Origin of the sequence: Coprococcus sp. HPP0074, assembly GCF_964238105.1 — a bacterium.
GTDB classification, from domain to species: domain Bacteria; phylum Bacillota; class Clostridia; order Lachnospirales; family Lachnospiraceae; genus Faecalimonas; species Faecalimonas umbilicata.
The window spans coordinates 1-57,671 of record NZ_CAXSKS010000008.1 but is presented as its reverse complement, the minus strand read 5'-3'; the positions used below and the strand labels follow the sequence as shown (position 1 = coordinate 57,671).

54 protein-coding genes, 1 pseudogene, 1 riboswitch and 1 other annotated feature (1 of these 57 running past the window's edge) are annotated in these 57,671 nt (G+C 40.7%); of the genes and pseudogenes, 7 read left to right on the top strand and 48 right to left on the bottom strand.

The features are described 5' to 3' along the window. Together ACESPO_RS10735 and ACESPO_RS10730 are read right to left on the bottom strand one after the other, a co-directional pair. Nucleotides 1-462 carry the 5' portion of an ABC transporter permease gene (locus tag ACESPO_RS10735; protein ID WP_016441502.1) on the bottom strand. Its footprint begins 429 nt before the window's first position, so 462 of the gene's 891 nt are visible here — the first part of the coding sequence; its start codon is at nt 460-462; its stop codon lies beyond the left edge, outside the window. Between the two features lie 87 nt (nt 463-549). Continuing rightward, nucleotides 550-2,202 carry an extracellular solute-binding protein gene (locus ACESPO_RS10730; protein WP_499788805.1) on the bottom strand — a complete coding sequence of 551 codons (1,653 nt, stop codon included), beginning with the start codon at nt 2,200-2,202 and terminating at the stop codon, nt 550-552. A gap of 456 nt (nt 2,203-2,658) precedes the next feature. On the opposite strand from ACESPO_RS10730, the gene ACESPO_RS10725 reads away from it, so the two are divergent. Both ACESPO_RS10725 and ACESPO_RS10720 read left to right on the top strand, forming a co-directional pair. Continuing rightward, nucleotides 2,659-4,368 (top strand): sensor histidine kinase, encoded by a 1,710-nt coding sequence (locus tag ACESPO_RS10725; protein ID WP_499788804.1) that lies wholly within the window; start codon nt 2,659-2,661, stop codon nt 4,366-4,368. 66 nt (nt 4,369-4,434) lie between these two features. After that, complete coding sequence (locus ACESPO_RS10720) at nt 4,435-6,084, top strand: response regulator transcription factor (protein ID WP_499788803.1); 1,650 nt, start codon at nt 4,435-4,437, stop codon at nt 6,082-6,084. A gap of 307 nt (nt 6,085-6,391) precedes the next feature. Here the strand turns inward: ACESPO_RS10720 and ACESPO_RS10715 are convergent, their stop codons facing one another. The 7 genes from ACESPO_RS10715 to ACESPO_RS10685 all read right to left on the bottom strand — a co-directional run bounded on the left by ACESPO_RS10715 (nt 6,392) and on the right by ACESPO_RS10685 (nt 13,602). Beyond that, nucleotides 6,392-6,895, bottom strand: a complete 504-nt coding sequence (locus ACESPO_RS10715) for a GreA/GreB family elongation factor (protein WP_016439847.1) — start codon at nt 6,893-6,895, stop codon at nt 6,392-6,394. Then, nucleotides 6,888-7,511 (bottom strand): carbohydrate-binding family 9-like protein, encoded by a 624-nt coding sequence (locus ACESPO_RS10710; RefSeq protein WP_336305101.1) that lies wholly within the window; start codon nt 7,509-7,511, stop codon nt 6,888-6,890. The genes ACESPO_RS10715 and ACESPO_RS10710 overlap by 8 nt, the downstream gene beginning before the upstream one ends. Before the next feature lie 194 nt (nt 7,512-7,705). Further along, nucleotides 7,706-9,472: a glycoside hydrolase family 3 protein gene (locus tag ACESPO_RS10705; RefSeq protein WP_016441508.1), complete on the bottom strand. Its 1,767-nt coding sequence runs from the start codon at nt 9,470-9,472 to the stop codon at nt 7,706-7,708. Between the two features lie 155 nt (nt 9,473-9,627). After that, nucleotides 9,628-10,398 (bottom strand): AIM24 family protein, encoded by a 771-nt coding sequence (locus ACESPO_RS10700; protein WP_499788802.1) that lies wholly within the window; start codon nt 10,396-10,398, stop codon nt 9,628-9,630. A gap of 165 nt (nt 10,399-10,563) precedes the next feature. Continuing rightward, nucleotides 10,564-11,871: a phosphomethylpyrimidine synthase ThiC gene (thiC, locus tag ACESPO_RS10695; protein ID WP_016439849.1), complete on the bottom strand. Its 1,308-nt coding sequence runs from the start codon at nt 11,869-11,871 to the stop codon at nt 10,564-10,566. A 222-nt stretch (nt 11,872-12,093) separates the two neighbouring features. Further along, a riboswitch (TPP riboswitch) is annotated at nt 12,094-12,199 on the bottom strand. A gap of 28 nt (nt 12,200-12,227) precedes the next feature. Continuing rightward, on the bottom strand, nt 12,228-12,398 hold the full coding sequence (locus tag ACESPO_RS10690; protein WP_390108504.1) for a D-lyxose/D-mannose family sugar isomerase: 171 nt from the start codon (nt 12,396-12,398) through the stop codon (nt 12,228-12,230). A gap of 34 nt (nt 12,399-12,432) precedes the next feature. Then, nucleotides 12,433-13,602 (bottom strand): iron-containing alcohol dehydrogenase, encoded by a 1,170-nt coding sequence (locus tag ACESPO_RS10685; RefSeq protein WP_499788801.1) that lies wholly within the window; start codon nt 13,600-13,602, stop codon nt 12,433-12,435. A gap of 196 nt (nt 13,603-13,798) precedes the next feature. Here ACESPO_RS10685 and ACESPO_RS10680 point away from each other — a divergent pair, with 196 nt between their 5' ends. Further along, a complete protein-coding gene (locus ACESPO_RS10680) occupies nt 13,799-14,200 on the top strand; it encodes a MerR family transcriptional regulator (RefSeq protein WP_499788800.1) in 402 nt (133 codons plus the stop codon). Between the two features lie 29 nt (nt 14,201-14,229). On the opposite strand, the gene ACESPO_RS10675 is transcribed toward ACESPO_RS10680, so the two are convergent. After that, a complete protein-coding gene (locus ACESPO_RS10675; RefSeq protein WP_499788799.1) occupies nt 14,230-14,919 on the bottom strand; it encodes a YitT family protein in 690 nt (229 codons plus the stop codon). 93 nt (nt 14,920-15,012) lie between these two features. Here ACESPO_RS10675 and ACESPO_RS10670 point away from each other — a divergent pair, with 93 nt between their 5' ends. Further along, the gene (locus ACESPO_RS10670; RefSeq protein ID WP_336305098.1) at nt 15,013-15,804 is read left to right on the top strand and encodes a MerR family transcriptional regulator; all 792 of its coding nucleotides are present in this window, start codon (nt 15,013-15,015) and stop codon (nt 15,802-15,804) included. 82 nt (nt 15,805-15,886) lie between these two features. On the opposite strand, the gene ACESPO_RS10665 is transcribed toward ACESPO_RS10670, so the two are convergent. The 12 genes and pseudogenes from ACESPO_RS10665 to rplM form a co-directional block, all read right to left on the bottom strand. After that, nucleotides 15,887-16,861 carry an ABC transporter ATP-binding protein gene (locus tag ACESPO_RS10665; RefSeq protein ID WP_499788798.1) on the bottom strand — a complete coding sequence of 325 codons (975 nt, stop codon included), beginning with the start codon at nt 16,859-16,861 and terminating at the stop codon, nt 15,887-15,889. A 3-nt stretch (nt 16,862-16,864) separates the two neighbouring features. Further along, nucleotides 16,865-17,833 (bottom strand): ABC transporter ATP-binding protein, encoded by a 969-nt coding sequence (locus ACESPO_RS10660; protein WP_009263673.1) that lies wholly within the window; start codon nt 17,831-17,833, stop codon nt 16,865-16,867. Nucleotides 17,834-17,842: 9 nt separating this feature from the next. Continuing rightward, the gene (locus tag ACESPO_RS10655) at nt 17,843-18,703 is read right to left on the bottom strand and encodes an ABC transporter permease (RefSeq protein WP_499788797.1); all 861 of its coding nucleotides are present in this window, start codon (nt 18,701-18,703) and stop codon (nt 17,843-17,845) included. Nucleotides 18,704-18,712: 9 nt separating this feature from the next. Continuing rightward, complete coding sequence (locus tag ACESPO_RS10650; protein ID WP_270602677.1) at nt 18,713-19,633, bottom strand: ABC transporter permease; 921 nt, start codon at nt 19,631-19,633, stop codon at nt 18,713-18,715. A 60-nt stretch (nt 19,634-19,693) separates the two neighbouring features. Further along, a complete protein-coding gene (locus ACESPO_RS10645) occupies nt 19,694-21,355 on the bottom strand; it encodes an ABC transporter substrate-binding protein (protein ID WP_016439859.1) in 1,662 nt (553 codons plus the stop codon). A gap of 171 nt (nt 21,356-21,526) precedes the next feature. Further along, nucleotides 21,527-22,528: an aldo/keto reductase gene (locus ACESPO_RS10640; protein WP_499788796.1), complete on the bottom strand. Its 1,002-nt coding sequence runs from the start codon at nt 22,526-22,528 to the stop codon at nt 21,527-21,529. A 229-nt stretch (nt 22,529-22,757) separates the two neighbouring features. Beyond that, nucleotides 22,758-22,937 (bottom strand): annotated as a pseudogene (locus tag ACESPO_RS10635) (flavodoxin); the annotation flags it as partial. 116 nt (nt 22,938-23,053) lie between these two features. After that, the gene (locus ACESPO_RS10630; protein WP_499788795.1) at nt 23,054-23,926 is read right to left on the bottom strand and encodes a LysR family transcriptional regulator; all 873 of its coding nucleotides are present in this window, start codon (nt 23,924-23,926) and stop codon (nt 23,054-23,056) included. Nucleotides 23,927-24,202: 276 nt separating this feature from the next. After that, nucleotides 24,203-24,961, bottom strand: a complete 759-nt coding sequence (locus tag ACESPO_RS10625; protein WP_499788794.1) for an EFR1 family ferrodoxin — start codon at nt 24,959-24,961, stop codon at nt 24,203-24,205. A gap of 2 nt (nt 24,962-24,963) precedes the next feature. Continuing rightward, on the bottom strand, nt 24,964-25,329 hold the full coding sequence (locus tag ACESPO_RS10620) for an ArsR/SmtB family transcription factor (protein WP_320619599.1): 366 nt from the start codon (nt 25,327-25,329) through the stop codon (nt 24,964-24,966). Between the two features lie 167 nt (nt 25,330-25,496). Continuing rightward, nucleotides 25,497-25,889 carry a 30S ribosomal protein S9 gene (rpsI, locus tag ACESPO_RS10615; RefSeq protein ID WP_008977504.1) on the bottom strand — a complete coding sequence of 131 codons (393 nt, stop codon included), beginning with the start codon at nt 25,887-25,889 and terminating at the stop codon, nt 25,497-25,499. A 26-nt stretch (nt 25,890-25,915) separates the two neighbouring features. Then, complete coding sequence (gene rplM, locus ACESPO_RS10610) at nt 25,916-26,344, bottom strand: 50S ribosomal protein L13 (protein ID WP_008977505.1); 429 nt, start codon at nt 26,342-26,344, stop codon at nt 25,916-25,918. 383 nt (nt 26,345-26,727) lie between these two features. On the opposite strand from rplM, the gene ACESPO_RS10605 reads away from it, so the two are divergent. After that, the gene (locus ACESPO_RS10605; RefSeq protein ID WP_390108532.1) at nt 26,728-28,035 is read left to right on the top strand and encodes an alpha-amylase family glycosyl hydrolase; all 1,308 of its coding nucleotides are present in this window, start codon (nt 26,728-26,730) and stop codon (nt 28,033-28,035) included. A gap of 146 nt (nt 28,036-28,181) precedes the next feature. On the opposite strand, the gene ACESPO_RS10600 is transcribed toward ACESPO_RS10605, so the two are convergent. The 26 genes from ACESPO_RS10600 to ACESPO_RS10475 all read right to left on the bottom strand — a co-directional run bounded on the left by ACESPO_RS10600 (nt 28,182) and on the right by ACESPO_RS10475 (nt 54,803). After that, nucleotides 28,182-28,691: a flavin reductase gene (locus tag ACESPO_RS10600; RefSeq protein WP_336305090.1), complete on the bottom strand. Its 510-nt coding sequence runs from the start codon at nt 28,689-28,691 to the stop codon at nt 28,182-28,184. Between the two features lie 15 nt (nt 28,692-28,706). Continuing rightward, nucleotides 28,707-29,930, bottom strand: a complete 1,224-nt coding sequence (gene tyrS / locus ACESPO_RS10595; protein ID WP_008977508.1) for a tyrosine--tRNA ligase — start codon at nt 29,928-29,930, stop codon at nt 28,707-28,709. After that, a complete protein-coding gene (locus tag ACESPO_RS10590) occupies nt 29,917-30,456 on the bottom strand; it encodes an NUDIX hydrolase (protein WP_009263688.1) in 540 nt (179 codons plus the stop codon). The genes tyrS and ACESPO_RS10590 overlap by 14 nt, the downstream gene beginning before the upstream one ends. 178 nt (nt 30,457-30,634) lie before the next feature. Continuing rightward, nucleotides 30,635-30,910: a binding site (T-box leader), on the bottom strand. A gap of 132 nt (nt 30,911-31,042) precedes the next feature. Continuing rightward, entirely contained in the window at nt 31,043-31,948 is a 906-nt protein-coding gene (gene rbsK, locus ACESPO_RS10585) for a ribokinase (protein WP_016439867.1), read from the bottom strand. Nucleotides 31,949-31,967: 19 nt separating this feature from the next. Continuing rightward, on the bottom strand, nt 31,968-32,954 hold the full coding sequence (locus tag ACESPO_RS10580; protein ID WP_009263690.1) for a LacI family DNA-binding transcriptional regulator: 987 nt from the start codon (nt 32,952-32,954) through the stop codon (nt 31,968-31,970). A gap of 224 nt (nt 32,955-33,178) precedes the next feature. Then, entirely contained in the window at nt 33,179-33,922 is a 744-nt protein-coding gene (locus tag ACESPO_RS10575) for a copper homeostasis protein CutC (protein ID WP_499788793.1), read from the bottom strand. Between the two features lie 133 nt (nt 33,923-34,055). Next, a complete protein-coding gene (gene nagE, locus ACESPO_RS10570) occupies nt 34,056-35,498 on the bottom strand; it encodes an N-acetylglucosamine-specific PTS transporter subunit IIBC (RefSeq protein WP_009263692.1) in 1,443 nt (480 codons plus the stop codon). Nucleotides 35,499-35,608: 110 nt separating this feature from the next. Further along, complete coding sequence (locus ACESPO_RS10565; protein ID WP_499788792.1) at nt 35,609-36,100, bottom strand: PTS sugar transporter subunit IIA; 492 nt, start codon at nt 36,098-36,100, stop codon at nt 35,609-35,611. Nucleotides 36,101-36,110: 10 nt separating this feature from the next. Continuing rightward, the gene (locus ACESPO_RS10560; RefSeq protein WP_117578663.1) at nt 36,111-37,151 is read right to left on the bottom strand and encodes a hypothetical protein; all 1,041 of its coding nucleotides are present in this window, start codon (nt 37,149-37,151) and stop codon (nt 36,111-36,113) included. A 13-nt stretch (nt 37,152-37,164) separates the two neighbouring features. Further along, on the bottom strand, nt 37,165-38,784 hold the full coding sequence (gene ptsP / locus ACESPO_RS10555; protein ID WP_499788791.1) for a phosphoenolpyruvate--protein phosphotransferase: 1,620 nt from the start codon (nt 38,782-38,784) through the stop codon (nt 37,165-37,167). Between the two features lie 20 nt (nt 38,785-38,804). Then, entirely contained in the window at nt 38,805-39,062 is a 258-nt protein-coding gene (locus ACESPO_RS10550; protein WP_008977517.1) for an HPr family phosphocarrier protein, read from the bottom strand. A gap of 97 nt (nt 39,063-39,159) precedes the next feature. After that, entirely contained in the window at nt 39,160-39,987 is an 828-nt protein-coding gene (locus ACESPO_RS10545) for a PRD domain-containing protein (RefSeq protein ID WP_009263696.1), read from the bottom strand. Nucleotides 39,988-40,257: 270 nt separating this feature from the next. Beyond that, nucleotides 40,258-41,280, bottom strand: a complete 1,023-nt coding sequence (locus ACESPO_RS10540) for an alpha-hydroxy-acid oxidizing protein (RefSeq protein WP_336305086.1) — start codon at nt 41,278-41,280, stop codon at nt 40,258-40,260. Nucleotides 41,281-41,346: 66 nt separating this feature from the next. Continuing rightward, the gene (locus ACESPO_RS10535; RefSeq protein ID WP_499788790.1) at nt 41,347-43,950 is read right to left on the bottom strand and encodes a zinc-ribbon domain-containing protein; all 2,604 of its coding nucleotides are present in this window, start codon (nt 43,948-43,950) and stop codon (nt 41,347-41,349) included. A gap of 2 nt (nt 43,951-43,952) precedes the next feature. Then, on the bottom strand, nt 43,953-44,957 hold the full coding sequence (locus ACESPO_RS10530) for a serine hydrolase (protein ID WP_499788789.1): 1,005 nt from the start codon (nt 44,955-44,957) through the stop codon (nt 43,953-43,955). 21 nt (nt 44,958-44,978) lie between these two features. Then, nucleotides 44,979-45,872 carry an N-acetylmuramoyl-L-alanine amidase family protein gene (locus ACESPO_RS10525; protein ID WP_349160636.1) on the bottom strand — a complete coding sequence of 298 codons (894 nt, stop codon included), beginning with the start codon at nt 45,870-45,872 and terminating at the stop codon, nt 44,979-44,981. A 115-nt stretch (nt 45,873-45,987) separates the two neighbouring features. After that, nucleotides 45,988-46,455: a zinc ribbon domain-containing protein gene (locus ACESPO_RS10520; RefSeq protein WP_117578656.1), complete on the bottom strand. Its 468-nt coding sequence runs from the start codon at nt 46,453-46,455 to the stop codon at nt 45,988-45,990. Nucleotides 46,456-46,481: 26 nt separating this feature from the next. Then, nucleotides 46,482-48,521: a zinc ribbon domain-containing protein gene (locus tag ACESPO_RS10515; protein WP_270666389.1), complete on the bottom strand. Its 2,040-nt coding sequence runs from the start codon at nt 48,519-48,521 to the stop codon at nt 46,482-46,484. After that, nucleotides 48,518-49,828 carry a YARHG domain-containing protein gene (locus tag ACESPO_RS10510; RefSeq protein WP_499788788.1) on the bottom strand — a complete coding sequence of 437 codons (1,311 nt, stop codon included), beginning with the start codon at nt 49,826-49,828 and terminating at the stop codon, nt 48,518-48,520. Before ACESPO_RS10510 ends, ACESPO_RS10515 begins: the two co-directional genes overlap by 4 nt. Nucleotides 49,829-49,860: 32 nt before the next feature. Next, a complete protein-coding gene (locus tag ACESPO_RS10505; RefSeq protein WP_009263704.1) occupies nt 49,861-50,739 on the bottom strand; it encodes a zinc-ribbon domain-containing protein in 879 nt (292 codons plus the stop codon). Between the two features lie 24 nt (nt 50,740-50,763). Further along, nucleotides 50,764-51,564 (bottom strand): zinc ribbon domain-containing protein, encoded by an 801-nt coding sequence (locus tag ACESPO_RS10500; RefSeq protein ID WP_016439876.1) that lies wholly within the window; start codon nt 51,562-51,564, stop codon nt 50,764-50,766. A gap of 25 nt (nt 51,565-51,589) precedes the next feature. Next, complete coding sequence (locus ACESPO_RS10495; RefSeq protein ID WP_016441550.1) at nt 51,590-51,820, bottom strand: zinc ribbon domain-containing protein; 231 nt, start codon at nt 51,818-51,820, stop codon at nt 51,590-51,592. A 27-nt stretch (nt 51,821-51,847) separates the two neighbouring features. After that, nucleotides 51,848-52,165: a hypothetical protein gene (locus tag ACESPO_RS10490; RefSeq protein WP_009263707.1), complete on the bottom strand. Its 318-nt coding sequence runs from the start codon at nt 52,163-52,165 to the stop codon at nt 51,848-51,850. 48 nt (nt 52,166-52,213) lie between these two features. Then, on the bottom strand, nt 52,214-52,351 hold the full coding sequence (locus tag ACESPO_RS10485) for a hypothetical protein (protein ID WP_009263708.1): 138 nt from the start codon (nt 52,349-52,351) through the stop codon (nt 52,214-52,216). Nucleotide 52,352: 1 nt separating this feature from the next. Continuing rightward, nucleotides 52,353-54,341, bottom strand: coding sequence for a serine/threonine-protein kinase (locus ACESPO_RS10480; protein ID WP_009263709.1), 1,989 nt, complete (start codon nt 54,339-54,341; stop codon nt 52,353-52,355). A 42-nt stretch (nt 54,342-54,383) separates the two neighbouring features. Then, a complete protein-coding gene (locus ACESPO_RS10475; RefSeq protein WP_009263710.1) occupies nt 54,384-54,803 on the bottom strand; it encodes an FHA domain-containing protein in 420 nt (139 codons plus the stop codon). A gap of 329 nt (nt 54,804-55,132) precedes the next feature. Between ACESPO_RS10475 and ACESPO_RS10470 the strand changes: the two genes are divergently transcribed. Beyond that, nucleotides 55,133-56,116: an ROK family protein gene (locus ACESPO_RS10470; RefSeq protein ID WP_499788787.1), complete on the top strand. Its 984-nt coding sequence runs from the start codon at nt 55,133-55,135 to the stop codon at nt 56,114-56,116. 46 nt (nt 56,117-56,162) lie between these two features. Beyond that, nucleotides 56,163-57,392 carry a methyltransferase domain-containing protein gene (locus ACESPO_RS10465; protein WP_499788786.1) on the top strand — a complete coding sequence of 410 codons (1,230 nt, stop codon included), beginning with the start codon at nt 56,163-56,165 and terminating at the stop codon, nt 57,390-57,392. Nucleotides 57,393-57,671: the final 279 nt, after the last annotated feature.

Genomic DNA, 57,671 nt, shown 5'->3' with positions numbered 1-57,671 from the left:
CTTAGGACTTCCCAAGAAATTTATCACTGGAAATCCAATTGCTGTCAACAATTCATTGAATGCACCATTTTTGGCCAATAAGTCCATCATCACGCCTGCCATGATTACCCATGACAAAAAGTTTGGAATATAAATTAACGTCTGAAAAATTCTTTTCAGTTTGTTCGATATCAACTCATTTAACAACAGCGCAAAAACTACTGGAACAACAATCCCTCCGATTAATTTAAAAAATGCAATATAAAATGTATTCCAGATCGTTCTTAAAAATGCAGGCTGACTAAACAGATATTGAAAATTTTTCAATCCAACCCACGGAGATGAAAATCCCATTCCCGGATTATAATTCTGAAAAGCAATAATCACACCATACAATGGAATATAGCTGAAGATCAACACAAGGAGCACCCCTGGCAAAAGCATCAAATGGTATTGCCACTGTTTCTTAAATTTTGCTAACATATTCTATTCTCCTTTATCCTTAAAAGAAAAATATCCTCCTTAGCAGACTGCCGCATCCGGAGGACATTCTTTCTTGTTTACTCTTTATTATTTACACAATTCGTTTACTTCTTTTGTCGCAGCTTCTCCGCCGGCTGCTTTCCAATTTTCTACCAATGTGTCAAAATATTCGACCGGCTTTTCTCCTACAATGATCTTTGTAAACCCTTCTTTTAAGATATCATCTAATGTACTTCCAGAACTTAATAATGTTTCTACCTGTTGTCCCCAGTAAGCATCTTTTACAATCTCATTATTGTCGATCATTTCTTTTGAAATCCGGTATGCTGATTTCGGACTTCCCTGCTGCATCCAGTCTCCGACCGCTTCCGGTGTCTTTTTCTCAAGCCATTCTACACAGTGTTCATATTTTACAGCATCTTTTCCAAGTTCAGAAGAATCCACATCTTCACCATTCTGATATTTTTCCAAATAGCTTGTTACATTCTCAAACTGATTATAATCGGTCATCGGGTTAATGACACGCAACGCATATGGGATATTTGTATAAGCATGGTTAAAGAGACTGTCAATAAATTTGGTATCTTCTTTGCCTTGTGCATCATCCATCATATATGCATAGAAATTCAACAGCTTGACTGCTGCCTCCGGATTCTTACATGTCTTGCTGACAACAACATATCCGATATTGGAATATTTTACATTTGCTTTTACCTCTTCTCCATTTGCAGACGGAATCTTATAAGCATCAAAGCATGCCTGGTCACCAAGATTTGAAATAATGTCTGGTCCCGGTTGATAGCCAAACCACTGTGCAAACGGACAGATTCCTACTTCACCATTAATGATTCCCTGGAACATTTTTTCCATATCAGTTGTCGCAAACTCTGGATTGATCAGACCTTCTTTATACCACTCCGTATATTTTGCAAGTACCTCTTTCATCTGTGGCTGTACAGATCCATACTCCAGATTTCCATCTTCTCCTTCTACCCAGATTCCTGGATGCGCTCCCCATGCAACAGCAAGATTGTTCATACATTCCAGATCCTGATCCTCTGTAATTGCATAAGTACCATGGGTTTCTTGGAAAGTCCTCGCAAGTTTTTCAAACTCATCCATTGTTTTGATTTCTTGAAGTCCTGCCTCTTCTGCCCAGTCTTGACGAACCCAAATCTGTGTTGGCTGATCAATAATTCCATATGTCAGTTGCGGGATACCATATAATTTTCCATCTCGCTTACCGGTCTCAAAAGTATCTGTTTCCATTTCCATATATTTTTTTAGATTATCTGAAGCATATGTATCAAAGATTTCTCCCAGATCCCAGATTAAGTCTGCATCGATCAGCTGTTGAAGTTGCTGACTAGATACACTAAATACATCTGGAAGATTTCCATCTGCAATCGTAAGATTTAACTTCGTCTTATAATCATTGCTCACCCAGTCATTAACGACTTTGATATTTAACCGCTCCTCATAAGCACGGTACCATGGATTATCACCGTAGTCGTCACCCTCCTGCCACTGGATTCCGGCATTTTCCGGTAGCACAGTTGAGATTGCCACCGTTTCGCTATATTTATCCAATGCTCCCTTTGGTGCTTCTACATGTTTTTGTTCTGTCTTTTTCTTCTCCCCTCCGGATTCTGTCCCTTTGCTCATACACCCGGTCATTCCAAATACAAGCGTACTTGCAAGCAGTACTGATAACACTTTCTTTCTTTTCATTTTCTCCATCCCTTTCTCTTCTCACCGAAGATTTTTATTCTCTGTATTTGTTTCTGTCCTTATTTTATTGGATTCCCATCCAAAAACATATAAAATATTTTTACATTTGTGTAGTTTCTTGCACTATTTCTGCTAAGATAACAAAATTTTATACAAATCACAAAATATTATAACTCTCTCACTTTGTATTCCATTTCTCCTTATGCTATACTAAATCATACGAAAACAGTATGAATTTTAGTGTAAATATATCGCTCTATACCTTATCAGAAAAAGTCTGCCCTCGGCAGGCATGTATTACAAAATGCTCGGAAAAATACAAAAAATATAGAAAGGAATTTGTAAAAGTCAACCATGTCTGGAAAAATATATTTAAAAACTCTTCTACACCCAAATGCTTTTCATGAAAGAAATTTACTATTAAAAAAAGTAATCCTTCTTTTTCTAGCTGTTCTCCTGCCTCTCATGACTGTCAGCCTAATCTATCTAAACCACAATAATTTGAAACAGAGGCAGCAGACTCTAGATGCTATCCAGTCTAATAATGATTCTTATATTGCCCGCCTAGATGAAAATCTACAGCAGATCTACACTGCCAATCTTCATATTATTGAGCAGAATTTTCTCCGGGATCTTGCTGTCATCTACCCTTATCTTTCCACCTATGATAAAAGTGTCCGTGTCAACTTGCTCCGTGAGCAGCTGTCAAGCCTCTGCGCCTCCTCTCCACTTTTGGAGTCTGCTCATGCCTATCTCTTCAATTATAATCTAATGTACAATTCCGACAATTACCCCATCGGAAGTTATTGTACACTCAACGAAGAAGAAACTCGCTTTTACCAGGAGTTGTCAAAGACACACGGATTAGTAGAATATTATGAATCTCCACTAGAGAAAAGGAAAACACTGTCTGTATTTATGGCTCCATTTTCATCAAGCCCTGCCTTTGCCGTCAATTTCATTCTATCCGAAAATGCACTGAAATCCTATCTGGAATCAAATAGCTCTTATTCTGATGAATTTTATCTATTTGAAATAGAAAATGGATTTTCCCTTTCAAACCTTCCTTCTGATCTTCGCAAAGAAGCATCGAACTTCCTTAAGCAGAATGCACATACATCTGCTCCTTCCTATCAAAAAGTGGAACTACATGGAAAATTTTACACTGCATTTCTCAGCCGGATGGAATCCTCGAGCGGTATCTATGTACGGCTGATTTCAGACACCTCGCTCCTTCCATCGATCCGCTACAGTTATGGTCTGCTCTTTTTGTTCTTCTTTCTCATCATCTGTGCCAGCATCCTGTTTTTCATTGGAATTTATCACATGGTACATAAGCCTCTAAGCAAACTGACAGATGCTTTTGATGAAGTCGAACACGGTAATTTCCAAGTACAGATCATACAGACTGGAAATGATGATTTTGCCTATTTGTACCATGCCTTTAACAACATGGCACTCAAATTAAGTCGCTTAATTGAGCAGGATTATAATCAGAAACTTTTATTGCAAAAAGCAGAAATGAAACAACTTCAAGCACAGATCAACCCTCACTTTCTGTACAATAGCTTCTTTATGCTTCAACGTATGATCCGCTTTGAACCAGAAGAAGCTTCCATGGTTGCAAATGCCCTTGCTTCCTGCTTCCGCTATATTACAAAAAATAGTATGGATCATGTGACACTTGCAGAAGAATATGCACACATGAAAAATTATGTTTATATCCAGGGGCTTCGCTTTGCTGGCCGTATTCAGATTGAACTGGAAGAATTGCCTGACTGCTTTTCATCATTATCCGTTCCTAAACTAATCCTTCAGCCAATCCTTGAAAATGCATTTCAGTACGGATTAAAAAATAAAATCTGCGATGGATTGATCCGTGTACGTTTTCTTTCCAAAGAACATTCTCTGCTCATGATCATCGAAGATAACGGAGAAGAACTCTCAGACGAACTACTTACCACACTTCAGAAAAAACTTCAGGATAGCACTCATTCTTCCGCCGGAGTAGAAATGTCAGGAATCCTGAATATCCAGAGACGTCTGCACATTTTCTCGAATGACCGGGATACTTTGGAAATTTCGCGTTCTCTACTTGGAGGGCTTTGCGCTACAATTATGCTCCATATGGAATCAGATGATTATTCCGGCTCCTTTCGCAACAATAATACATAAATCAGATGACTTCTGTGAAATGTAGGAATTTTTTATGGAAATATAACACTAAATAAGGGGGATATTATGAACTTGCTAATTGTTGATGATGAACGTTATATTGTAAACTATCTGTTTGCTCTGATCGAAGAACATATAGAAATAGATTTGAATATTCAGAAAGCCTATTCTGGATCAGAAGCGCTGGAAATCCTTTCGATTTCTAAAATTGATCTGATGCTGCTTGATATCCACATGCCTGGATACAGTGGGCTAGAACTTGCCGGGAAAGTCAGCGCAAGCTGGCCAAGATGTCATATTATCTTTCTGACTGCTTATGACAACTTTGAATATATTTATCAGGCAAACCGACTCTCTCATACTTCTTATCTGCTGAAGACTGAGTCAGATGAAACGATTTTGGCTGAAGTGCGTTGTGCCATTGAAAAAATCATAAAAGAATCCCAGACCGATCTCCTACTTGACAGCTCTCAGAGCAAAGATCGTCTTCTGACACATCTTATGCAACAGAATCTTCTTAGGGAAATACTGACCGGGCATGATTCCCATCAGATTTGTCGGGATCTTACTCTCGCGGGATCTGACTTCTGTCTCGATTTCTCTCAACCGGTATACCTTGCTTACATGGTCGTACATCTCCGTTCCATTGACGAATATGCAAAAAATATGTCCACCTTTGTCCTGGAATACCTCACTTTGGCAGAAGAACTTCTGAAACATTCTTTTAGCTATACGATGTTGAATCTGAATCATGGAAATATGCTTTGGTTCTTTCAGCCATCAAAAGATTTTAGTAAATCCATTCCAAATGAACTTACATTTCTGAAAAGCTGTCTGGAAGACCTAATGAATTACAGTATGAATTCCCTGCACCGGAATGTGAATCTGATTCTTTATCCACAACCGGTTTCTCTGGATGCTACTGCCAATACTTACTATCGCCTTCTTCAGCAGCTGGAAATCCAGAATACCGGAAACATTTGGACAGTCTCTTCTGTTTCTCTCTTTGAGACAAAAACGGACTCAGAAACTTCTGTCACTTTCAAAAATTCTGACAGAAATGCCGCCTCACAGAAATTGCAGGAGTTATCCTTTTACCTTTATCAGAATACCTGGTCCGAATATCTCCTCACCCTCTACTCCCTGCGGGATCTCTGTAAAAAGCAAAAAAGTATCCATGCGTTGGAAGCAATTGAAATCTATCTCGGTATCTCTGCAACATTGATTTCCTACATTACTCTCTACCATCTGCAGGAAAAACTTGCTCCGCGGACTGCAATCTACCCGCTTTATCACTTAAATGACTTTACAAGCTGGGAAGAAGCTTTCGGTTACTTAGAAAATTTTTCTACACAATTATTTGAAGTACTATCACTAAAAGCCACCGATAAAAATGAAACGGTCATTTTAAAAATCAAAACCTATATTAAAGAACACTTAAACGAAACTATTTCCTTATCAACCTTATCCTCAATTGTAAATTATAACGAGACCTATATTTCCCGCCTGTTCCGACAGATTACCGGGATAAAATTATCGGAATACATTTATCAAGAGCGACTGGCAAAAGCAAAATATCTTCTTGCAACAAGCAATGATCCAATCCAGACAATCGCTTCCGCGACCGGTTTCGACAGCCAGCAGTACTTCTCCCTCTGCTTTAAAAAAGCAACCGGAATTTCTCCGAGTGAATATCAAAGAATGTATAAAAATTGATTATATTTTCTTCAAACTAAAACTGCCAGACCTTTATGAACAGCGAAAACCCGTCAACCACAAGGGCTAACGGGCTTCGTTGTTTTATAGTTATCTAAAGGAATGAGAGTAAAGTATGCGTCTTATCTTCAACGCTCTACTTTAAGAGGGGGGAGATAGTGATTACTTAATCAACTATCTGGCTCTTAGTATAAAAGGAAAATGTGTCCAAAGTATGATTGTTTTCTAAAAGAAAGCGAAAAATTCTTAAAAAAAAATAAACATAACTCTTTTCATACGTGGCAGCTCTAATTCTGCTGTTTTATTTTTAATAACTGCGAAGCTGATCACTGCCGTCATCAACTGTATTTTCTATTTCTTTGATCACTACATAATATCCGGCATCTCCAGATACCCGGATGAAAACTCTATCCCCTGCTTTTTTCCCAAGAATCGCTTTTCCAATCGGGGATTCTGTGCTAATAAGCCCTTTTAAGGAATTTCCCCGCACGGTTGTCACCAGTTTGAATACTTCCACCTCATCATCTTCTTCAAAATAGAGGTGCACGGTGTTGTTTAATCCCACTTCATCTTCTTTTGATTCATCGGATACGATCTTTGCAGTCTTGATCATCCGTTCCAAATACCGAATTCTGCTCTCATTTTTGTTTTTCTCTTTCTTAGCGGCATGATATTCAAAATTTTCACTCAAGTCCCCATGTGCCCTCGCTTCTTTGACATCTTCCAGCAGCTCTTTTCGAAGCACAATCTTCCGGTATTCAATCTCTTCGCGCATTTTCTTGATATCATTTTTTGTCAGTTCATTATACATCTGCAATCACCGCCTTTGCAAAACAGATTGGAAGATGAAAATTTGGTTCTTCGCTCTCAATCGGACTGTAACATCCAAAATGCTGGATCTTGTCGTCCTCTGAGATTTTATAAAAATTGCAGTAAAATCTTTGTCCCGATTTTAGCTTCTCAAGAGAAGTAATTTCTCCAAGCAGTGCTTCCGGGATCAAAACAGATACACACCACCGATCTGATTCTATTTTCGCCCTACACTCTGCCTCCTGATAATACACATCTGAAATTAATGTCCGATTCTCTCTTGTATATCCTTTCTCCGCATACAGTGCTCCGTTGGCATTCATCTCAAAATTTATATAAATACACTGTTTCTCTATGCTCATATCTCCCTCCGGGAATGCAAAAAAAGCTTCCAGTGCGCTATCCTTATAGACGAGTTCTTTATCTTTGTTGCAAAGTCGCTTCGGATCACACTCTTCACAGGTCATCTCCACATAAATTCCCTGCCCATCGATATATCCGGCTCTGCCATATGCTTTCGGCGTTTGTAAACTGTTCCACAAATATTGATTGATTGCGAACAGTTCGCATTGATCGATCTGTGTCCGGTCCGCTATGCGGTATATTTTATATTCCATTTTTTCCTCCATCATTCTCACAATCTGCTATTTTAAGCTTCCAGTTTATTATACCGCTTTTCCTCTGCCTTTTCATCATTTTTCTAGTTCTTATTGAAATCTCTTCCCGATTTTATATTTCGGATTTTTGCCGCGCTTTTCTCCCACATACAGAAAAAAGATCCACATCTTGTGTGAATCTTTTTTCTTCCTTCTTATAATCTTGCATCAAATAATCCACAGAAACTGTCAATCGGATCTGTTCCTTTGAATGCTTCTTCTCCATTCATAAGATCCTCAACTAACGCATCCAGTGTTGTATCTTTGGAATCGTAAGTGTTGATATAGGTCCGTGCCTGCGGGATATCTGCAAGCATTGTCGGCTGTCCACATCCGACAACAACAACCGGAACTTCAAATACATACCACGGAATCTCTCCGCCTCCCTTTGACATACCAAAGCTTGGTCTTCCGTTCGGCACATCACAGAGCGTGATTACAAGATCCATATCGGATACGAAATCTGCAATGGCATTCTTTCCTGCAAAGTAAATATTTAAGTCTGGCTTTTCCCCGGCTTCAATCTGTTTCTTCATGACATCAAGCGGACTTTCATAGATAAATGCATCAAATCCTTTTGCACATAACTTTTCTTTTAACGCTTCTGCCGGATTTCCTTTTCCGCCTCCAAGCATTTTCATCAGCGCTGACATACTGTTCTCTGCGCCTTTGATATGCACGATCATAATTCTCTTATAACGATCTGGTGTCATAGGGAGCACGTCTTTGTCTTTATATTTTACAAGCGTGATACAGTCTTCGCTGATTGATTTCTGCATTGCCTTGTATTCTTCTCTCTGAAGCACTTCCTCTACAGTCTCTGGCTGTGGAACCAGTTCTTCTTTGCTCTTCTTATTCAGACCCAGATGTGCTTTGAGTCCTAAAATACGTGTCAATGCTTCTGTCATTCTCTCTTCACTGATGATTCCTGTCTTGTATGCACCAAGCATTGTAGCAAAATCTTCCTCTGGATCATTGAAGAATAAGAACATATCACAACCTGCATTGATACTTGCCGGAAGCATCTCTGAACGCTTCATTCGGTCTGTCATTGCTACCATATGGGAAGCATCTGTCACGACCATACCGTTGAATCCAAGTCTGTCTCTCAAAAGACCTGTCATGATCTCCGGACTTAATGTAGCCGGCATCATATCTTCGTCCTTTAACTCAGGATTAATGGCTTTTGCATAAGAAGGAAGCATGATGTGTCCTCCCATGATCGCATCCAGATCATTCTCAATCAATGTACGGTAAACATGTCCGTAAGTCTCATCCCATTTTTCCACATCAAAATAGTTTACATTGTTTGCAATGTGTGCATCTCTGAAGTCTTGTCCATTTCCCGGAAAATGTTTCGCTGCGCATGCAAATCCCGGAATCGTATGTGCTCCATTTAAATATGCTTTGCTCATAGTTGCTACACGTTCTGCATCTCCGCCGAATGCACGTGTCACAATCTCTGTATTCTCCCAGTTGTAAAGAATATCTGCCACCGGTGCAAATGCCATGTTACATCCGATTGCCGCTGCCTGTTCATTTGCCATCTTTCCTAATGCAAATGCATACTCTTCCTTATCTGTAGCTGCGATCTTCACACCAGCTCCAATATGTGTCCCATCTGCACATGCGCCGTCTCCTCCGGCTTCTGTGTTGCATGCGATAAATACCGGAACCTTTGCATATTTCTGAAGGATCCGATTCTGTTCCTGAATCGCCTTTCCCGGAGCCGGATTGTAACGGCATCCACCAAGGTGATATTTTTCCATTAATTCTTTTAAATATTCTTCATCGTGTGAAGCTGTCAGCTGAAAGAATAACTGTCCTACTTTTTCTTCCGGGCTCATATTTGCAATTGTGTCTTTTACCCATTGACAGTCTTCCTCTGACAGATAATACGGTCTTGCTTTTAAATCTACCATATAAATAACATTCTCCTCTCTGCATAAAGCTTTTGCGCAACTGATTATACCATTATATTATACAAAAATGCTACATATTTCTTGTATATTTTACACAAATTTCATTTTTCTTTTTCCTAATATAGATTTTCTAATACTATGCAAAGCTGGCTACTCTATACTGCTCCATCCAGCACTGGAGCCAGGAGAACTTTTCCGGTTCCACGATACACATTTACAAGTCCTTCCCCCGAAGCTGCCGAACCTATCAGTGTCTTTCCTGACCGTTCTACAGTAAAACTTAAGCTGCCGCTCCATGCGATCGCCATGTTGCCATCTACTTTCAATACATCATCCTGGAGAGTGATCTCCACAAGCTCCTCTTTCGGACAAGGTGCTTCCAGACAAAGCACTCCCTCTCCTACCACTCCAAGATTGAACAGTCCTTCATTTCCTGCAACAGCAGAAGAAAGATTGGAGCGCATCACTGCTTTGTGCTTCAGTCTTGCATCACATGCCAGGAACAATCCGTCATCCAACACGATGGAACCATTCCAGTCTTTTAAATCTACCAGTAGGATGTGCTTATAAGTCGGTTCCAACACAAGAATTCCGTTTCCGGTATATTCCGGCTTGATCGCCGATTCCCCGGTTGCTTTTCCCCTGACTGCTTTTCCAAAGAAATCGCCCACACCTTTTACTCCCGTTGTCGCATTGACATTGCCTACGGTCCACTGCATTGCTCCTGCCTGAAGTGTGATATTTGCCTGATTGACATCACAGATAACCTGGCGCTTTCTCACATTCATCTCATTACAAAAATAGGCCAACGTAGCATTGTGCGGCATCACACTTAAATCACGCTGATATTCTATGACAGTAAACGGACCAAGAGAGTTTAACACTTTAATATCATCATTATTCGTAAAATTAGAGATTCTATACATCGTTTTCTTCCTCCTTATCACACTTTCCTGCAATCTGTGCTAGTAGGTTTATTATACGGTGTTTGTACAAAAAATACAATATTTTTATATTTTTCAGCCATTTTTCATACAGTTTATGCACTTGTATTGAAGTATTCCATCATTTTTCACTGTTCTGAATTTTTATTACAGAATATCGATATACTCTCCATTCAATGCCTTATTCATACTTCTGACCGCACAGAATTTTCCACACATGGAGCAACTCTCTTCAATTTCCGGTTTGCGGTCTTCCCGAATCTGTTTTGCCGTTTCTGGATCCATAGAACACTTCCACTGCTCCTCCCAATCAAAAGTTCTTCTGGCATCCGCCATACGATCATCAATATCTCTTGCGTGCGGAACATGTTTTGCAATATCTGCGGCATGCGCTGCAATTCTGGAAGCGATGATCCCCTGTTTGACATCTTCTACATTCGGAAGCGCCAGATGTTCTGCCGGTGTCACATAGCAAAGAAATGCTGCACCTGCTGAAGCTGCTACTGCACCTCCGATCGCCGCTGTAATATGGTCATATCCCGGTGCAATATCAGTCACGATCGGTCCCAGTACATAAAACGGAGCACCCATGCAGATTGTCTGCTGCAATTTCATATTTGCTTCAATCTGATCCAATGGCATATGCCCCGGGCCTTCTACCATCACCTGCACATCTTTTGCCCATGCACGTTTTGTCAGCTCTCCCAAGCGCACCAACTCTTCAATCTGACACACGTCACTCGCATCGGCCAGACAGCCCGGACGGCATGCATCCCCAAGTGAAATTGTGACATCATATTCCCGGCAGATTTCAAGAATCTCATCAAAGTATTCGTAAAATGGATTTTCATTTCCAGTCATACTCATCCACGCAAACACAAGCGATCCGCCTCTGGATACAATATTCATTTTTCTTTTATGCTTCTTGATCTGTTCAATTGTCTTTCTTGTAATTCCACAGTGCAGTGTGACAAAATCCACTCCATCCTCTGCGTGGAGTCTTACTACATCAATAAAATCTTTTGCTGTCAGTGTGGCAAGATCTCTCTTATAATGAATCACACTATCATAAACCGGAACGGTTCCGATCATCGCCGGACATTCTTGTGTCAGTTTTCTTCGAAATGGCTGCGTATTCCCATGAGAAGAAAGGTCCATAATTGCCTCTGCTCCCATATTTACCGCCGCCATGACTTTTTCCATCTCAACCTCATAATCTTTGCAATCTTTTGACACTCCCAGATTTACATTGATCTTCGTACGAAGCATAGATCCTACTCCATTTGGATCCAGGCATTTATGCCTTTTGTTGGCGCAGATCGCCACCTGTCCTTTCGCCACCAGATCCCGGATTTCCTCCTCTGTACGGTATTCCTTCCGCGCAACTGCCCGCATCTCCTCTGTGATGATTCCCTTTCTTGCTGCTTCCATCTGTGTGTAGTATTTTTCTGACATATGATGTACCTCTTCTTTCTTCTGCCCGCGGCAGAATATTTTTCATTTGCTCTGTGCCGGAATTTTTTTATGACAGAACTCCAAAAGGATTTCAAGGATTATGCCTGGGCGGAGCATTTTTTCATAGGACTCTGCTTTTTATTCCATAGCATTTCTCGGAAATTTCCTATGTAATAAAATATAATAAAAAAACAGAGTACCTCAATTGGTACTCCGTCAAACTTCTTAAAATCAATTCTTTCCTACGTTGGCATTATCCAAATCAGGTATCAGGGTCGAAGTTCACACCTTCCTCTCAGCCTGTCTACAAGCTCCCCGGCTATTTACTTTTCTAGAAAATAGTAACACACCAATAACTAAAAGTCAATTTTTTGATCTTCCAGAAATTTTCTGATTTCGTCATATTCTTCAGACTTGTCTTCCCAGTCTTTCGGTGTCCAGCTACAAAATGGAGACAATGCAAACCCATTCTCTTTCGCAAGTTTCTCCATCTCTTTTATACATTGACTAATTTTTGAACGTTTCATTTCTTTCCTCTCCTCCCTCCAGAGGGTTCACCGTCTATTCCATGCTTTTCCTCAAAATATCGACAATTTCTTCATGCGAAAGAATCTTATATCCCCCGTCCATCACAAATGTTCCTTCTGCAATTCCCTCTATCATCTCTTCTGTCACACCAAGTTCCCGCAGATTCATGACAAGCCCAATTTCACGCATCCAGCTTTCCATGCTTGCCAGACCTTCCTTTGCAATCTGCTCTTTACTCTTTCCTTCTGTCTGTACTCCCCAGACATTCTCGGCGAACCGCACAAATTTCTGCAAACCATATGGACAAATATAATGGTAGTATGCCATTGAGACTGCAGCCAGTGTCATTCCATGTGTGGCGTCTGTATATGCGCCGACTGACTGCCCTATCATATGAACCATCCAATCGGTTGTCTTTCCCTGTTCCACCATAGTATTCAATGCCCATGTTGCTGTCCACATAATATTACTGCGCGCCTCATAATCCATTGGATCTGCGATCGCAATTCTTGAAGAATGGATCAAGGACTTCATCAGGCCCTCCATGACATAGTCGGAAGTATTGTCATCCTCCCCGGAAAAATATTGTTCGGTAATGTGATTAAAAATATCATAGATTCCTGCTACCATCTGATATTTTGGCAATGTATAGGTAAATACGGGATTTAAAATGGAGAACTTCGGGAAAACATTCTCCCCAAATACATGACCGATCTTCCGTTTCCTCTCCGGATTTGTAATGACGGAACCACCATTCATCTCTGATCCAGTTCCTACCATCGTCAGCACACATCCAACTGGGATGATTCGATTATCTACCTCTTCCATCCTCTCATAATATTTTTCCCATGGATCTTCCTCACAATATGCAGATACCGAGACGGCCTTTGCATAATCACATACCGATCCTCCCCCTACTGCAAGAATCAGATCCACCTCGTTTTCTCTCGCAATCTTACATCCCTCATACAATTTTTCTACTGTCGGATTTGGCATTACTCCTGGGTCCTCAAACACTGTTTTCCCTGCTTCTTTTAACAGTTCCATTACCTGATCATAGATGCCATTTTTCTTAATCGAGTCTCTTCCATAACTCAGCTGCACCTTTGGTCCGTATTTTTGTAATTCTTCTTTCAAAAAAGTAAAGGATTGTTCCCCAAAATAAAGTTTTGTCGGATTACAATATTGAAAATTTCCTAACATATTTTTTCCTTCCTTTCCATTTTTTGCAAAGCATGCTCTATCCAAGAACCCCTGTCGCTTTTGAGCAACTCTGCACACATTGACTTTCTTCGCTATTCATGTTATGTTCATCATAATACTTGAACTTAACTTTAGGTCAATACTTATTTTCAAAAATCAAAAAAGAGATCTGATAAATGAAATTGGAGGAACCCATATGTATACAATCGGCCAAGTCGCAAAACTAGTTCACCTTCCTATCTCTACCATCCGCTATTATGACAAGGAAGGTCTGTTCCCGACACTTGAGCGGACTTCCGGCATCCGTAAATTCAGTGAAAAAGAACTGGAGGCACTCCGGATGATCGAATGCCTGAAAAAATCTGGGCTGAAGATCAAAGAAATCAAGTTATTTATGGAATGGTGTGCCCAAGGAAGTTCCACTTATGAAAAGCGCTTAGAACTATTTCTACATCAGCGCAAAGTGGTAGAAGAAAAAATTGAAAAACTGGAAAAAGTACTCGACATGATCCAGTTCAAATGCTGGTATTACGAGCAGGCGCTCGCAGATGGAAATGAAGAGCGACTAAAAACATATACAGAAACTCCTCAAGATTAAAATCCTGAGGAGTAATAAATGCTTTCTGTCTATTGACTGATATCTCCATCCCCCGCTGTCCAACTCTCTCTGTTTGATTCCACAGCAAAAGAATAAGAGTCCTCTTTATCCTTTTTTCTAAATGGAATCTTTTGCATAACCCCAATAATCTGTCCGGATAAAATAACGGTCAAAAGCGAATAAATGATCTTACTTACTGGAATGTAGGTGAGAGAGATAAGCAATACCACCAGATCACTGATCAAATAAATCCATTGGATATCCAACGGAAGTACTCGATCCAAACTCATTGCAAGCGCATCATCTCCAGTCGGAGCTCCACCTACTCGAACACATAACCCTACGCTTACCCCTACAAATATTGCTCCTACAACTGCTGCCAGAAGTGGTTTTGTGGCAATGTCAGGGAATAATGGATCAAACTGTTCGAAGATCCCATAAAAAACAGAAAATCCAATAGAAGAAATAAAAGAATATACAAGAAAAAGTTTTCCCAATAATTTCCATCCCAAAAGGTAACATAATACTGTCAGTATAAATCCTGAAACCGATGGCGAAATCCCAAACCAATATTCTAAAAGAAGTGTTACCCCTAAAATTCCGCCCTCTGTCACATTGGACATTGAATGGATATTGTAAAGTCCAAATGCCAATATCGCACTTCCCAATAGTAAAAGTAATACGGATGATAATTTCATTTCCTTCCAAACTGAACGCATTTTAAAAAATCCTTTCTATTAACCTATCATGAAATCTATACACTCATTATAAACTCTGGTATAATACTAGAGTCAAGGAGATCAATAGAAAATATGAAAAATTTTTTTAAAATTGGTGAAATTTCTAAATTATATGGAATCGGTGTAGATTCTATACGTTATTATGAAGAAATTGGAATTATCAAACCTCAGCGTTCTGAATCTGGATATCGCTATTATAGTATTCACGACATATGGAGATTAAATGTAATCCGAGATTTACGCTCCATTGGATTTACAATGGAACAAATCCGCGAATACTTAGACCATCATACAGTTTTGTCTTCAATTTCTATGCTGGAAGACGAAAAAGACGCGATTGCAAAGCAAATACAGTATCTGCAAAAGTTGCAAAAAAATGTAGAGCACAGATTGCATAACATTCATTCCGCATTATCTCTTCCCTTAGGTGAAATCTGCTTAATGAATATTCCCCCTCGCCGTTGCCACCTTCTTCCCGAAGGATATAAAAATGAAGAAGAAATGGATGTTCTGATCAAACAGCTTATCAATCTAAATCAAAATCGCTTATACATTATCGGAAGTAATCAAATTGGAACTATGATTTCTCTGCCCTCTCTCGTAAATAAAAAAGTGCTTTCCTATCAATCTGTTTTTCTTATCGATGAAGAAGGCGAGAATATTCTTGCCGGCGGTCATTACCTTTGCGTCACTTATCGCGGGGATTATAAACAGAGCTCCTACTGGGGACAAGAACTCATCCAATATGCACACACTCACAACTTCAAAGTGCTTGGTAACTTATTGGAAATTCTTTGGATCGACATTCACACAACTTCTGATGAATCAGAATATATTACACAATTACAGCTTCCTATCGAATAAAATACTAAGACTGATAAGCGGTGGTAAAATCATATCAACCACTGTTTACCAGTCTTTTTTTATCTCATATACAGTTTCCTGACTAAGCTAAGGGATGATGGCAAAAAAATATTGTTTCATTTCTTTTCTTTTGTTCTGGAAATTTCTGCTTACAAATATCTGTATGATATTTACAACGTGAATAGAATGGACACATATCTTCTCTTTTTTCTACTTTGATTTCATTGGCCTCTTGTAAAGATTGTTGCAAATCTTCTTTGTCCCCATTTGGAACTCTCATTTTAGGAACCGATTGGAGCAAATATTCTGTATAAGGATGTTTTGGATTGGTATACACTTCTTCAACGGAACCAATCTCACAGATTCTTCCCAAGTACATGATTGCAACTCGATCCGCAATATAACGCACAACTCCCAAATCATGTGAAATGAACAATAAACTCAAATTACGATTTTTCTGGATTTCCTTTAATAAATTCAAAATCTGTGCTTGTACAGAAACATCCAGTGCAGATACTGGTTCATCACATGCAATAAATGCCGGTTCCAATGCTAATGCTCTTGCAATCCCAATTCGCTGACGTTGTCCCCCTGAAAATTGATAAGGATATCGCTTCATATGCGTTTCGTTAAGCCCCACAATTTCCAATAGTTCTTTTACTTTTTTTCTTGCTTCCTTTTTATTTGCATACACTTTATTTGCCAAAAGCGGTTCCATCAGGATTTCTTCCACTTTCATCTTTGGATCTAAAGATGCATAAGGATCCTGAAAGACCATCTGCATATTTTTACGCATTTCCTTTTTTACTTCTTTTTTAGAAAAAATATTTTCTCCCTCAAAAAGTATATTTCCATCTGTCGGCTTTTCTAATCCTAGAATGATTCGTCCCAATGTTGTTTTTCCACATCCCGATTCTCCCACAAGAGCTAACGTTTCATTGTTGTAAATTTCTAAATCAACATGATGTAATACATGATTTTCCTTTTTTGCACTAAACAGTCCTTTTGCCACAAAAGTTTTACTTATATTTTGTGCTCTGATTAATGAATTTCCCATAAATTATCTACCCTCTTCAAATAAAAAGCATTTGACTTTTGTCCCATCATTTTGCTCATACAATTTTGGCTCTACTTTGGTACATCGTTCTGTTTTATGCGGACATCGCTCCGCAAATCGACATCCCTCCGGAATATTTTCGATAGACGGAACCGTTCCTTTAATCGCCATCAATTGATCTATTTTTTTCTCTGGATCAGGAGAAGCCTGAATAAGTGCCTGCGTATACGGATGTTTCGGAGATTGGAAAAATGTCCTTACATCTGCTTCCTCTACAATCTGGCCACAATACATCACATATACATAATCACAGTTTTCACAAATCACCGCTAAATCATGCGAAATCAAGATGAGCGATACTCCTCTTCTTTCACGCAAGGATCGCAGCAATTGTAAAATCTGAGCTTGAATTGTAACATCTAACGCGGTTGTCGGCTCATCCGCAATAATCAGGGATGGATCTGCTGCAATCGCCATAGCAATCATAATTCTTTGATTTAACCCTCCGGAAAGCTGATGTGGATATTGATCATACCTCATTTCTGCATCTGGTATTCCGACAGATTTCATGAGGGAAATAGTTTGTTTTTTTCTATCCTCTTTTGACAAATTTGTATGAATCTTCAAACTTTCTTCAATTTGTTTTCCTACTTTATGCAGTGGATGCAGGGCGCGCACTGGTTCTTGAAAGATCATAGAAATATCTTTTCCTCGCACTTTCCGTAATTCTTTTTCTTTTAGTGCCGTTAGTTCCTCACCAGAAAATAGAATCTGTCCTTCTTTTATTGCGATGTTCACCGGCATCAACTGCATGATTGCTAAACTTGTCATGCTTTTCCCGCAGCCAGATTCTCCTACAATCCCTACAATCTGTTGCTTTTTTACTTCTATATTTACTTTGTCTACAATCGAATACCCTGATTTTTTATCACCAATCGTGACATCTTTTACTTGTAATACTATATCTTCCATCATATCCCCCTATCTTTCTGAACATTTGGAATCCAACATATCTCTCAGGCTATCTCCGAAAAAATTGAGACACAAAGAAAGCAAAAGAATATAGATTGCTGGTGCCAGAGAAATCCATGGGGCATCAAACAGATACGTGCGTCCTTTAGATACCATAACTCCGAGACTTGTCTGTGGCGGCTGTGCACCAAATCCAAGGAAACTCAATCCTGCCTCTGAAAGAATTGCAACCGGGATAGACATTGTGTAAAGCACAAGCAGCAAAGAGCGAATATTGGGTAAAATATGTTTGATCATAATTTTCCATTTGCTCACTCCCATGGAACGCGCTGCTTCTATATATGTACTATTTTTTAGAGATAATGTTTGCGCTCTCACCGTTCTCGCTGTTCCAGCCCATCCAACTAAGATCAGTGCTAAAAATAAATTTTTTGTACTTGCTCCTAAATTGTAAACAATCGCCATCGCAAGAATCATAAACGGATAAGACAATACAATATCAACAATTCTCATAATCAATGTATCTACCCATTTTAATGTAGTCATTCCAGCTATCATTCCCAAAAATGTTCCAATGATCAAATTGATTGTTGTTGGTGCAAATCCAATAAATAGAGAGATTCTTGATGCATACAAAATTCTGCTGAAAATATCACGGCTCAATTCATCTGTTCCAAAAATGTGTTCCATAGAAGGAGCCGCCTTCGGTTTCATATACTGTGTTTCATTGATTCCATACGGTGCAATGAAATCTGCGAAAACAGCAAGAAAAATAAACAGCAAGATCATAAGAAAACTTATAAATCCTACTGGATCTTCTTTGACATACTTTTTTATTTTTCGTCCGGTATTTTTCATCATATTTTTCATGCTATCCTCCTAATCATAATGCACTCTTGGATCTGCCAGCGCATAAATAATATCCGCAATGAGATTTCCAATAATAATTAAAAATGTACTGAGAATAATCGTTCCTTGTAACAACGGTATATCACGATTGCTCAAAGCAGAGATTGATAAGGTTCCAATTCCCGGAATACTAAAAATATTCTCAGTGATCAATGCCCCTCCCAGCAATGATGTAAATTGCATCATCATAATCGTGATCACTGGAAGAATCGACATTTTTAGTGCATGAAAAATAACAATTCCCATATGCGACTTTCCCTTTGCCTTCGCTGTTGTTATATAATCTGCCTGAATCACATCAATCAAATTTGTACGTATTAAACGCGAAATCTCTCCTGCCATGCTCCATCCCAACACAATAGATGGTAAAATTAAATGTGCCGGTGTTGTAAATCCACTAATTGGCAGCCATTTTAATTTATAGGCAATTAAATACTGTAAAATAATTCCAATGGAAAATGTCGGCATTGATATTCCCATGAGCGACACTCCCATAAATAATTTATCCAGACATGTATTTTTCTTTAAAGCACTTATAATTCCTATCGGTATTCCTAAAATCCATGCAAATGCGATTGCCGATAATGCCAGCTTTATCGTATTAGGGAATGCATTTTTAATCAGATTGAATACTGGCTGATTCATTACAAAAGAGGTTCCCAAATCTCCATGTAATAAATCTTTTATATACAAACCAAATCGTACCAAAATCGGATCGTTCAAATGCATTTCTTCTTCCACTCGAGCCACCGTTTCGTTATTGATCTTATTTTGCATCATCGCGGTTACTGCATTTCCTGGAATGTAATTCATCAAGACAAACGTAATCAGTATGACCCCTAAAATAATAGGAACAGATACTGCGATTCGTTTTGCAATATATTTACGCATAAGTTTTTCTCCTTATATGTATAAAAGGTATCAAATCTGATACCTTTTATACATTGCTATTTATTTATTGTAAGAATCATCGATTTCTACATTATGTGTTGAGCAGCAAACCCATCCCTGCCAGCCAAGCTGAAAGTTCTTCAATCTTGGGCTAATGATGCATGTACGTTTTTCAGCTGCGATCGGTAAGTATAATGCCTGTTCTGTTACGATTTCTGATTCTAATGCCTGAAGGGCTGCAATTCTTTCTTTTGGATCAAGTTTTGCATTTGCTTCTTTGATCTTATCGCTTAACGCTTTGTCTTTGATGTTATATCCATTCGAAGCGCTATTTTCCACTGTAAATGTTGTGAAGAATGCTCCTGGATCCGGAACATCTGCTGTTACAGGTCCCAGTGAAATAGAATACCCTTCTCCACTTGCAATGGTATCCCAGTAAGATGTCATATCCATGTTTTTGATTTCAGCTTTAATTCCTGCTTCTCCAAGCATAGACTGAATCATTTCATTAATAGGATGTGTATATGTACTTTCTCCATTCTGAAGAATTGTAAGTGTCACATCTGACTCATGGCCTGCTTCTTTTAATAATTTTTTTGCTTCTTCTACATCGTATTTAATTGGTGTTTGATCTTCAGAGTATCCCGGAATTGCCGGAGGAAGAACACCATTTAATAACGTTCCTTCACCATTATAGAAGTTCTGATTGATCAAATCACGATTGATTGCTGCCTGAACAGCTTTTCTTACATTTACATCCGCCATGAATGTATCGTTCTGATTAAAAATCATGTAATCCATGCTTGGTGGCTGATATCCGATTAAGTAATCTTTCCAAAATTCATCATTTTTGAAATGCTCAAGGTCATCTGCCTTTACACCCATGTAATCTAACTCACCATTTTCAAACATCATCCGTTCGGTAGAGGCATCAATGTTCATTAAATAGCGGACTCCATCGATTTTAGCCGGTGTATTGAAATATTCATCATTTCTTACAAGATTGATCTCCTGATCTTGTGTCCAGTCTTTAAACTTCATATACCCTGTACCAACAGTATATTCTGGATCAAATCCAAATTTATCTTTTCCTTCTTCGACAGCTTTACGGTTATAGATAGAAGCCGGAGCACCTGTCATATTTGCAAGAAAAGATGCTGATGGCGCTGAAAGTGTGATCGCTACTGTGTAATCATCGATTACTTTAACACCTTCAATCACATCTGTTTTTCCATCCAGACGATCTTGGTACCCTTTTACTTCCTGATACTGAGCTGCATTGATACAAGCTTCTTCTGGATTTACAGCTTTATCAATGGTAAATAGTACATCATCTGCTTTTAATTCTTCGCCATTGTGGAATTTTACACCTTTTCTTAAGTGGAATGTGTACGTAAGACCATCTTCACTGATATCCCATTTTTCAGCAAGACTTGGAATAATCTCTGTTTCTCCAGCTTCATTCACAGTTACATCGACAAGACGATCATAAATCTGAAGCGGAATAAAATAATCTGCATTTGTTTTTTGAATGTCTAATGTTTTTGGGTTTTGAAATAATGTAAGAACCATGGTGTTCCCATTTTTACTTACATATTCTGTTTTTGTTTCGTTTTTCGCTGCAGCATTTTCTTCTTTTTTCTCTTCGCCTTTTCCGCATCCTGCGAACATCGAAACGGATAATGCAGCAACTAAAAACAGGCTCAAAAATTTCTTTTTCATATTTTTCCTCCTCTTTTATGTTTTCCAACACCAGTCACATTCTAACACTATCCGTTTCATATGTTAAATTGTTTTTCGTTATATACTTTATTCAAATTTTCTATAAAAACTTCTCCAAAAAGAACGTTGCCCATCGCTATAGGAATGCCTATTTATACTTAATTTAATTGGCTATTTTACTGTGCCCCTTGAAATTGTCTGTTCTGGATTATGATTAATTGCACCCACAATCGGATGTGGAACATACATTTCCTCCAAATATTCCATATCTAAATCTGTTAACTTTACATCCAAAGCTCTAACTGCATCATCAAGATATACTGTCTTGGTAGCACCGATAATCGGTGAAGAAATACCTTTCATCCACTGCCATGCAAGTGCAATTTGAGACATTTTGCAATTATGTTTTTGGGAAAGCTCATATACTCTCTCTACAATCTTCCTATCCTGCTTTTCCATGCCATCATATTTCCCCATGGCTACTCTATCTGTTTTGCTACGCAGTGAATTTGTTTTCCATTCTGGCCTGCTTAAATGTCCAGCCGCCAACGGACTATATGGTGTAAGAGAAACTCCCATCTGTCTACAAATAGGGATCAGTTCTCTTTCATCCTCTCGATAGAGCAAATTATAGTGATTCTCCATTACAGAAAATTGTGTCCAGCCACGTTCTTTTGCTATAAGCTGCATATTGTAAAACTGGTAACCATACATTGCAGATGCACCAATTGCTCTTACTTTTCCAGCTTTCACCAAATCATGCAGAGCCTCCATTGTTTCCTCAATCGGTGTATCATAATCAAATCTATGAATAATATACAAATCCAGATAATCTCTACCCAACCTCTGCAAAGTGCCTTCTATTTCCCGCAGGATTGCTTTTCGCGATAAACGTCCTTCATTAAAATATACTTTTGAAGCGATAACTACCTGATCCCTTGCAATATTTTTCTTGATTGCCTTACCAAGATATTCCTCGCTTGTCCCTGCCGAATATCCATTTGCTGTATCAAAGAAATTAATTCCAAGTTCCAACGCATGTTGGATTACTTTTTCACTTTCGTTTTCATCAATTGTCCAATCATGCATCGTTCCTACCTTCCCAAAACTCATGCAGCCTAAGCAAATTTTCGATACGCTGATATCCGTATTTCCTAATTTGACATATTCCATTTTTTATGCCCTCCCTTCGCAAATAAACATTCTATCTTTCCATAAATATCCATCTTTCTTTACTGCTTTTCATTATGCTAATTTGCTGTAATCTTCATTAGTAACCGGCTCACACCATTCATTTGAAGTAATTTCATGTTACATCTCTCCAAGCTTATAATGTTTCTACCCATTCAACGATTTGTTGTCTAGTTGCATTGTTAAATACCTTTTCTTCTGCAATCATGCTCTTATCATTCATCTCTATACTGCTTCTGGATTTTTTATCCATCCAATTAAGGTCAGCACTTGTATATGGAACCTCTGGTGTAATCTCAAACAAATCTGCTTTTGCACTATCAGCAATCATTTCTGCTACCTTTTTCGTTGTTCCACTTGCACTAAAATATGCCACTAATCTTTTTCCCATAGTTATTTGTCCCCTTTCTAAAAATAGATGTGCAAGATATCTTCTGATCCTGCACATCTATTCTATAATCTATCATCTTATCATGTCCAATACTTATATCGTATTCACATTTATGCCTAAAAAGCATTGATTTCTTCTATCATCTTATTTACTGCTTGTGAATAAGGAATATGTCTTCTCCATGCAATCACTACGCTCGCAGTAATCTCTGGATAAAGTCTCCTTTGCACAAGTATCTCTTCCCTCCAATATTTTACAGCACCCTCAATGGAAATTGGATACCCAAGTCCATTTGCCGCCATCACACCGGCATTTGTTCCAAGATTGCTTATAAATGAAATATCAAGACTGGAAAAATCTTTTCCAAACCAATTGGCAAGTTCGCTCTGAACCCCCACCCTTTCTGGTAAAATAAGCGGCTTATCCAAAATATCATTCTTTTCTATGTACTTCTTATTAGCAAGCGGATCATCAGGGCGCATTCCTACTACCCAATGATCGCAGTCTTTTATTCTAATATAATCAAGCCCTTCTGTATCCACTGGTTCCATGAACAATGCAATATCTACAAGCCCTTTATTCATCATCTCATATATAGTGTCCGCTGTTGCGGTATGAATCGCAATCTGGACAAGCGGATATTTTTCTTTATATTGCTTACATATTTTCGCCAATGTTTCTACTGCTGTAAACTCTCCGCACCCAAAAGTAACTGTTCCTTCTATCACTTCTTCAGTTCCTCTCAGTTCTTCCAACATTCGATCTTCAAGATTAAGGATTTCCAATGCTCTTCGCTTTAACAAAATTCCTCCATCTGTAAGCGTAATACTTCTCCCTTTGCGAACAAACAGAACGGTACCCAGTTCCTCCTCAAGCGCTGCAATCTGTCTGGATAAGGTTGGCTGTGTGATGTGTAGTTGTTCCGCTGCTTTTGTAAAACTTTGTTCTTTTGCCACCGTTAAAAAATAGCGTAAGATTCTTAATTCCATATTCATTTACCCCAAATTATCTTCTACTTCTTACTCAATTTAACAGAGCGAATCCCCCGCGACTGTTTCATCTACTCTACAATCGTTGCATGTCTATTCTTCTTTCTCCAAATACACATACACAGAATCCTTCCATGATCCTATATTCCAACAGTAGGATATTCCCTAACCATAAGAAGGAAAGATATAGATATCAGACTTCTACAAAAACTCTCCAAGTCTGAAGTCCAGAAAACCGGAATTCTCCTAATTATTATTTTATATTTATATACTGCACTATATAAAAAGTTCGTTTTCTTTTTCTTCTTGACAAGCAGCATTCATTTTCTTTGATGCAACCTTAACCATAAAGGAATTGACCTTTCTAGAATGACTTGGACATATTTTCACACATCGCATACATGATATACATAAATCTTTGTTTGTCTTTCTTGGATTTTCAATCGAGATTGCCCCTACAGGACATGCCTCTGCACAAACACCACATCCCGTGCAGCTTCTTCCTGCCTTTGGTTTTAATGGAACACCATTATATTCTCTATAGGGATAATTTCCCGGCAATCGTAATTCACTGTTTGCTGTATCCGTGTTCATTTTGTCTATAATTTTTTTCGTAAAGCCTTTCAATTCTTTTTTATCGTTAGCATCAGGACGTCCCGTTGCAAATTGATGCATAATAGAATGTTCTGCAATAGCAGCGATCGCAGCAAAACAATAAAAACCTCTTTTGCTTAAGTCATCTGCTAATTCTTTCAGAGTATCCTCAAATGCTCTATTTCCATATGATACCACCAATATAGCTTTTGCATGATTCCCTTTAAATTTATTCATTCTCTCTAGTGCAATACCTGGCACTCGGCCTCCATAAGATGGGACGCCAATCACACAAATATCGTCTGCATCAAATACTTGATCGACCATGTCTTCTTTTTTGCTAAGATCAATTTCCTGATAACTGCCAACTTCATTCGCCACCAAATTTGCAATCTCTTTTGTACTGTTTGTCGGACTAAAATAAATAGAATATACACTCATTTTTATAACCTCTTTTCGCTTTCTTTGCTACATCTTTTCAGCATTGGCTCTACTTGTTGCCAAAATAGTATCACTGGCTTTACTGTCGTATCATCAAAATCAATATAATAGTAATTCTTTGTTCCCTCACGTCTCATATTGATAATCCCTGCATCTAAGAGTACTTTAAGATGATGCGATACCGCGGAACGAGAAACATGACTTTTTTTCTGTATTTCACCAACTCGAATTCCTCCCATCCCCCCACTTTCTATTAAAGCTAACAGGATCTCTTGGCGGACTTGATCTCCTAGTATTGTCATAACCGGTCTAGCAAGATTATAAATTTCAATAAAATTTTTCTTCTCCAAGCTAAAATCCTTATCCATACACCCTCCTATGGTTAATCTTCGTCAACCATTATAGTTCATAAAAACTTCTACTTCAATATTGGTGTCGCAAATCAAGTTCATTATTTTGCTAAAAAAACTCCCCAGAACCAAAGTCCTGAGGAGTTATAAAATCTTTTTGAAATTGTACGTTCTGAAACGTATAATTAACGTTTGCTGAACTGTGGTGCTCTACGAGCTGCTTTGAGACCGTATTTCTTACGTTCTTTCATACGTGGGTCACGTGTTAAGTATCCTGCTTTTTTCAGAACTGGTCTGTAATCTGGATCTGCCTGAAGTAAAGCTCTTGCGATACCGTGACGGATAGCTCCAGCCTGTCCTGTGTATCCACCACCGCGTACGTTTACTAATACGTCGAATTTGTCAAGTGTCTCTGTTGCTACTAATGGCTGACGAACAACAACTTTTAATGTCTCTAATCCTAAATATTCGTCGATGTCTCTTTTATTGATTGTAATGTTACCTGTTCCCGGTACTAAATATACTCTTGCGATTGATTTTTTTCTTCTTCCTGTTCCGTAGAATTTTGCTTTAGCCACTGTAATTTCCTCCTTTCAACCTTTCCTTAAAATGTTAATACTTCTGGTTTCTGAGCCTGATGATCATGCTCTGGTCCAGCGTATACATGAAGCTTTTTGATCATTGATCTTCCTAAAGGTCCTTTTGGAAGCATTCCTTTTACAGCAAGTTCGATTACTTTCTCTGGTTTCTTATCCATCATTTCTCTTAATGTAGTTTCTTTCATTCCACCTACATAATCAGAGTGATTGTAGTAGATTTTCTGATCTAATTTTTTACCTGTAACTGCAATCTTCTCTGCATTTACAACGATTACGTAATCTCCTGTGTCGATGTGCGGTGTATAAACTGGTTTATTTTTTCCTCTTAATACTTTTGCGATTTCTGATGTTAAACGTCCTAATGTCTTGTCTGTTGCGTCAACTACATACCATTTTCTTTCAATCTTATCTGGATTAGCCATGTAAGTTTTCATTGGTCGACCTCCTAATATATTCTCTCATTAAATCAATATTGTTTATTATGAAATCAGCTCACTCCGGGGCTTTGGTGTAAACTGTTTCTTCTCATGTCATACTTTATGATTATATTATGAATACGTCTTTCTGTCAACTGTTTTATCGTATTTTTCTACTGTTTTGCAACATTTTTCTTCTCTCTCCCAGCTATATTCCTCCTAGTCCTGATCCACAAATTTTTTATATTCTTCCTGAAATCACCTACATTTCCTCTGAAATGTCACAAGCAATTTCTTTCACCCGATTTTAAAATCCCACATTCTGTGGTATACTGTGTTTACACTGGAATCCGCTCCTAAATGGCAGGTTCCAAAATTAACAGCAACGGAAGGAATTTTTTATGTGGGCATATCATAGTACATTTTATCAGATTTATCCAATCGGTTTCTGCGGTGCACCACTTTCCAATGATGGAATCGTAACACCACGAATCCGAAAAGTCCTTGACTGGACAGATTATCTTCAGTCACTCGGTATCGATGCGATCCTCTTTAATCCGGTCTTCGAATCAGATACGCACGGTTACGACACAAAAGATTTCACAAAACTGGACTGTAGGCTCGGATCAAATGCGGATTTTTCCGAAGTCTGCCAGTCACTCCATGCACATGGCATTAAGATTGTGCTGGATGGTGTCTTCAATCATGTCGGAAGAAATTTTTGGGCTTTTGAAGATGTCAGAAAATACAAATGGGATTCCGCTTACAAAAACTGGTTCCATATCAGTTTTGACCGCAACAGCTGCTACAATGATGGATTCTGGTACGAGGGCTGGGAAGGACATTTTGAACTGGTCAAACTGAACCTCCAGAATCCTGCGGTTGTCGATTACCTTCTTTCGTGTGTCCAAAAATGGATCACAGAATTTGATATCGATGGTCTGCGCCTGGATGTCGCATACAGCCTTGACCGCAATTTCATGCACCGTCTTCGCAATTTCTGCGCGGAGCTAAAACCTGATTTTGCTTTGATCGGAGAAGTACTCTTCGGCGATTACAACTTGATTGTCAACGATGAACTGCTTCACAGTTGCACAAACTATGAATGTTACAAGGGTCTCTACTCCAGCTTCAACGATAGGAACCTTTTTGAGATTGCACACTCTCTGAATCGTCAGTTTGGTCCTGAACAATGGTGTCTTTACCGTGGAAAACACCTGATGACTTTTGCAGATAATCACGATGTGACAAAGATCGCAAGTATCCTGAACAATCCATCACATCTTCCGCTCGTATATGGACTGCTGTTTTCCATGCCGGGAATTCCCTGCCTTTATTACGGAAGTGAATGGGGAGCAGAAGGCGTGAAATCTCCTGACAATGATTATGCTTTGCGCCCGTGTTTTGAGAAACCACTGCCAAATGCTCTTACTGATTTTGTATCAAAACTAATCTCCGTCCGGAAAAGCCACGATGCACTCTGCAATGGTTCTTACCGAAATGTAGTGATCCAAAATCATCAGCTGATCTTTGAGCGCTGTTCTGAAAGCGAACGGATTCTTGTAGCAGTCAACGCAGGGGACAACGAATACACTGCATATTCCGGCGAATTAAACGGCACAGCCGAAGAGTTACTAAGCGGAGAAACTGTGAATATGAACGGACAGGTTTCTCTTCCTCCTTACAGTGTACAGTATTTTCAAATGTAGTACTTTTTACGAGTATATTTTCAACCAATGTTTCTGTAATATTATTTTAAAATGCGTATCTTAAGCGAAGAGTTTCCATAATTCAAAACAAAAAAAGAGCCTGATCTCCTTCTATTTTTGAAGGAATTCAAGCTCTTTTTCTCCTCCTATGCTTCTTTTACAAGCACTTTTGTGATCTCTGCAATATACATTGTATGGTAATCTTTCTCCGGATACCATCTCGCATCGTTTTCTGTTGCAATAAATTTCTCTGGTTTAATCTCATCTGCATAAAGTTTCCGACATACAAAAATCATTTCCGCCTCTTCAAATGCAGTTGTTCCATCTACAAAGTATGGTGTCAGTCCAGCTTCTTTGATTTTATCCCCGTCACGTCCAGACACTTTTCCACAAAGTGCAAGCGCTTCTCGGCAGTTTTCCCCAAAAAATGTAATTGTAAACACATCTTGTGCATCCACGAACTCTTTTGTGTAGCGCTGCGGACGAATGTAAGTTGTGACAACATTTTTTCCCCAGAGAACACCAACACCACCCCAGCTTGCAGTCATCGTATTGTGCTTTTTCTCATCTCCAGCCGTAATTAAAAGCCATTCTTTTCCAATCTTTGTAAATGGATTGAACTGTAATTCTTCGATTTTGATTTCTCTAAATGCCATATTTTTCCCTTCTCTCTATTTCATCACGATCTTACGGAAGTTTTTCTTTCCTCTCTTCAGCACGAAGTCTTCTCCATCAAATGTCTCAGGAGCATATGCTGTCTTAATATCTTCTACTTTCTCTCCGTTTACAGACACACCGCCCTGCTGTACTGCACGTCTTGCCTCGGATTTGGATGGAACAAGTCCGCTCTTTACAAGAAGTGTCAGGATATCGATCATTCCTTCTGTGAAATCACTTTCCTCTAATTCAGCAGTAGGCATATTTGCTGCATTTCCGGAACTGAAGAGTGCTCTGGAACTTTCCTGTGCTTTGACTGCTTCTTCTTCACCGTGCACAAGTTTTGTCAGCTCGTATGCAAGAATCTCTTTTGCCTGATTTAACTGGCTTCCTTCCCATTTGTCCATTGCATCAATCTCTTCCAGCGGAAGGAATGTAAGCATGCGGATGCATTTTAATACATCGGCATCTGCGATATTTCTCCAGTACTGGTAGAATTCAAATGGGGAAGTCTTGTTCGGATCAAGCCATACTGCACCGGACTGTGTTTTTCCCATCTTCTTTCCCTCGGAGTTTAAAAGCAGTGTAATTGTCATCGCACTTGCATCTTTTCCAAGTTTTCGACGGATCAATTCTGTTCCTGCAAGCATGTTGCTCCACTGATCATCTCCTCCGAACTGTAAATTACATCCGTATTTCTGGTACAGTGCGTAGAAATCGTATGCCTGCATGATCATGTAGTTGAATTCCAGGAAGCTAAGTCCTTTTTCCATACGCTGTTTGTAGCATTCTGCAGTCAGCATACGGTTGACGCTGAAGTGAGCTCCCACTTCACGGAGCAATTCAATATAATTCAGATCTAACAGCCAGTCTGCGTTGTTGACCATCATAGCTTTTCCTTCTGAGAAATCGATAAATTTGCTCATCTGTTCTTTGAAACAGTCACAGTTATGCTGGATCTGCTCCGGTGTCATCATTGAACGCATATCTGTTCTTCCTGATGGGTCCCCGATGTATCCGGTTCCTCCTCCAATCAGAGCGATTGGCTTGTTCCCTGCCATCTGAAGACGTTTCATCAGACAGAGTGCCATGAAATGTCCCACATGAAGGCTGTCTGCTGTCGGGTCAAATCCAATATAAAATGTCGCCTTTCCTTCATTGATCAAATTGCTGATCAATTCCTCATCTGTCACCTGTGCGATCAGTCCTCTTGCTTTCAATTCATCATAAATTTTCATGTTTCTTTTCCTCTCCTTCATTTTTAATCAATTTCCAAAATGCTTCTTCAAACTGCCGGAAACGTCGATAGACCGGTTCTGCCAGTGTTCCATCCTCTCCCATTTGGATAAATTTCTCCAAAGTTACCCATCGAGCATCTGCTGTCTCATTTTCCTGCAGGACAATATCCGAAAGTTCTACATCTTTTCTCACCACATAGAAATCATAAAATGCACTGATTCCCCTGACACTTCCAAGCAGCATCAGTTCTTCTTCTGATACACCGATTCCGGTTTCTTCCTTAAGCTCCCTGACTGCTCCCTGACGGCTTGTCTCCCCTGCAAGTACGCTTCCTCCTGTATTTTCCCAGCAATTTGCGTAAGTTTCCTTCGCCGGATGTCGAAGTGTGACCAGAATCTCTTCCTTGCTGTTCACTACACATACAACGACAACAACATGATAATGCCCCGGTGCAAGTGGCTCCTGCCGGTTATGCTGTTTATATAAAAATCTGCGATTTTCATCAAATAGATCCCAAAGTTCCATTTTGTATCCCCCTTTCAGGTAGTATCCTTATTTTCCTGTATCATTCTCCGCAAGCGATGTCGCCAGCGGCTAATTCCCTTTCCGCGAACTACGCATTCTCATGCAAAGCGTTTTTATTACAGAAAATTCCGAAGAAATCCCTATGCAATAAAAAAACTCCTGCCCTCTCTGTTTCATCAGAAAGGGCAGGAGTAAATCCTGCGGTACCACCTTTTTTCACAGACGACTCGCATCATCTGTCTCAGTAAGTATCAGTGTCTCATCCTCTCCTGATGAACAAAACATAATACTCAGATACGATAACGTGTATCTACTCCGTCACAGCCTACTTGATCTGTTCGGTGTGAAGCTCCAAGAGGTATTCATAACAAACGGTCCATGCGCCTCTCATCACCCGGCTGCTTTCTGTCTGAACGTGATGTCCGTTATTACTTATTCTTTTCATCGCTGATGTCTTATATGTTGCCTATCGTACTCCATTTGTCCCATTTTGTCAAGGCTGTGCCCACCATCTTTTTTATCAATTTTTAAATCTTCTGTGAGTTCTTGCCCGCAGACTACATTTCCTTATCCTATTGCTATTTACTTATCCAATCTTTTCCTCGTTCCGCTTTAATTCTCTCTCAACTTCCTCTGCAGTTGGCATTCCACCCTGTGCCCCAAATTTTTCAGTCGAAAGACTTGCCGCCGTATTTGCATAACGAAGCGCCTCTGCAATCGGCTCTCCTTTAGCAATCTGCACTGAGAAAGCACCATTTAATGTATCGCCTGCCCCGGTCGTATCAGCCACAATTGCTGGTCTTGCCGGAACGGTCAGTACTTCTCCATTTTTTCTGCACACAGATACTCCCCTAGATCCCTGCGTGATCACAAGTTTCTCTGGATATTTTTTCAGAAGTTCTTCGGTCGTCTCTTCCTCACCGAAAATAAGTACCGCCTCATGTTCATTCGGTGTCAGATACGTCACTTTCTCAATGATATCAAGAGGCACCTTCGCTGCCGGCGCCGGATTTAAAATCACCTTGATTCCATTTTCCGCGCAGAAACAAATTAAATCGTGGACTGTTTCCAGAGGAATTTCCTGCTGCAGCACAACCATATCAAACGCCTTTAATTCTTCCTTGATACTGTCTGCATAGATCTGGTCTACCTGTCCGTTAGCCCCCGGCACAACGATGATCGTATTGTCATTTTCCCCAACCGTAATCAAGGCAATTCCGGTCGGAACTTCTTTTAGAACTTTGATATGTCTGGTCCCGACCCCTTCTTTTCTAAGATTTTCAAGCAACTTTTCTCCATTGCTATCATCCCCCACACATCCGAACATCTCTACTTCTGCTCCAAGTCTCGCCATCGCGACCGCCTGGTTCGCACCTTTCCCGCCCGGAATATAGTGAATGCTGTCCCCAAGCAGTGTCTCCCCTTTCAACGGAATCCGCTCAGCGGTCACTGTCATATCCATGTTTATACTTCCCACTACTGCCAACTTCATACCCATTGTCCTCCATGTTCTACATTTTATTCTTTGTTGTCTCTCCTTTGATCAGCATCACTGGAAACTTCATCTCTCTATCCCTTGGAAGTTCCTTCACAGTACCTAAAATCATCTGCACCGCACATTTGCCCATCTCTTTGATCGGCTGTGCAACTGTCGTCAGCTCCGGTGTCAAAAAACGTCCAAATTTTACACCATCAAATCCAATAATCTGGATGTCTTCCGGTACCCGGTATCCCCTTTTTTGCAGTACTTTATATACCGAAACCGCAGTCATATCATTGCAGGCAATGATTCCGTCTGTGTCCGGATAGCGTCTGAGTACTTCTTCTGCGGCTTTGGCTCCATCCTCATACTTGTATGTACTGTCCACAAAACGCTCCTTCATGCTATGCTGACGACATACTTCCCGGTATCCCTCGTATCGCTTCTTGCCGCTGGACAATTCTTGGGGGCCTCGAATACATGTGATCTGCCTGCATCCACATGCAATCAGATACTCCGCCGCCAGTTTTCCCCCTGCATAATGATCTGCCTCGATAACACTGGTCTGTCCCATCTCATCCAAACGTCTGTCCACAAAAACGATTGGCATGGAAACTGCCTCATAACTCTGGCTTTTTTCTCCGGTATTTGTCATTAAGATCACACCATCCGCCTGAAGCTGTGCAAGCATTTGCAGGTTTGCAAGTTCCTTCTCTTTCTGATCATCCGAGTTACAGAGAAGGATACGATATTCCTGTTCATACGCTTCCTTCTCAATCGCCTTTGCAAGTTCACTGAAAAATGGATTCTCAATATCCGGCACGATGACTCCGATTATCTTTGATGATTTCCGGTATAGCGCCCTTGCAAGTTCGTTTGGTCTGAAACCGGTTTCTTCAATCGCTTTTTCCACCCGTTCCCGCTTCTCCTCATCTACTCTCGCAGTTCCGTTGATCACGCGGGAAACCGTGGCGGGAGACACCCCCGCGCGCTTTGCTACTTCTCTGATACTTGCCATCCACTTTCCCTCCTTTCTGTTCACTGCTCCATTTTCTCCTAAAAATGTGACAAAATTTTCATTATGAAACCCGTTTCAAATCTGCTTTTAGTATACCCTTTCTACTTCTTTTTGTCAATTTAAAGGCAAAAGTATTTTCCCCCCTTAACCAAAAACTCAAAAGCCCTTCCATGCAGACAGATGTTCTTTTTCTATCTACACGGAAGGGTACACCTCACATCCTTTTAAAACTGATCTACAATCTTTCTTGCCTCTTTGATTTTCTCGACACTGCTCTGCCAGATTTCATATTCGCTGAATCCTGGAAGTCCCATATTGACACCTTCTCTCCGGAAAGTCATTTTACTTTCCACAACAACTTTCCCCGACATATGATAGGATGCAATTCCAGTCTCCTCATGCAGCTGATCGATGATTTCCGGCTTGATCCCGCTTCCTGCCAAAATCTCTATCCTTCCTCTGCTCTCTTGCTGCAGCTTTGCAAGAAATTCTCTTCCTTCCCACGCAGAGTTTTTCTGTCCGCTTGTGAGAATTGTCCGGCATCCTAATGAGATTGCCTGCTCCAGCGCTTCCAGGGCATCCCTGCTTACGTCAAAAGCGCGATGCAGAGCCACATCCATATCTCCTGCCTCCGCGATCAACCCCTGCATCTGCTCCATGTTCAGGGAACCATCCGGATTCAGGCAGCCGATCACAATCCCGTCTGCCCCCAGCCGCCGAAACAACTTTACCTCTTCTTTCAAAATCTCATACTCATTCTGACTGTAACAGAAGTCTCCGAATCTCGGTCTTAAAAGCACTCTGATTTTAAGGCTTGTCTCTTTGCGGATCTTCTCAAACAATGCCTGAGACGGTGTTGTTCCTCCAATCACAAGATTTCCGCACAATTCAATCCAATCTGCCCCTCCTCTTTCTGCTGCCAGAGCAGACTCCATGCTGTCTGCACACACTTCTAAAATACCTGCCATTTTTTTCTCCTCTCCTGAACCTGATTTCATCTGTATGATACTGTTTCCACTATATCATAAAACCGCCGCCTTGTAACTGCTTCCAGCTACCCGACAGCGGTTCTGTTTTAAAAGGGATTAAACTATCTCATGCTTATTTACAAAGCTTTTTAAATTCATCAGCTACAAACTGAACTTTTGTTCCAATAATAACCTGTACAGCTGTTTTGCTTGGACGGATCACTCCTGCTACACCGGCAGATTTGATCTTATGCTCATCGATTAATGTATAATCTTTGATCTCCAGACGAAGTCTTGTAATACAGTTGTCAATAGAAGTTACGTTTGCCGGTCCGCCGACACCTTCGAGAACAATTTTTGCAATTCCTGTGAAGTCATTGTTTGCCAGTTCTACTTTTGTCTCATCAATATTGTCATCTTCACGTCCCGGTGTCTTCATGTTAAATTTCACAATCACGAAACGGAATACTACATAGTAAACCGCACCAACTACAAGCCCGATTGGGATCAGAAGCAGTGGATTCTGTGCAAATGGAGCTTTAAAGCTCAGGATCCAGTCAACCAAGCCTGCACTGAAGTTGAAACCAGCTCTTACAGGAAGTGCTGCAACAACTGCCATAGAGATACCTGTCAATACTGCGTGTACACCATAGAGCGCCGGTGCAAGGAACATGAAGGAGAATTCCAGAGGTTCTGTAACACCATTGAAGAAGGAAGCAACTGCTACTGACATCAGGAGACCTGCTGCCGCTTTCTTCTTTGTATCTTTTGCTGTGTGATACATTGCTAAAGCTGCTGCCGGAAGACCGAACATCATTACAGGGAAGAATCCTGCCATGTACATACCAGTTGTTCCCATTACACCGCCTTCTGCATTTCCCCAGAATTTTGCGATATCGTTAATTCCCGCAACGTCAAACCAGAATACAGAATTCAGTGCGTGGTGCAGACCGAATGGAATCAGCAGTCGGTTGAAGAAACCGTAAAGACCTGCTCCGATCGGACCTAAATCCATGATAAATTTACCAACAGCTACCAGTACATTGTAAATGATTGGCCATACAAAGAACAGTACTAAGCTGGAAACTAAAGATGCCCCTGCGGTAACGATCGCAACACATCTCTTTCCACTGAAGAATGAAAATGCATCTGGCAATTTTGTATTTTTAAATTTGTTGTAGCAGGCAGCTGCGATCAGACCACAGAGAATACCGATGAACTGTGTCTGAACTTTTCCAAATGCCGGGTCTACTTTTTCCACTGCTGTGTTTGTGAGCATTGCCACAACATCTGTGGAAAGTAATGTCGTTGTCATGATCCATGAAACGAGTCCGGCAAGACCTGCGGTACCATCGTTATCGTCAGACATACCAACAGCTACACCGATTGCAAACAAGATTGGCATCTGGTCGATCAGACATCCGCCGCCCTTTAATAAAAATGCTGCAATTACATTGTTTGCCCCCCATCCAGTCGGGTCGATCCAGTAACCGATTCCCTGCAGGATAGCCGCAACTGGAAGACATGCAACCGGAAGCATCAGAGATTTACCTAATCTTTGAAGATATCTCATCATAATTTTTTCCTCCTTACTCTTAATCCCTTTTGATTCACAATGAAAGTCCTCTTTTTCTTTCATTATTTATTTTACACCGGAGTCCCGGCAATAAAATCCTTAGTAATTTGCTAATTTTTCAGCTGAATCTTCACAACATCTTCGCCTGGAACAACGTCTTTCCCTGCAAGACCTTCCACTGCTGCGTACTCATCTGTATTACATACGAGGATCGGTGTCACAATATCATATCCGGCTGCCTGAACCGCATCCAGATCGACACTTAACATCAGATCACCTTTTTTTACTTTGTCCCCTGCCTGAACATGAGCCTCAAATCCTTCTCCCTTCAACTCCACCGTATCCAGACCGACATGCACTAAAATCTCCACCCCATTATCTGCTGTCATGCTGACTGCATGAAGTGTCTCAAATACCATCGCGATTTCTCCATCTGCCGGTGCATAGATTTTGCCCTCAGACGGCACGATTGCAACTCCCTGGCCTAGCATTCCTGAATTGAATGTCGGGTCGTTTACTTCTTTTAACTCTACGGCTTTTCCTTTTGCCACCGCACCGAGCATATATGTATTGTTTTGTTTCTTCTTAAAAAAATTAAACATCTTGTTCCTCCTAGTCATATTGAAAACAGTCTGCAAAGGCAAGACGGTTCTTTGCTTCCTTCTCTGATAAATATCGATGTCCTGCCAGCGAACTGCTTTTTGCTCCACTGGCATCTACGTAAACCGTCTGATCTCCAATTTTCACTGCGCACAGAACATACTGTTCATCCTGACTCCATTTCCCATTCCAGTGTCCCATGACAACATGCGAATCCATGCCGGCTCTTCTGCAAAGTTCCGAAAAAATCTTTGCATACCCAAGTACACTTGCTTTTTTCTCGGTAACTGCCACAAGATGATTTTGCAGATACACTTGCTCCAGCATCTCTCCCATATGTGAAAGTTCACTTGCCGTCGTGACAGTGTCATCCGGAACTTTCATTTCTTGATCAAGCCATTTCAGGAAATAGTCAACGGTACTCTTCTGACCGCTGTTTTCAGGGATTCCATCTATGATCTCAGACAGTACACGCTCTGTCTCTTCCTGTTTTTCTTTAATCTTTACTATCTTTTCTTCGTCGTTGACCGACAGGCCTTTCTGGATCTCCTCTGCATTTTTCAGTGTTCCGTCATCTGCAATCTCCCCTGGTGTCTCAATCCCACTGGCACAGGATAAAAACAGCACGACCTTTGTGATCTCATCCTCTGTGATCTTGGAAAAATCTTTCTCATCATTGAGAAGATACACATTATCTTCATTCATCGGAATATCTACGAATCCATAGAAATAATTATATCCTTCATATTCCAATGCCACCGTGATCCGCTCATATTCTTTTCCGTTCACAGCTTTCGGAAGAGTCAGTATCCCTCCCTGAAATTGCTCAATCTGATCTTTCAGGAACAGATATACTTCCATCTCCTTTTTTGTCAACTGATCCAAATAAAATTCTGCACTTTTTACAGTTTCTTCTCTCGGCTCATCTTTCAGTTCATCTTCTACAGATTGTTCCATCACGCTTTTTCTCTGGAAACCAAAAATAACTGTAAATACTGCCAGTAGGATAAGACCGATCAGAACAATCTTTTTATGCCTGCGAACATACTCCATCTGTGCCTTTCTCCTATTCCATCTCACGAATGATCTTTCTTAATTTCAAGATCATAGACGGAGCTACAGAAAGCTCATCTACACCCATGCGTACAAAAGTCTCTGTCAATTCCGGATCTGCTCCTAACTCTCCACAGATACCAGCCCATTTTCCTTCCTGATGTGCGCTGTCCACAACCATTTGAATCATTTTCAAAATTGCTTTATGGTGTGGATTGTAGAAACGGTCAAGTTTCTCATTCTGCCTGTCAATTGCCAATGTGTATTGTGTCAGGTCATTTGTCCCAATGCTGAAGAAATCTACCATCTTCGCCAGCTCATCACTGATCATAACTGCTGCCGGAGTCTCAATCATGATTCCTTCCTCAACATCGTTATATGGGATTCCATCTGTTTTCAACTCTTCTTTGACTTCCTGCACAATTTCCTGTATCTGTGCTACTTCCTCTGTGGAGGTGATCATCGGATACATGATCGACAGATTCCCATAAGCAGACGCACGGAACAGTGCCCGCAACTGTGTCTTAAAGATTTCCGGCTGTGCAAGGCAGATCCGAATTGCCCGGTATCCAAGCGCCGGATTTTCTTCTTTTTCAATGTTCAGATAATCCGCCTGCTTATCGGCACCGATATCCAGCGTTCGGATGATCACCTTTTTGCCTGCCATATTTTGCACGGCTTGTTTATATGCCTGAAATTGTTCTTCTTCATCTGGAAGCTCATTCCTTCCGATATACAAGAATTCACTTCGAAACAGCCCGATACCTCCTGCATCGTTTTCCAATACATATCCCATATCTGCTACACTGCCAATGTTTGCATACAGATTGATATGTCTTCCGCCTTTTGTGACATTTTCTTTTCCTCTTAACTGCTGAAGAAGCTCCTGTTTTTCCTTCTCCTCCTCAATTTTTCTCTGAATCCTCTCTTTAACTTCCTCTGACGGATCCACAAAGAACTCTCCATGAAATCCATCCACCGCCGCCTCTGTTCCGGTATGCAGCGCTTCTAAATCCATATCTACTCCGATCAAAGCCGGAATATTCATCATACGGGCTAAAATTGCCGTATGGGAATTCGCGGAACCATGTACAGTCACGAATGCCAGTATTTTCTCCTTATCCATCTGAACCGTCTCACTCGGAGAAAGATCATCTGCCACAACAATGACCGGCTCATCCAGATCCATTACATCTGCCGACTGTCCAGACAGATTTTTTACCAAACGATTCGAAATGTCCTTAATATCTGCAGCTCTTGCTCTCATATAATCATCATCCATGCTTGCAAACATCTGGGAAAAATTATCTCCTGTAGAAGCTACCGCGTATTCTGCATTGACCTGCTGTGTACTGATAATATTTTCAATGGATTCTTTGTAATCTTCATCCTCCAGCATCATCTGATGGACTTCAAAAATCGCAGCGCTGGCTTCTCCAACTTCCTTTAATGCCTTTTCATATAATTTTTGAAGCTGTTGTTTAGAAGCCTCTACTGCTTCTTCCACTCTCTGAAGCTCTGCCTGTGTATCTTCAATCTTTACACGCTTTACCACATAGTCATCTTTTTTCAGCACAGATATTTTTCCAAATGCAACTCCTTTATAGACTGATTTTCCTTTCAAACATTCCATACTACTTCTCCTTACACTTCCTACAAATTCGCTTCAAAAAATGACTTCATGCCTTCATATGCAGCTTCTTCATCGCTTCCTTCAATCTGTACTTCTACAGTCTGTCCACATTTTACTGCAAGAGACATCAACGCCATCAGCTTAGACGCTTCCACCGTTCTTCCTTCTTTTGTAATTGTAATCTTACTCTCATACTTCTTTCCTTCTTTTGCAAGCATTCCCGCTGGTCTTGCATGGATTCCCATCTCATCTTTGATTGTGTACTCAAACTTTTTCATTTTACTATCTCCCTTCGTCTTGACAAATTTCTTTCTATAAAAATAGAGTAATTCATAAATATTCTATCATCTTCTTTTTTCACAAACAAGCGATTCCTCAGGCTGCGATCATCCTCTGGATATGAATGGCAAGAAATCCAACCTCTTCCTGCATGATCTGCCTTTCCAGTTTTTCTGCCATGTTATCACAGATTAAAGCGGCAATTTTCATTGCCTCCGGATATTTTTCCTGCACAAACTCATTGAGATCAATGTTGACCGCTTCACCGGTCTTTGTCCGGACAACCATATAATACAGATGACTCATCAGCCGGATGTAATTCAAAGCTTCTTTCTGCATTTCTTTTTCCAAATGTTCTTCTATGATCTGCATACTCTCATCAATAAGCTGTGTTGCCTTTAATGTCTCTGACACCGCTTCATCAGAAAGTCCGGAATGAATATGAAGTGCGATAAATCCCGCCTCATCATCTGAAATCCGATATCCTGTCATCTCCTCGATGATAGATCTGCTCTCTAAGGCTACCGCATACTCTTTTCCAAATAAAATCTTAATATCCGGTATAAACGGATTCGAAAGAAAGATATTCTCTCTCTCCCTCCTCGCAGCAAATGCAAGGTGATCTGCCAACGGAAGTAAAATATCTCCATTGATCGAGTCAAATACTTTCTCTGCCGCCTCAATGATCTTGCCCGCTGTCTCAATGTAAACCGGATCAATCGCATTGACTGCATGGATTGCTGAGTGCTGTTCTTCTCTCACGACCGGTGTGTACACTTGAACTCCCTCATCGATCGTCACCTCATCTCCCGCTCTCTTGCCAAATCCAATCCCTTTTCCTAATAAAATTCTTTCACTGCCATCGCCCTTTTCTTCTGCAAGAAGTGCATTATTATTTAAAATCCTTAAAATGCAGTACACCATCCGCTCTCCTTTTCTTTCGTCAGGATATGAGTCCATCTCCTTCATCGAGATACATAAAAAGGCATAAACTACCTGTTCTACTCACTAATATTGAATAAAACCGGATAGTTTATGCCTGCATCACCAGTAACACGCTATCAAAGTTCTTATTTTGCAACTTTTGCTTCCTAATACATGAATCTGTATAGATTGTATATCATCTTACTAGTTGTCGTCAAGTTATGTTTTTAACTAATTTTCTTCGATTTTTTTGTGTATTTTTCACAACTTTTATCTTGGCAGATAGATCATTTCTTTTGTAATTTCTTTTAAAGAATTGGCCCCACACATTGCCATCGTATCTGCAAGTTCCGCCCCGATTTTTTCAATGTAAGTCTTCACACCTTCCATTCCGCCGCCATAGACTGCTGTTACAAATGGGCGGCAGATCAGCACTCCATCTGCACCGAGTGCCAGTGCCTTAAAGACATCTACACCAGAACGGATCCCACCATCTACAAATATTTTCACTTTTCCCTGCACTGCCTCCACGATAGCAGGAAGTACCTCCGCAGTGGCCGGGCACTGGTCGAGCACACGCCCTCCATGATTGGATACAACAATCGCATCGACACCTGCCTCCACCGCTTTGATGGCGCCCCTTGCGGTCATAATTCCTTTTGCGATAAATGGAACTTTTGCCATGTCTGCCACCTGGCGTAATTCTTCCACAGATTTTCTGCCTGCCGGCGGTGTCATATTTTTTAAGAATGGAAGTCCTGCCGCATCAATATCCATAGCAACCGCAAATGCACCAGAACCTTCTGCCTGCTTCATCTTTTCACGAATGATCTCTATATTCCACGGCTTGATCGTCGGAATCCCTTTTCCTTCCACTCGTCTGATTGCATCGGTCGCATACTTCATTACATCCGGATTTACCCCGTCTCCGGTCATTGCGGCAATCCCCGCCTCTGCACATGCAGCCACCATCACATCATTGTAGGACTGATCATTGTATTTTTCTCCATAATGAAGATTCACTGCCCCAACCGGACCTGCAAAAAACGGATAACGGAATCTCTGTCCCCACAGTACAAAGCTTGTATCCACTTCTTCATGCTCAGAAATGGTATCCATCTGCACACGGATTTCCTGCCATTTATCAAAATTGCGGATGGCTGTATCCCCCATCCCTTTCGCTCCCGGTCCCGGCATTTGATTCCGGCATGCCCTTCCATTGCACACCATGCACGCTTTACAATATTTCCCAATATCTTGTTTTGCATTTGTTACTATTTCCTCGTATGTCATCCTATTTCCTTCTTTCTTTATCATTCATTGTTTCTTTCCGCAAACGAATCAGAAACAATCTCACACTTAATTTTCCCAGAGAAGAAATGTCACTGTCTTTCCGTCTGTCAATACTCGTTTCTGTACGGTCTCTCCGGTTATTTTATTGACAGTTACTTCATATAGCACTTGTTCAGCGGTCTCATTTCCCGGTACTTTTGTTGTAACTTTCACAAGGTACTCACTCTTCGTACTTTTCTGTTCAAGCACCGTCATCTCTTCTCCTTTCGCATCTTCTGTTCCCTTCGCATAATATTCTTCTAACTTTTTCTGAATTTCTAAATCAGAATACACTGGTGTCTGTTCTTCTTCCTGTTGTATCGGATTTTCCGATGTCTTTATCCCTTCCTGACTCTGTCCGGCATTCTCCGTTTCTGCTTCTTTCTTCTTTGCTTCTTCTGCTTTCTTTTTTGCCGCTTCGTCTTTCTTCGCCTTTTCTTCCTGTGCTTTCTTTTCCTCTGCTTTCTTCGCTTCTTCTTTTTTCTTTGCTTCCTCTGCCTTCTTTGCTGCTTCTGGATCTGCTTCACCGGTAATCCGCTCTGAAAGCGTCTTCCACTTCAGCCCTGACACCGTCTTTCCCATACTGTCCAGTTTTTTCTGGAATGCTTCCTTTGACAAAGCTTCCTTGTCGTTATAATATGGCTGTTCTGGATGTCCCTCCATATCAAAGGTATATTGTTCTGTCTGAATCACTGTATGTTCTCCATCCATCCGATAAAAACTCGCATTTCCATAAGAGGCTCCGCCAGAACCATAGATATACATTGTCCCATTCTCATAAATCTGAAGCAGAGACCGCTCCGCCAATGTCTGATCTTCAAACATATTTTTGGCATCTACTCCATCAAAGCAGTACACTCCTACTACCCGCTCATCACCACCATTGCTCCTGATTCCGACCAGCAATTCCTTTTCTCCACTCTCATCGATATCATACATCGTATAAATAATTTCTGTTTTCCCCTTATCTGTCTCAGTTAAAAATACTAATAATGGGTTGATATTTGGATATCCCTCTGGATCTTTCTGCACCTCTGATGCTCCCATGAGAAGTGCTTCTTGATATTCATCTAAAATTTTCTGATAAGCTTCATCTTTTTTTTGTTCTTTCTTAAGACGTTCTTCTGTTCTTTTTGCTGCCGCCTCAATTTCTTTTTTGTCAAATTTTAATGTTACCTTACGCTGTACCGGCTTTAATACAGATGAATCATATGTTTCATAAAACTCGCTTAGTTCTTCTGTTCCATTCTGCTCTGTCGTCGTAAGCTCTGCTAAGATTTCCACCCCGCTCTCATCGAATTCAAACCATAATTCCGAATACCCTCTCATCCGTTTTGCAGTGGCATTCAATCCGATTTTTTCCAGTTTTGCAGAAATATCTGTAATCTCTTTCTCATGCTCCTCCCCGGTCAGAAGTCCTTTGGTCGATGCATATTCCCGGAAAGTCCCATCATAGTTCACTGCAAACATTCCATACTCATGCGAACGTGCTGTCAGAGAATACTGATTTGCTGTACTTCCACAGATATAGATCTTTCCACCTGACTCCTTTAAGAAAATACCTTGACGCTCTGTCTCTGCATTTCCCATCACATTTCGAAGTGCAAGATATTCTGCTGCAAGCTTGATACTTTTCTCTTTCTTCTCATACATCTGAAGATAAACATGGTTGTGTTTTTCATCCTTTTTTGCCTTATCTTCCTCACCGGTCTTCAGCATCAGAACAAGCAGCTCTTTTTCTCCATCGCCATCAAAATCTTTCAGTTTGGATGCGAGTACCCCCTTTTGCTTCTCCAGCCGCTCAGGCTGTACTATCTTTTTCTCGCTATCTTTCTTCACATATTTTGATTCATAAGTACCCGCAGTACATTTTCCATATTTCGGTACGAGAACCTTGTCCACATACGTTTCCAGACTGACTGCTTTTGTGTCGTCTATTTTATCCTGATCTTGCGTATGCTCTCCTTTATTTTCTTCCTCCCCTTTATTCTCTTCCTGACTGCTTGAATTTGGGGAAGGTTTCTCATCTGGTACCGGTTCTGCTGCCGGTTTCTCATTACTCTGTGCTTCTTTTTTCGGTACTTCCTGCCCTTTTGCCACAGCACCATTCTCTTTTGCCTTCTTCAAGATTGCCTCTGCCTTTTTTTCTTTTCCCTGTGCGGTATAGATTTCTGCTAATTTATCGTAAGATTTTCGTTCCTTCGGATCGATCTTGATTGACTCCAGATAGAGTTCCTCCGCTTTTTCATACTCCATATCTTCCAGATATTTGTCTGCCATCGCTATCTTCGTCTGAAATGTCTTTTCCTGCTTATCTTTCATCCCGAAATAGACACCTGTCGTCACTCCAGCGATCAGAACTGCACTGATTCCCACTGCCGCAGCAATCCGAAAATTTTTGCGCCTCTTCGTCTCCTGCTGTTCTGCCTCCTGTTTTCTCTCTTGTTCTATCTCCTGAAAATTCTCTGTCTCCTCTGCCTCAAAGTCTTTCTGCAGATTTTCTTCCACCTTTTTCTCTGCAGATTTTTCTTCCTGCGTCGATTCCTGCGGAATCTGAACCAATTCTGCCCCGCACTTTCCGCAAAATTTTGCATGATCTGCATTTTCTGCTCCACATTTCCTACAGTACATATCTATTCTCCTTCCGTTATCTGACTGTAAATTTCAGATGATAATGCCACAATTTTCTCTCGGGCTGCCTGTGTGTCTGTAAGCTGATCTGCCATCACACATAAAATATATGGGGTCTCACCAGCCCATACGATTGCTGCATCGTTTTCTACATCGGCAAGTTCTCCTGTCTTATTTCCTGTTTCTACCCCTTCTGGAATACCCGCTGGAATTTTTCCAGTGCGCTGCTGCTGCTTTAATAAATTTAACATCTGATCTGCATGTGGATGTCTCCCTTGGCAAACATCAAACAAAAAATTGCCACAATCCTCTGCTGATGTGTAATTTTCTCCCAGCGTACTATCTGCCAGAAGCATTCTTCCCATAGAAGAATCTTTGTAACCTTTTTCCTGACAATAAACATTCACCTGTTCCATCCCCGCAGTTTCCTCACCACCGCCGAGCATTCTTGTCAATTCGTTGGCTGCATCGTTATCGCTGACTGTGATCATCGCCGTAAGAAGCCGATCGAGTTCTGCAGCTCCGTACTGTGCTGCCAAATTGTCATACTGTTCATAAACAGTTCCCATAATGTACAATTTGATCAGACTTGCCGCCTTTTGCTTCTCTGCTCCAACTACTGCAAAGGAACCGCTTGACAATTGCTTCACATACACATTCCACTTTTCTCCAAGCGCTGTCCTTTCTGCAATCCTGTTCTGGATCAGCTCTTCCATAGCGGCCATTTCCAAAGGTGCGCGGACTTCCTCTTCTATCTGCTGTTTCTCCTGTCGGGTCTTTGCTTCTTCTTTCTCCTCCAACAGAGTCTGTCTTCTTTTTAAGACTTCCTTTCTCTCTTCTTTTTGTAATACAGCCCCTGCATCGATTTCCTGTGTCTGTTTCTCAATTTCCTTGCACCGACCTTCCAAAAACAGCCATCCAGTCCCAACAGCCAGAAGCATTCCCACACAGACTGCACTGTAAATCCATCCTGCTTTTTTCCCTTTTCCTCTTTCTCTCTTTTTCATACTGCACCTCTTGCCATAGCTCTAATTTCCAGCCGCAAAATACTGGTCAATTCCATTTGCAATGCCCTTGACCATTTTCTTTTCATACTCCGGATTCTGCATATTTACATCATCCTGCTCATTGGTCATGTATCCCATCTCCAGAATGATAACCGGAATCTGACTCCAGTTGATCCCAGTCATGTTATCATAGAGCTGCACTCCGTCATTTTCCATACCACACTCCTGACAGTAAGCATTGATCACAGATTCCCCGAGCGCATAGCTTTTCGGATGAAGTGCTCCAACATAGGGATTTTCTGCGGAAGGTACCATCGTCATTGCTCCCTTTGCCAATGGATCCTCACTTCCATTTGCATGGATCCTCACATAAATATCGGATCCTTCCTCCGCTGCCATAAGCGCTCTCTCACTGTTGCTGATTGCCGTATCATGATCTTCTCTTGTGAGCACTACTTCATATCCTCTCTGTTCCAGTTCCAGACGAAGCTGCTTGGAAATATTTAATGTCAGTTCATACTCCGGAACATTTGTATAACGCCCCTGCGTACCAGAAGATGCCTTCGCTTTCATTTCCTGCGATCCTGGTCCCATCGGCTCCAAGTCGCTCATATCTACATTCGGACCTTGATGCCCCGGATCGATTGCAATTTTCTTTCCCTTCGCCTGTGGCTGTTCCTCAGTGATCACTTCTTTTTTTCCCTCTGCCTCTCTTTGTGCCTGTTCTTTTTCTAGTTCTTCCACTTCTTTTTCCAGTTCCTGAATTTCCTTCTCGATATTCTGCGCTGCTTCTTTTGCTGCCCGCCTCTCTGCTTTCGCTGTATACAATTTTCGCGCCGCTGCAGCGCATCCGACTGATACAATGACCAGCAGACAAGTGCAGGAAACTACTATGATTTTCTGACTTGTTTTCACAATTTTCCCCCTTCTTTCCAGTAGCTCTGGCACACTGTGATAAAAGACAGAGATGTCTCACACCTCTGCCTTTTCGCCTATCCGTCTCTCACTCACGACTGCGGACAGATTTTCTTTATTCTTGTTTTGTTCCGCACTTTGTGCAGAAAACTGCCCCTTGCGGAATCTGTTTTCCACACTTTATGCAGAACCTCACTTGCTGCTGCGAAACCTGCATTCCTTCCTTCATATCCTCTACTTTTGCTCCGCAGCCTACACAAAACGCCATTCCCGGTTCCAGCACTGCGCCACACCTTGGGCAAGTCTTAATGCTCTCAATCGCCTCAATCTCCGAACGGATTGCTTCAATTCTTTGATAACTTGCCTGAACCATCCGTACCAGCTCAGCCAGCTGTGGCTCTGGATCATTCTGCTTTAACTCATAATACATATGACCAAGGTTCTGACAATATTTATCAATTTTTTTCTGCTCTTCATTGATCTGTGATTTCAAACTTGTGATATCAGCCATTCCTTTTGCTTTCTGCATGACATTTTGACCTGTGACTGAAATTTTCTTTCCTAATTCATCAAAAAAAGCCATTGTTCTCTCTCCTTCTATTCCTGCTGCTAATTGTACATTCCTCCAAACAGGCAGATGACATCGTCATCCAACTCGATTAGTTTATCCTTTCCTCTGTACAACTTCAATGTTCCCGTAGAGTCATCGTCATCATAATCTACAAGGACCGCTATTTTTTTCTCATCTACGACTTTATAATCAAAAGCATCATCTGCGATCACTTTTGCATTTTTTCCGTCAAACATCTTTAATGTAAACAGATTCTTGGAAGTATTGTAGTCTGTCTTATAGATTGGATATTTCTGTTCTTTCGTAAATTCTAAGGTACCTATCATAACATCACTGTCAATCAGCTCTTCATTACAATACAGATCCCCCATTCCTTCATCCATATCCGTCAGATAATAAATATCTCCATCTTTTGCACCCATCATGACATCTACATCTTCTGCAACGACACTGCATTTTCCATCTGCTTTCTTACCTGTCTTGAAGGAAAGAAGCTGGCTTTCTTTTATTTCGCCATCCTTATTTCTTTCTACTTTCATTGTATACCCAATATTCTTTTCATCATCGACAAGGAATCTCTGCTCTCCCATTCTCTCCTTCAATTCTGTATCCAAAGTCACAATCTCTTTTCCATTGTAAATGCAAGTCTCTGCCGACTCCTGAAGTGCCTCATAGTACTTCTGGTCTACGTCATAAATTTCATCTAATTTTGATGCTCTAACTTTCGGCAGCTCTTCCATCTTAAATCTTGTGAATAACACTGTGTCAGAATTATCCTGTGCATAAATGTCACTGCTGAGTTTCTTTGCGATCTCCACTTCTTTTCCATCTTTATAGCAGTACAAGGAGTTCTCAGCTACCTCGATAGAATGCTCTTCCAATTCTTCCAAGAACCACTCCATATCCTCATCGCCGTTGGTGTCATCTTCTACAATATCCATCGCATTAATCTTTTGCTCATCCATCTTTACATAATACAACGCTTTGTCTTTTTCATTATTAGAAACAACCCAACCTACATCCGATGCGATTTTCTCTCTTTCTCCAAAATTTTCGATCAGATAAAGTTTATCATCTTCCTGTACAACAATCTGTTTCAAATCATCCCCGATAATGCAATTTTCTGCGCTCTTAGAAAGTTTCTTTTTCTCTTTCTTTAAATTGATATCCTGCTGATACAATGCGCTCTTGCCGTTGTTCTGTTCGATCCACACAATATTTTTTTGCTCTTTATCCAGTTTAAATCTAGCGACATCGGATGCAATTTTTTCTTTCTTTCCTTTCCGATCACTAATATATAATGTATCGTTTCTTGCCTTTAGATAAACAATCTTATTATTATCAAGCAGTTTATATTTTGTAACGGAATCATCAATCTCTATTGCTCCGCCTTCTTTTCCGACTTTCTGGAAGTTCAGATCAAATTCTGTCATTCCATCTTCCGCTTTTACATCTGTCGGATAACAGATATATTTTCCATCTTTGGAATAGGTAACACGCATACCATAAATCTCATCTTCATCACCATAAGATCCACTGTATTCCATCGGATCTTTTTTGTATTTTTCCAAGTCTGTCTGCATTACCTTTCCATCTTTTAAATACGCAATCTTTGTATGTGCATCATCTCTGAATGCATTCACAAGAAGAGCAGCCCCTCCGATGACAACGACAGCTGCCGCTGCCACACCAATGATTTTTCCGGATGAAATCTTTCCGCTCGAATTGCCTCCAAGCGTTTTAGAACCTCCTGCATTTTCCCCAACGCCGGATTCATCCATTTCCATATTCTTTCCACATCCGCAACAGAAAACGGCATCCGCGTCATTTTCACATCCACAATATGGACAATACTTGTGTTCCTCTTCTTCCGGCTCTGAATAAGAACCTCTGATTTCTGCACCAAGGAGAACTGTCTCCTCCTCATCTCCTTCATTTGCCTGACAGTCTTCCTGTTCCAAATTTTCTGCCAGCTCTTTCTTTTGTGCTTCCACACAATTTTCCTCTAACTTTGCTCCACATGCAAAACAAAATTTTGAATTTTCCGGTAATTCACATCCACATTTTGTACATCTCATCGTAACTTATAACCTCCACTGTCAATTGCAAATTCTCTGGCACTTAGTAAATCTGCATTTTTTATCTCATAGTCATTTAACATATCATTAGTAAACTGCGACGGTTCAATCGTTCCCCTATACCACGATTTACTTCCAAAATATTCTTGTAATTCTACTGAGTCAAACTTTCGTCCTCTTCTCGCATAAATTTCATTTTTCGCGTAATTGAGCTGCTGCAGAGACAGTCCACTGATATCACTCTCTGTCAGATAACGGCTGTTGCTATCCGGAATAATGTACTCACTGTCTTTTTTGGCAACTGCATTCTTTTTATCAGCTTCCGCTTTTTCGGCTGTTGCGATCAGTTTCTCTAACTTCTCCTGATCTCTTACCAGTTCTTTTGCATCCTCAAGAATCTGCACTGCATCTTTAGGTGTCCCTTCCGCAATAAGACGACTGCTCTCCTCTTCCAGATATTTCATATAGTCTACATCACACTGTTTGAGCAATTTATTGACAACCTCATCTTCCTCATCCAGCTCCTCACTAATGGAAGTCAAGTGCTTTATCGCATATTTATAATTAGAAATCTTTGTATATTCTGAGATCTCTTTCTCTAATCCTTTTCCGAGATCTTCCACAAGACTGTCATACTTCTTTTCCTGTGTTTGCTCCAGATCATCCACATCAATCTCTTCTAATTCCTTTTTTGCTTCCACATAGTCTAACTTTCCATCTTCAAAATCTTCTCTGATTTCTTCTAACTGTCCGCTGACTTCATCTTTTTTCTCGCCTTTTTCTACCCTGACGGAATCGTTCTCATCGTCTTTCTCATAGTCTGAAACGCTTCCTGAGCTACTCTCATATGGAGCTAAAATCATAGATCCCATGATCCCGGCAATTCCCAGCACACTTACAACAGTCATTGCTGTTGCAATCCATTTTCCTCTCCCGGACATCCCAAAGACCGCTGCTACTGCTGCAATCACTGCGAATGCCGATGGCAAAATGTAGATCAGATACGGATAAATCTCTTCCAGAGCTCCACCGGAAAGTGTGTCTGCCAATAGAAATCGAAGGCTGATGAAGCTGACTGCTGCCAATGCTAAAAAGACTGCTGCAATTACTAACGGCGTTTTATTCCAGCTGCCATTTTTCTTGCTTTGCGATTGCTTTTCCTTCTTTGGCCTTTCTTTCTGTTTTTTGGGTTGCTCTGATTCTTGCTTATTTTTCTGACTGCCACTTTCTCTCACAGAATCGTTCTGGCTACGACAGTTGCATATTTCTCCTTCCTGGATCTTGCGACCACAATATTTACAATACATTCTCATCCCTCCATTCTTCTTATCCTTACTTTTTAATAAGGAAGCTTCCCTCTTAAATAATATACTCTTTCTTTTGTCATATCTGCTGCCGGTCCATTTGGAAAACTAGAGTGATCAATTGTCGTTCCCTGCCAGTAATTAGCAATCATCGCCTCTTTCTGTTGGATCCAGCTAACCTGCTCATCTGTAAGATTTCCTAATTCTGCTCCTGGAAGCACTGCCTCCAGTTCAGCCCACAGCTCATTTAGCAAATTATCCCACAGTTCATATCTGCCCTGTGCAATACTCATCTGTCTCTCCACAGAATCCCCTGAGGAAGCTTCTGCCGCTAATTGTTTATCAGCTGCCTCTGTCGAAGCCAGTCTCGAATCCCACCATTCTTGCGCCGACATTTGAGAACTGCTATTAGAAGAAAGATTGGACTCGCTTTCTGCTTGCTCCTGTACCTTCTTTAATTCTTCCTCTTTTTGCTGAAGCTGTTCTTTTAGTTCCTTCTCTTTTTGCTCTTGTTCTTCTGCTTCTTTCTTTTTCTTCTCTTCTTCTTTCTGTTCTTCCTTTTCTCGTGCTTTTTCTTCCGCTTTCCGTTCTTCTTCTATCTCTTTTTCTCTTTTCTCATGTTCTTCTTGCACCGCCTCCAGCCGTTTTTCCTGGATCACATATACTGCAAAAATTCCACCGCAGAACATCACCAGCACAAGACCGATCAGAATCCCCATCCATAAATTCTTTTTCTTCTTTTTTCCAGATTGCTGCTCATCGCCTGCTTCTTCGTTATCCTCTTTCCAATCTTGGAATCCATCTTGATCATTTTGTTCTGAATTTTTATCTACCTCTAAAAGTGGAGAACCACAACGTTTACAAAACTTTTTATCCTCCTCATATTCCGCACCGCACTTCTGACATTTCTTCATCTTCTCTGATTCCTTCCTCATCCCTTATTGCTTCGTTCCACATTCCATGCAGAAAAGATGGCCCGGTTTTACAATACTTCCGCAGTTCGGACAAATTCTTTCTTGAAGTTCTTCTTCCTTCTCCGCTTTCTCTTCTCCATATCTCGTACCGCACATAATACAAAACTCCTGATCTTCTTCCATAGGCGCTCCACATTCTTTGCATACTTTCTCTGAGGATATGCTCACCGCCTCCTGAAGTTCCTGCACAAATGGATCTTCGTTTTCCAGTTCCAGTGGCTCCTCTGTACTGATCGGCTCAACCTCTTCCTCCGACTGTTGTTCTTCTGCAAGGATTTCTTCTACCGATTCTTTTGCCGCTGAAGCTTCCTCTTCCAAAATTTCTTTGACAATTCTATCTTCTTCTACAGCTTCCTCTTCTTTTTCTGCAAGGAGCTTTTCTTCCTCTCTCAGTTCCTCTTCTTCCTGGATCAGTTCATCCACGGATGGCTGTTCTTCCTGAATTTCTTTCATCTTATGTCCACAATTATTGCAGAAATTAAAATGAATGCTGACTTCATATCCGCATGCCGGGCATACCACAATCCCTTTGAGTGCAAGAATCTCTTTTTCATAATTTTCTACTGTCTCCTTACTCTCCCGAATCTGCGTACACATCTCCATCAATTCGCTCTCTGCCCTGTCCCCATACACTTTGTAATAAGTTTCTCCAAGCTCCCTGTAAATCTTTTCCTGTCTTTCCTTCTCTGAAGAAACCGCTGCTGTCAGCTTCATGATTTCTGAAATATTTTTTGTTTTCTGTGCCATTCCATCAAAAAATTCCATAATAATGTCCTCCTTATACTTTTCTCTATCCTATACGGCATCCACATTTGCCGCAAAAGATTGCCTGTCCTTTTAGCTCATTCCCACATTGCGGGCAAAAAGCTTTCTCGTCGGTCTGTTCCTGACTACATTTCAGTTCAGTAATTGCATCAAATAATGGTAAGAGTTCCGGAAGAGGGTCTTCAAACCGTCCTTCATAATATGCCTTTCCAAGCTTTGTATACAAATTTTCAAGTTTCTTCTCTATATCCTTCATCCTTTCATCCCTTCTCTCATTTCTACCTTATTCTAACAAAAAGCTGTTCTTTCGTGACGCAATCCATATCTCCATGCCACGCGGCAGATAATAGATGCGGTTCTTTCCAAGTGGCTGTCCACTTTTTAAATATACTGTGCTTGTCTTCGCCGGCTGCACTGCATATTCTTCACGCTGTTCAATATACCAAATTCCTGCTTCTGCACCTTCCGGGCTCTGATCCACATAAATTTGTTCACCCTCGATATGAAAAAATACTTCACACCGATTTTCCAGCAACAATGTCCTATCCTTGTAACTTCCTTCTTTTCCGGTAACCGCCCCTTCAAATTTCTGATTGCTCATCTACTCCTGCCCTTCTCTCTATCACTGTTTCCTACTGTTTGATTTTCTCTACTCCATACTGATTTCTTCCAGAAGATGTTTTCTCTGTCTTCTAAATCTTCCAATCGTGCTGACTAGAAATAGTACGCAGGCAATTCCCCCAAGGCTTCCTGCTGCTGCCATGATCCATCCGGGTGTCATTCCCATTTTACAGCCATCCTCCCTTCTTAGCCTGCGCATACAACTGTTCCAACAAATCCATCTCCATATCCTTTTCTTCCTCATCCTCATACAGTTCCATCGCCTGCTCATAAAATTCCTTAAACTTTTTGTAATTTCTCGCATCGTTTTTCAGTAATTTCTGCCGGTCAATTTCAAGAAATGCGTATCTTTTATAGACATTATAATCTTCTCCGTAAGATTCTTCCATTGTTTTTAAATATTTTTCTGCCTGATCAAGATTTTTTTGTTTCTGACAGAGAATCACAAGATTATTGTATGTATCATAAGATTCCCATCCATTTTCAATAATCTTCTGGAAATTTCTAATTGCCTCTTCTCTGTATTTTCCAAGACCTGTATTCTCTGCAAGATCGATGTTCACCTGCGCCAACCGCTCCAGAATCATCATCTGATTTTCCAACGGGAGGGAGGCTTCTGCCTCCTTCAGCAACTTCTGCTCTTGTTCCCGGTTATCCTCTTTCTCATACAATTCACTCATCATCAGATATGCCCTTGTCTTCAGGCCTGTATTTTTAGTGATCTCGATACATTTCTGGAAGGAAGTCAACGCCTGTTTTGGTTCCTCCAAAAATTTTTCGACCTCTCCCTTCGCATAGTACAGTGCATCTTCGTTGATTCCTTGCTCCATCGCTTCTTCCAGAATTTTCTCTGCCGATTCCGGGTATCCGGCATATGCCAATGTGATCGCATAATCCTTATAATACATTTCTGCACCCTCACCGGTCTTTTCAAGCAGTTCATACGTCTCTACCGCATCTTCATATTCTTCCATCTGAAACTGACTGTCTGCCTTCAAATAGTAGATGTCCGCCATGCGCTTCGCATTTTGCTTTATCTTCTCATTCTGAAGAATATCATAATCAATAAATGCGATACACTCCTCATATGCTTTCTGTTCATACAGTGCACAGGCATTCTGATAATAACTCTCCAACGAAGACGGTCTTAGTCTGACTGCCTCCCGATAGACCTCTTCTTCCTTGTCAAACTCCTGCTCCGCAATCAATTGTTCCTGCTTTTCCACCAGTTCATTGTAGCGATCTGTCTTCTCAAGCCTTATCGTATATACACCATACCCAGTCAATGCCATACAGCCTGCCAGACAGGCACACCCGATCACACGCTCTGCCCATTGACGTGCCAGAAGCATCTTATAGCGCCTATCCTTCTTCGGAAGCATCTGCAATGCTTGAAGCATCTCCGCCGCACTTTGAAACCGTTTCCTTGGATCCTGCTCCAGCGCCCGCTCAATCACGGATGCAAAGGTCTCCCCTGCCTTTTCATTTAAAAGTGTCCGATCTGGCTTTCCCTCGTTCTCTGTAAGCTTTTCTCCTGTAATAATATGATACAACGTTGCCCCAAGACTATATAAGTCTGCCCGTTCATCAATCTTTACAAAATTTTCACGAATCCCTTCCTTTATGTTTCTCACTCGTTGATATTGCTCCGGAGAAGTATATCCATCTGTATATCCAAGCACAGTGCCCGAATTCATAAAAAAGGAAATATTGAAATCAATCAGACAGATATCTCCTTTCGGAGTCAACATAATATTGGCAGGTTTGATATCTCCATGAATGATCGGCGGAATCTGTTCATGAAGGTACTGAAGCGCGCTGCATAGCTGCATGGCCCAGCGAATCACTTCTTTTTTCTGAAAATACCGCCCTTCCTGAAGCAATGTTTTCAGAGATTTTCCGGGAATAAAACTCATGACCGTATATGCATTACTCCCAATCTCAAAGAAGTCCAACACTTGCGGCAGGTAAGAATGGTTCAGATTTTTTAAGATATCTACTTCTTTTCGTTTCTCTTTCAAAGCCATTACCTGATTTTTGATCTGCTTTACAACAACTTCTTTTTTTAGCCGCTTATGGATTGCCTTATATACAATCCCTCCGCTTCCTTCTCCTAATTTTCCAATAATCTCATATGTATCTGAAAACTTTTCCACTCTGCTCTCCCTCTGTCCCATCTGCTTTTTCTTTTGCATTTTCTAATCTATTCTAAATTGAAACTTCTCATCTGCAAGATAAAAAAACTTTCCATCCTCCAATTTTTCCTGACTCTGAATGCTTTTTCCATCCACAAAAGTATGGTTCAAAGAATTCAAATCTTTCAAAAAATAAATCCCATTCTCCTCAGCGATGTAAGCATGCCTTCTGCTGATTGCCGGATTTCCCTGTATGGTATAATCTACGTCAGCAGACTTTCCTATTATAAATGGGCTTTTCTTCACTTCCATCTTTTCATCTGTCCGCATTCGTATCACATATGCCTTACCAGTCCAATGATTTTTCTTATTCAATGGAAGTATTTCCTCTCGTATGAGGATCTCCTCCTGAAAGCCACTCTGTTTTCTCGGTGGAATTTCCACCTCTGCCCTGCATCTCCATTCATTCAGATTCTTTTCCACTTTTTCCTCACCTCTTCTACACGATCTCTTGTCCGCTGCCGTTTGAATGATTTCCCATCCCTTTCTTTTCCACAATTCCTCCGATCAAGATGTTCGTTATCATAATAAATTATAGCAAAAATGCCTTTTTTTGCCAATATCTTCCACTTTCTTTTCTCATGGAACGGATTATATTCCGACAATAATCTCTTTTTTATTTCATTTATGTTTTTCATAAGTCATCGGACTTATAGAAAAATGTAATTTCCCTTTTAAAATGGCAGAGCGCAGTGCTATAATGAATCCCGTAAAAAATAAATTAGGAATCGCAGATTCAGAAAGGTCGGACAATGAATACCTCTCAATATATTATCGGCATTGATCTTGGGGGAACTAACCTCAAAATTTCTGCCTATACTTTTTCTCAATTTCATAAACTGTATAAACGACGAATCGCTACCCGCCCAAAAAAAGGCTGGGAATATGTCATGAACCAAATTCATACCGCGATTTTGGAACTATATACCGTACTTCCTAAACAAAATGCTGTCTGTATCGGCGTCGGAATTCCCGGACTACTTGATATTGAAACCGGCGTTTCTATCTTTTCTTCGAAATTTCCAAAGTGGGAAAATATGCCCGTTGCCAGATGGCTGAACGAGAAAACAGGTCTTCCGGTCTATATAGACAACGATGTCCGTGTAAACCTTTATGGAGAATGGCTATGCGGTGCCGGAAAACACAAAAAAAATATCGTACTGCTCACACTTGGAACTGGAATTGGCGCCGGAATCGTTATAGATGGTCACGTTCTCTATGGTGCTACCGCAAGCGCTGGTGAAATCGGACATATGAATATGTTCCGTCCTGGACGTCCATGCCGCTGTGGAAGTGATGGCTGTCTGGGACGCTATGTCTCTGCCTCTGGTATTCTCGATACAATAAAAGAAAAAATCGCCGCTGGAAATTCCACAATCATGTCAGAATGGGTAAATGGAAATCCAGATAAAATTACTGCAAAAATGATTTCCAACGCCTATGACCTCGGTGACCATATGGCTATCGACACAATGAATGAAACGGGAGTCATATTAGGCTACGGACTTGTAAATGTGATCAATCTGTTCAACCCTGAGATTCTTATCATAGGCGGCGGAATGTCGGCTGCAGGAGAACGACTTTTACAACCTGCTCGCAAAATTGTAGCAGAACATGCGCTGCGACTTTCCCGCGAACATTGTACAATCGTAACTGCCCAGCTTGGTGATAGTGCCGGAATGCTTGGTGCTGCACTTTATGCCAGACAGCGGTTTGAGAATGGAACTCGTTTTTAAACTCAAACGAGTAAATGAAAATAATTATGAAAAAGGAAATAACTATATGGAGAAGCTGAGAAAAAAAATAGAAACATACCTTCCATTCAATGAACAGGAAGAACAAGATCAAAGACAATTTTTAAGACTTCTAGAACACATGCCAGATCTTCTCACCAGAGAAAACGATGTTGCCCACATCACAGTTTCTGCATGGATCGTAAATCTAGACCGCACAAAAGTGCTAATGGCATATCATAACATTTACCAATCATGGGCTTGGCTTGGCGGGCATGCAGATGGGAACCCGGATGTCAGACAAGTAATCCGAAAAGAAATTGAGGAAGAAAGCGGCCTGACAGACATCCGCTTCCTCACAGATGACATTTTTTCTCTGGAAAGTCTGACTGTAGATGGACATGAGAAACGTGGAACGTACATTTCCTCCCATCTTCATCTAAATCTCACTTTTCTTCTGGAAGCCGATGAACATTTGCCACTCCGGATCAAACCTGATGAAAACAGCCAGATCGGATGGATCAACATATCTGAGATTGCAGAAAAATCTACGGAAAAATGGTTCGTCGATAAAATTTACTTCAAGCTTTGTCAAAAAGTTCTCCGGGATTTTCCTCCCAGAGAATATTATAAAGCATACGAGGATAGGTATAAGACTATTCACCAAAAAGGAGCCAGTTGGTTCAGCAATACTCCCACTCCAATCGTGATGGAGCTACTTGAAAAATATGGAATTTCTCTCTCCTCCCCAATTCTTGAAATTGGCTGTGGTGAAGGGAGAGATGCGAAAGCTTTGCTGGAAAAAGGATATTGTTTGAAAGCCACCGATGTTTCTCCGGAAGCAATTTCCTACTGTAAAGCTGCCTTCCCTGAACATATTTCAAATTTTCAAACTTTAGACTGCTTGAAGGATCACCATCCTTTCTCATATACTTTTATCTATTCGGTTGCAGTCATTCATATGCTCGTACCGAGTAAGGATCGGACTGATTTTTATCAGTTTATTTATCAGCACTTAACCGAGAATGGTCTCTCTCTGATCTGCACTATGGGTGATGGAAAAATTGAGCGGGAGACAGATATCCGCAACGCTTTTCGTGTAGAAGAACGAGAGCATAGCTCCGGCAGTATCCCTGTCGCTTCCACATCATGTAAAATGGTGTCTTTCTCCACCTTCGAAAAAGAACTAAAGGAAAATCATTTTACGATTATAGAAAAAGGTCTCACGGAATCTTTTCCGGATTTTCCGATCCTGATGTATGCCCTCGTAAAAAAATAATATACCTAAGCCGGGATTGTTCTGATATGTTTCTGTCGATCCCGGTCTTTTTTGACTTTTTCTCCCCCAGATATCCCTTCCTGTTTTTAAATACAAAAAAAGACATCTGCTCCTGCAAATATCTTCTCTCTTTTCTATCTCTTCTCTTTTTCATATACCTTCAAAATCACATACAGTCAACTACTTTTCTAAGTTTCTCTCTTCCATCCATTCTCCTATCACCACTTGGTTATGCCCTCGACCGATTAGTAACAGTCAGCTCCATACATTACTGCACTT

Excerpts from the sequence above, each read along its gene's own strand:
- ACESPO_RS10730 (WP_499788805.1), bottom strand. The coding sequence starts at position 2,202 with ATGGAGAAAATGAAAAGAAAGAAAGTGTTATCAGTACTGCTTGCAAGT.
- ACESPO_RS10725 (WP_499788804.1), top strand. The coding sequence starts at position 2,659 with ATGACTGTCAGCCTAATCTATCTAAACCACAATAATTTGAAACAGAGG.
- ACESPO_RS10720 (WP_499788803.1), top strand. The coding sequence starts at position 4,435 with ATGAACTTGCTAATTGTTGATGATGAACGTTATATTGTAAACTATCTG.
- ACESPO_RS10715 (WP_016439847.1), bottom strand. The coding sequence starts at position 6,895 with ATGTATAATGAACTGACAAAAAATGATATCAAGAAAATGCGCGAAGAG.
- ACESPO_RS10710 (WP_336305101.1), bottom strand. The coding sequence starts at position 7,511 with ATGGAATATAAAATATACCGCATAGCGGACCGGACACAGATCGATCAA.
- ACESPO_RS10705 (WP_016441508.1), bottom strand. The coding sequence starts at position 9,472 with ATGGTAGATTTAAAAGCAAGACCGTATTATCTGTCAGAGGAAGACTGT.
- ACESPO_RS10700 (WP_499788802.1), bottom strand. The coding sequence starts at position 10,398 with ATGTATAGAATCTCTAATTTTACGAATAATGATGATATTAAAGTGTTA.
- thiC (WP_016439849.1), bottom strand. The coding sequence starts at position 11,871 with ATGTCAGAAAAATACTACACACAGATGGAAGCAGCAAGAAAGGGAATC.
- ACESPO_RS10690 (WP_390108504.1), bottom strand. The coding sequence starts at position 12,398 with ATGAAACGTTCAAAAATTAGTCAATGTATAAAAGAGATGGAGAAACTT.
- ACESPO_RS10685 (WP_499788801.1), bottom strand. The coding sequence starts at position 13,602 with ATGTTAGGAAATTTTCAATATTGTAATCCGACAAAACTTTATTTTGGG.
- ACESPO_RS10680 (WP_499788800.1), top strand. The coding sequence starts at position 13,799 with ATGTATACAATCGGCCAAGTCGCAAAACTAGTTCACCTTCCTATCTCT.
- ACESPO_RS10675 (WP_499788799.1), bottom strand. The coding sequence starts at position 14,919 with ATGCGTTCAGTTTGGAAGGAAATGAAATTATCATCCGTATTACTTTTA.
- ACESPO_RS10670 (WP_336305098.1), top strand. The coding sequence starts at position 15,013 with ATGAAAAATTTTTTTAAAATTGGTGAAATTTCTAAATTATATGGAATC.
- ACESPO_RS10665 (WP_499788798.1), bottom strand. The coding sequence starts at position 16,861 with ATGGGAAATTCATTAATCAGAGCACAAAATATAAGTAAAACTTTTGTG.
- ACESPO_RS10660 (WP_009263673.1), bottom strand. The coding sequence starts at position 17,833 with ATGGAAGATATAGTATTACAAGTAAAAGATGTCACGATTGGTGATAAA.
- ACESPO_RS10655 (WP_499788797.1), bottom strand. The coding sequence starts at position 18,703 with ATGAAAAATATGATGAAAAATACCGGACGAAAAATAAAAAAGTATGTC.
- ACESPO_RS10650 (WP_270602677.1), bottom strand. The coding sequence starts at position 19,633 with ATGCGTAAATATATTGCAAAACGAATCGCAGTATCTGTTCCTATTATT.
- ACESPO_RS10645 (WP_016439859.1), bottom strand. The coding sequence starts at position 21,355 with ATGAAAAAGAAATTTTTGAGCCTGTTTTTAGTTGCTGCATTATCCGTT.
- ACESPO_RS10640 (WP_499788796.1), bottom strand. The coding sequence starts at position 22,528 with ATGGAATATGTCAAATTAGGAAATACGGATATCAGCGTATCGAAAATT.
- ACESPO_RS10630 (WP_499788795.1), bottom strand. The coding sequence starts at position 23,926 with ATGGAATTAAGAATCTTACGCTATTTTTTAACGGTGGCAAAAGAACAA.
- ACESPO_RS10625 (WP_499788794.1), bottom strand. The coding sequence starts at position 24,961 with ATGAGTGTATATTCTATTTATTTTAGTCCGACAAACAGTACAAAAGAG.
- ACESPO_RS10620 (WP_320619599.1), bottom strand. The coding sequence starts at position 25,329 with ATGGATAAGGATTTTAGCTTGGAGAAGAAAAATTTTATTGAAATTTAT.
- rplM (WP_008977505.1), bottom strand. The coding sequence starts at position 26,344 with ATGAAAACTTACATGGCTAATCCAGATAAGATTGAAAGAAAATGGTAT.
- ACESPO_RS10605 (WP_390108532.1), top strand. The coding sequence starts at position 26,728 with ATGTGGGCATATCATAGTACATTTTATCAGATTTATCCAATCGGTTTC.
- ACESPO_RS10600 (WP_336305090.1), bottom strand. The coding sequence starts at position 28,691 with ATGGCATTTAGAGAAATCAAAATCGAAGAATTACAGTTCAATCCATTT.
- tyrS (WP_008977508.1), bottom strand. The coding sequence starts at position 29,930 with ATGAAAATTTATGATGAATTGAAAGCAAGAGGACTGATCGCACAGGTG.
- ACESPO_RS10590 (WP_009263688.1), bottom strand. The coding sequence starts at position 30,456 with ATGGAACTTTGGGATCTATTTGATGAAAATCGCAGATTTTTATATAAA.
- rbsK (WP_016439867.1), bottom strand. The coding sequence starts at position 31,948 with ATGAAGTTGGCAGTAGTGGGAAGTATAAACATGGATATGACAGTGACC.
- ACESPO_RS10580 (WP_009263690.1), bottom strand. The coding sequence starts at position 32,954 with ATGGCAAGTATCAGAGAAGTAGCAAAGCGCGCGGGGGTGTCTCCCGCC.
- ACESPO_RS10575 (WP_499788793.1), bottom strand. The coding sequence starts at position 33,922 with ATGGCAGGTATTTTAGAAGTGTGTGCAGACAGCATGGAGTCTGCTCTG.
- nagE (WP_009263692.1), bottom strand. The coding sequence starts at position 35,498 with ATGATGAGATATCTTCAAAGATTAGGTAAATCTCTGATGCTTCCGGTT.
- ACESPO_RS10565 (WP_499788792.1), bottom strand. The coding sequence starts at position 36,100 with ATGTTTAATTTTTTTAAGAAGAAACAAAACAATACATATATGCTCGGT.
- ACESPO_RS10560 (WP_117578663.1), bottom strand. The coding sequence starts at position 37,151 with ATGGAGTATGTTCGCAGGCATAAAAAGATTGTTCTGATCGGTCTTATC.
- ptsP (WP_499788791.1), bottom strand. The coding sequence starts at position 38,784 with ATGGAATGTTTGAAAGGAAAATCAGTCTATAAAGGAGTTGCATTTGGA.
- ACESPO_RS10550 (WP_008977517.1), bottom strand. The coding sequence starts at position 39,062 with ATGAAAAAGTTTGAGTACACAATCAAAGATGAGATGGGAATCCATGCA.
- ACESPO_RS10545 (WP_009263696.1), bottom strand. The coding sequence starts at position 39,987 with ATGGTGTACTGCATTTTAAGGATTTTAAATAATAATGCACTTCTTGCA.
- ACESPO_RS10540 (WP_336305086.1), bottom strand. The coding sequence starts at position 41,280 with ATGACATACGAGGAAATAGTAACAAATGCAAAACAAGATATTGGGAAA.
- ACESPO_RS10535 (WP_499788790.1), bottom strand. The coding sequence starts at position 43,950 with ATGTACTGTAGGAAATGTGGAGCAGAAAATGCAGATCATGCAAAATTT.
- ACESPO_RS10530 (WP_499788789.1), bottom strand. The coding sequence starts at position 44,957 with ATGAAAAAGAGAGAAAGAGGAAAAGGGAAAAAAGCAGGATGGATTTAC.
- ACESPO_RS10520 (WP_117578656.1), bottom strand. The coding sequence starts at position 46,455 with ATGGCTTTTTTTGATGAATTAGGAAAGAAAATTTCAGTCACAGGTCAA.
- ACESPO_RS10515 (WP_270666389.1), bottom strand. The coding sequence starts at position 48,521 with ATGAGATGTACAAAATGTGGATGTGAATTACCGGAAAATTCAAAATTT.
- ACESPO_RS10510 (WP_499788788.1), bottom strand. The coding sequence starts at position 49,828 with ATGTATTGTAAATATTGTGGTCGCAAGATCCAGGAAGGAGAAATATGC.
- ACESPO_RS10505 (WP_009263704.1), bottom strand. The coding sequence starts at position 50,739 with ATGAAGAAATGTCAGAAGTGCGGTGCGGAATATGAGGAGGATAAAAAG.
- ACESPO_RS10500 (WP_016439876.1), bottom strand. The coding sequence starts at position 51,564 with ATGGAATTTTTTGATGGAATGGCACAGAAAACAAAAAATATTTCAGAA.
- ACESPO_RS10495 (WP_016441550.1), bottom strand. The coding sequence starts at position 51,820 with ATGAAGGATATAGAGAAGAAACTTGAAAATTTGTATACAAAGCTTGGA.
- ACESPO_RS10490 (WP_009263707.1), bottom strand. The coding sequence starts at position 52,165 with ATGAGCAATCAGAAATTTGAAGGGGCGGTTACCGGAAAAGAAGGAAGT.
- ACESPO_RS10485 (WP_009263708.1), bottom strand. The coding sequence starts at position 52,351 with ATGGGAATGACACCCGGATGGATCATGGCAGCAGCAGGAAGCCTTGGG.
- ACESPO_RS10470 (WP_499788787.1), top strand. The coding sequence starts at position 55,133 with ATGAATACCTCTCAATATATTATCGGCATTGATCTTGGGGGAACTAAC.
- ACESPO_RS10465 (WP_499788786.1), top strand. The coding sequence starts at position 56,163 with ATGGAGAAGCTGAGAAAAAAAATAGAAACATACCTTCCATTCAATGAA.